We start from the raw sequence: 56335 nt of genomic DNA, 5'->3' as shown, positions 1-56335 counted from the left end.
TTCGCGGTTTTCTCAAACAGAACCTCGATGTCTATGGCTTGCGCGCCGCCAACGACAACCCCAGCGGTCTGATCACCGGCTACTACGAACCGGTCTATCCCGGGAGCCTGACCCAGACCGGCGCTGCCAATGTCCCGGTCTATGGCGTCCCCGAAGACATGATCATCGTCGCCCTCGACAGCATTTACCCGGAACTCAAGGGCAAACGCCTGCGCGGTCGGCTCGAAGGTCGCGTGCTCAAGCCGTACGACGATGCGGCAACCATTGATAGCAAAGGGGTCAAGGCGCCGGTCGTGGCCTGGCTGACCGATCCGATGAACCTGCAGTTCCTGCAAATCCAGGGTTCGGGTCGTATCCAGCTCGACAATGGCCGCCAGTTGCGCATTGCTTACGCCGATCAGAACGGCCATCCGTATCGACCGATCGGCCGCTGGCTGGTGGAACAGGGCGAGTTGAAAAAAGAAGACGTGACCATGGGCGCCATCAGCACCTGGGCCAAGGCCAATCCGTCGCGGATTCCCGAACTGCTCGGCAGCAACCCCAGCTACGTGTTCTTCACCCGTAACCCGGACAGCAACGAAGGCCCCCGCGGCTCGCTGAACGTACCGCTGACCGCCGGTTACAGCGCGGCAGTGGATCGCAAGGTCATTCCGCTGGGCAGCCTGTTGTGGCTGTCCACCACCAAACCGGACGGTACCGCCCTGGTTCGCCCGGTGGCCGCACAGGACACCGGCGGCGCCATTGCCGGCGAGGTCCGGGCGGATCTGTTCTGGGGCACCGGCGATGCGGCCGGGCAATTGGCCGGGGACATGAAGCAGCAGGGACAGATCTGGATGCTCTGGCCCAAAGGTGCGGCGCTGCCGCAAGTGCCGCAGGTGGCGGATGCGGTGAAGGCTAATCCTTGAAATCAGCATCGCCAGCTAGATAGTTATCGCGGGCAAGTCGAATCGTCGCACCGCCGCTCCCACAGGGTTTTCGGTGTACACAGAATCCATATTCACTATAGAAACCTGTGGGAGCGGGTTTGCCCGCGATAAGGCCATCAGCATCACCCGAGATTCAGACCGACACCACAAAGAAACTCACGATCAACGCCATCCCCACGAACCACACCAGCGACCGCAGCGTCGCCCAGTCCGCCAGGTAGCAAATGATGTAGAGCAGGCGGCTGGTAATGAACAACACCGACAGCACATTGACCGTTACCAGTTCGGCATTGCCGACCAGGTGCGCTACGATCACCGCCGCGGCGAACGCCGGGGTCACTTCGTAACTATTCAACTGCGCCGAGTGTGCCCGCCTGCCCAAGCCTTCCAGAGAGTCGAGAAAATCCCGAGGGTCATGATTGTCTTTCAGCCGGAACCCGCCACTGATCTTGGCGATCCACGTACACATATACGGCAGTAAAATCGCAATCAAAATGCACCACAGAGCCACCGTCATAACGTCGTCCTTTCTTCTGGTTGTCTAGTTGTGGAGAGTTGAATTCCATCCGGGCGATCAAAACTTCATCACCAGTATGCCGATCATCACAAGGCTACAGGCGAGCAACCGTGGCCCGCCAAGCGGTTCTTTCAGGTAACGCATGCCAAACAGCACCACCAGAATCACGCTGATCTCGCGCAACGCTGCCGCCTCGGCTATCGAACCCAACTGCATCGCCCACAGCACCAAAGCGTAGCTGAACAACACGCAGAACCCGACCGCCAGGCCCAGCCGCCACTGCTCGCGCCAGAACAGCAAGAACGCGGGTCGTTTACGCACCAACGCCAATAGAGGAAACGGCCAGGCGCTGAGCAGAGTGACCCAGACCAGGTAATCCAGTGGATGGGACCAGCGCCGCAATGCCTGCCCGTCGATGTAGGTGTAGCAACCGATGCACAGGCCGATCAGCGCCACCACCGGTAGCATCGACCATGGAAGGCGCGTTCCGCCGCCGCCCTGCCAGAGCAGGCACAGCATGCCGAACGGGATCAGCAGGATTCCGAAAATCTGTTGGTGGGTCAGCTCTTCCCCGGCAAAGATCAGCGTCAGCGCCAGCACCACCAACGGCGACAGGCCGCGCATCAACGGGTAAACCAGCCCGAGGTCGCCGACCCGATAGGCCTGGATCAACAAATAGCGATAGAGCAACTCGAACGCCGCCGATGCCAGGATCCACGGCCAGATCTCCAGCGGCGGCACGCTCAGCAATGGCAACATCAGCGCGACAAATAGCAGCGCCACGCTGTCCATGCAGGCCACCACCAACAACCGCTCCGCACTGAACTTGATCAGGGTATTCCACGCCGCATGCAACAGCGCCGCCACCAACACCAACGCCGTCGCAAGCACGGCCTACTCCTTTTGTTGTCTCCACGATCCTGCAAAACTCGCGCAGAGAATTGGTTCGCCATATGTCAGTGGCTGTTTATACTGCAAGCGACCACGCCGCACTCAGTTGCGCACAGACTAATTCCTATAAAAATTCTGCCCGGCCCGCACTCCTCGAGAACGGTCGTCGGCCTGCGTATGCCTGATCACAGCGTCAAGACTACCGACAGAGACCTTGCGCATGCCACTCGCTTTGCTTGCCCTCGCTGTTGCCGCGTTCGGCATCGGCACCACCGAATTCGTCATCATGGGTCTTTTGCCCGATGTCGCCCGCGACCTCGGCGTGAGCATTCCCGATGCCGGATTGCTGATCACCGGCTACGCCCTGGGCGTGGTGTTCGGTGCACCGATCCTCGCCGTCGGCACCGCCAACATGCCGCGCAAAGCCACGCTATTGGGCATGACGCTGATGTTCATCCTCGGCAACATGCTCTGCGCGCTGGCGCCGAACTACGCCACGCTGATGGCCGCGCGCGTGATCACGGCACTGTGCCATGGCGCATTTTTCGGCATCGGTTCGGTGGTCGCCGCCGGGCTGGTGGCACCCAACAAACGGGCCCAGGCGATTGCCATGATGTTCACCGGCCTGACCCTGGCCAACGTGCTCGGCGTACCGCTGGGCACCGCACTCGGGCAATACGCAGGTTGGCGCTCGACCTTCTGGGCGGTGTCGGTGATCGGCGTACTGGCGGCGATTGCGCAATGGGTCTGGTTGCCGAAGAACATCGCGATGGATAAAGCCAACCTGGCCAGCGAGTTCAAGGTGCTGGGCAAGGCCAACGTACTGCTGGCGCTGGGCATGAGTGTGCTGGCCTCGACCAGCCTGTTCAGTGTGTTCACTTACATTGCGCCGATCCTGCAGGACATCACTGGCGTCAGCCCGCACGGTGTCACCATCATGCTGCTGTTGTTCGGCGTTGGCTTGACCGCCGGCAGCATGCTCGGTGGTCGTCTGGCGGACAGCCGCTTGCTGCCTTCACTGGTAGGCATGGCGCTGGCGGTACTGGTGGTGCTGGCGGCGTTCACGCAAACCAGCCATTCGGCCATTCCGGCAGCGATCACGCTGGTGCTGTGGGGTACGTTCGCCTTTGCGCTGTGCCCGATCCTGCAACTGCTGATCATCGATCAGGCCATTGAGGCGCCAAACCTGGGTTCGACCTTGAACCAGAGCGCCTTCAACCTCGGCAACGCCGCCGGAGCCTGGATCGGCGGCCTGGTGGTGGCCAGCGGCGCGGACCTGGCGGACTTGCCGTGGACCGGCGCGTTGGTCAGCGGGCTGACCGTGTTGACTGCATTGTTCTTCATCTATCGCCAGCGTCGCGTTGCGGCTGCGCTTGATGTGGCGGGTTGAGCATCAACTTGATTGCATGCTCGCGATGGGAACACCACCGATCTCACTGAGCGGCATCATCATCCTTGAACTGGTCTTTGACGTACTTGATCTCGGTTCGGCCATGGGGCGCGGGCAAGCCGTCTTCACCCAGGTTGACGAAGACCATTCTCTCCACCGTCAGGATGCTTTTGCGGGTGATCTTGTTGCGCACTTCGCATGTCAGGGTGATCGAGGTGCGGCCGAATTCGGTCGCCGTGATGCCCAGTTCGATGATGTCGCCCTGGCGCGAGGCGCTGACGAAGTTGATTTCGGAAATGTACTTGGTGACCACACGCTGGTTGCCCAACTGGACGATGGCGTAGATCGCCGCCTCTTCGTCGATCCAGCGCAGCAGGCTACCGCCGAACAGCGTGCCGTTGGGGTTGAGGTCTTCGGGTTTTACCCATTTGCGGGTGTGGAAATTCATGTTCACTCCTGACCATCTTGCCGATTGATGCCTGGCATCATGGCAGAGCCCGGGCTAGAGCTCTATCAAGCTTCGACTATGGTCTCGATTACCGTTCGGACATTGACCAACAGAAACGCTTTGGAAGATCAGCATAGCCCGCTATAATCGCCACCGTTTCAAAACGGTCATCATCGCTTGATACCGTTTTCCCGCCACCTGTCCGAGGGGCGCTGCAGCAGGTTCGACCTGTCAGGCTCGGATGGGGCGTTGCCAGGCCTTGATCGGCCCGACACTAAACGCACAACGGCGCCCATTCGCATACATTACGAATGGAGGCTCTTCATGAGCGCTGTTATCACGCCTGCAGATTTTACCGATTACAAAGTCGCCGACATGTCCCTGGCTGCCTGGGGCCGTCGCGAAACCATCATCGCTGAATCTGAAATGCCAGCCCTGATGGGTCTGCGTCGCAAGTACTCCGAAGAGCAACCGCTCAAGGGCGCGAAGATTCTCGGCTGCATCCACATGACCATTCAGACTGCCGTGCTGATCGAAACCCTGGTTGCCCTGGGTGCCGAAGTACGCTGGTCGTCCTGCAACATTTTCTCGACTCAGGACCAGGCCGCCGCTTCCATCGCCGCTGCCGGCATCCCGGTTTTCGCCTGGAAAGGCGAAACCGAACAAGAGTACGAGTGGTGCCTGGAGCAGACCATCCTGAAAGATGGCCAGCCATGGGACGCCAACATGATCCTCGACGACGGCGGCGACCTGACCGAGCTGCTGCACAAGAAGTACCCGCAGGTTCTGGATCGCGTCCACGGCGTGACCGAAGAAACCACCACCGGCGTTCACCGCCTGCTGGACATGCTGGCCAAGGGCGAGCTGAAAATTCCGGCCATCAACGTCAACGACTCGGTGACCAAGAGCAAGAACGACAACAAGTACGGCTGCCGTCACAGCCTGAACGATGCCATCAAGCGCGGCACCGACCACCTGCTGTCCGGCAAGCAAGCGCTGGTCATCGGCTACGGCGACGTGGGCAAGGGTTCCGCTCAGTCCCTGCGTCAGGAAGGCATGATCGTCAAGGTTTCCGAAGTCGACCCGATCTGCGCCATGCAAGCCTGCATGGACGGTTTCGAAGTGGTTTCGCCATTCATCGACGGTATCAACAACGGTACTGAAGCAAGCATCGACAAGTCACTGCTGGGCAAGATCGACCTGATCGTGACCACCACCGGCAACGTCAATGTTTGCGATTCGAACATGCTCAAAGCCCTGAAGAAGCGTGCCGTTGTCTGCAACATCGGTCACTTCGACAACGAAATCGACACCGCTTTCATGCGCAAGAACTGGGCATGGGAAGAAGTGAAGCCGCAGGTTCACAAGATCCACCGTACCGGCGCTGGCGATTTCGACCCACAGAACGACGACTACCTGATCCTGCTGGCCGAAGGCCGTCTGGTTAACCTGGGCAACGCCACCGGCCACCCGAGCCGCATCATGGACGGTTCGTTCGCCAACCAGGTTCTGGCGCAGATCTTCCTGTTCGGCCAGAAGTACGCCGACCTGTCGCCAGCCCAGCAAGCCGAGCGCCTGACCGTTGAAGTACTGCCGAAGAAACTCGACGAAGAAGTGGCCCTGGAAATGGTCCGTGGCTTCGGCGGCGTCGTGACTCAACTGACCAAGACCCAGGCCGACTACATCGGCGTGACCGTCGAAGGCCCGTTCAAGCCGCACGCTTACCGCTACTGATCGGCCGGATCTTCCTGTGTAGGAGCGAGCTTGCTCGCGATGGACGTTAACGAAAACGCGCGCTATCTGGCTAAACGCGTTGCCCTGACGTTTTTCGCGAGCAAGCTCGCTCCTACAGGGGCCAGCGTCCGCCTTACGCGTTTTCAAGGGTATTCCCATGTCCCAAGATCGTCGCTACAGCTTCGAGTTCTTCCCTACGAAGACCGATGCCGGGCAAGAAAAGCTGCTCGCCACTGCTCGCCAGTTGGCTACCTACAACCCCGATTTCTTCTCCTGCACCTACGGCGCCGGCGGTTCGACCCGTGATCGCACGCTGAACACCGTGTTGCAGCTCGAAAGCGAAGTCAAAATCCCTGCCGCTCCGCACCTGTCCTGCGTGGGCGACAGCAAAGCTGACCTGCGCGGCCTGCTGGCCGAGTACAAGGCTGCCGGCATCAAGCGTATCGTCGCTCTGCGCGGTGACCTGCCTTCAGGCATGGGCATGGCCAGCGGTGAATTGCGCCACGCCAACGACCTGGTTGAATTCATTCGTGAAGAAACCGGTGATCACTTCCACATCGAAGTCGCCGCTTACCCGGAAATGCATCCGCAAGCGCGCAATTTCGAAGACGATGTTGCCAACTTCGTGCGCAAGGCCAACGCTGGCGCCGACAGTGCGATCACCCAGTACTTCTTCAACGCCGACTGCTACTTCTACTTCGTGGAACGTGTGCGGGCGCTGGGTGTGGACATCCCGATCGTGCCGGGCATCATGCCGATCACCAACTACAGCAAGCTGGCGCGCTTCTCCGATGCCTGCGGTGCAGAAATCCCGCGCTGGATCCGCAAGCAACTGGAAGCCTACGGCGACGACACCCAGAGCATTCAGCGCTTTGGTGAACAGGTCATCACCGAAATGTGCGAACAATTGCTGCAGGGCGGCGCTCCAGGGCTGCACTTCTACACATTGAACCAGGCTGAAGCGAGCCTGGCGGTGTGGAGAAACCTGAAATTGCCGCGTTGAGGCAGCTACAAGCTGCAAGTTGAAAGCTACAAGCAAGATCAAAAGATCGCAGCCTGCGGCAGCTCCTACCCCGGAATGTGTATTCCCTGCAGGAGCTGTCGCAGGCTGCGATCTTTTGCTTTCAGCGCACTATTAATGTGCAGCAATCCACGGAGTTAGAGCATCTGCGGTCAGTTTCTGGCTCTTTCCGGTTTCTCGTCGTAATCTCAAACCCATGCCTTTGATCACGCAGTTAATCGCCATGCTTGTCTTCGCTTGCCTGAGCTTCGCCGCTCGGGGCGAGAAGCTGCGCATTGTCACGGAACCGTGGGCGCCTTATGTGTACGAAGACAACGGCAAAGCGCTGGGCCTGGACTACGAAACCACCGCCATTGTCTTCAAGCGCCTGGGCATCGAAGTGGAGTGGCAGTTCCTGCCATGGAAACGCTGCCTGTCGATGCTTGAAACCGGGCAGGCCGACGGCGCGCTGGACATCTTTCACAGCGACGAACGCGATGCGACCCTGCTCTACCCCAGCGAACCACTGTCTGAAGTCCAGTTCGTGATGTTCTACGCCAATGACCGACCCCATCCGTTTCGCACCCTTGATGACTTGCGCGGCCTGACCATCGGCACCTCGCCGGGTTACCTGTACAGCAAGGACTTCAGCGATTCGACGCTGTTCACCCGCGAGCCGGCTCCCACCCATGAAGCCAACTTCGGCAAACTGGTGCGCGGGCGCATTGACCTGCTGATTACCGACCGCCGGGTCGGCCAGCATTTGCTCGATGAACTGGGCATCCGCGGCAAGATCACCGAAAACCCCACCGTCATCAGCCAGCAAAGCCAGTTTCTCGCGGTACGTCGCAATGCGGGCATGGATCTGCTGGTGCAGCGTTTCGGCGCCGAACTCAAACGCTTCAAGCGCGAGCCCGCCTATGCTGAACTGAGTGCCCGCTACGGCGCGGAACCGGCCGCCAGCGTGAAGACTGAAAAAACCACGGCTGCCACGGAAAAAACCGTTGAGCAGCAGGAAAGCGGCGCGCAGTGATTGCTCTGTTATACTCCGGCCTTCCCGCCAGGCTCACGCCCGGACGCTCGGAATCGTTAAAGGCATCTCAACCCCGCTACTGCGCAGCTTTCAGCCCGCGCGAGCGCTTGCAGACGAGCCTTCGAGACCCAGCAGGACCGGACGGGATTGCGTCCTCTTAAACGCCATTCGCGCCAGGCAAGACTCCCATTGGGCCAAGCCCTAACTTAAAACAGGATTACTCATGTCCTTTGCTTCCCTCGGTCTCTCCGAGGCTTTAGTCCGCGCCATCGAGGCAGCGGGCTATACCGAGCCTACTCCGGTGCAACAGCGGGCCATTCCCGCCGTGTTGCAAGGTCGCGACCTGATGGTCGCGGCACAGACAGGTACTGGTAAAACCGGCGGTTTCGCCCTTCCGATCCTGGAGCGGTTGTTTCCCAACGGTCACCCGGACAAATCCCAGCGTCACGGCCCGCGCCAGCCGCGCGTACTGGTCCTGACCCCGACTCGCGAACTCGCCGCGCAAGTGCATGAAAGCTTCAAGGTCTATGCCCGTGACCTGAAGTTCGTCAGCGCCTGCATCTTCGGCGGTGTCGGCATGAACCCGCAGGTTCAGGCCATGTCCCGTGGCGTGGATGTGCTGGTGGCCTGCCCTGGCCGCCTGCTCGACCTCGCCGGCCAAGGCAGCGTCGATCTGTCCCACGTGGAAATCCTCGTGCTGGACGAAGCCGACCGCATGCTCGACATGGGCTTCGTCCATGACGTGAAAAAGGTCCTGGCCCGTCTGCCGGCCAAACGCCAGAACCTGTTGTTTTCGGCGACCTTCTCCAAGGACATCACCGACCTCGCCGGCAAGCTGCTGCACAACCCGGAGCGCATCGAAGTCACGCCGCCGAACACCACGGTCGAGCGTATCGAACAGCGTGTGTTCCGTCTGGCCGCCAGCCACAAGCGTTCGCTGCTGGCGCACCTGATCACCGCCGGCGCCTGGGAACAGGTGCTGGTGTTCACCCGCACCAAGCACGGCGCCAACCGCCTGGCCGAGTACCTGGACAAGCATGGCCTGAGCGCCGTCGCGATCCACGGCAACAAGAGCCAGAACGCCCGCACCAAAGCCCTGGCCGACTTCAAGGCCGGCGAAGTGCGCATCCTGGTCGCCACCGACATCGCCGCTCGCGGTCTGGACATCGACCAGTTGCCTCACGTGGTCAACTTCGAACTGCCGAACGTCGATGAAGACTACGTGCACCGCATCGGCCGTACCGGCCGTGCCGGTCGTTCGGGCGAGGCGATTTCGCTGGTAGCCCCGGACGAAGAAAAACTGCTGAAAAGCATCGAACGCATGACCCGACAGAAAATCGCCGACGGCGACCTGATGGGCTTCGATGCCAGCGCCGTGGAAGCCGAGAAACCGGAAGTGCGCGAGCGTCCGGACATGCGTAACCCGCGCAATCCACGTGGCCCGCGCGGCGACGGTCCGAACGGCAGCGGTGGCGGCGGCGGCGGCGGTCGCAAGGACAAAGGCAAAGACAAGGGCAAGGAAAAACCGGCCGGCGAACGCGGCGAGCGCCCTGCCCGTCAGCAAAAGCCCCGCGAAGGTACTCCGGCCCGTGAACAGCGTCAGCCGAGCCAACAACCCCGTGCCGCCGCTGACCGTGCCCCGGACGAGTTCCTGGACGACGATATCGATAACTTCGGTAACCGCGTCGACTACGTGCCGCAGCAGAAACCTGCTCAAGGCCGTGGTCGCCGTCCGGGTGCTCCGGCACAAGGCACCGCCGCCGGTTCGGGCGCTCCACGCTCCGGCAAACCACAAGGTCGCCAGAGCGGTCCGCGCAGCAGCGATGGCGCCAGCACCGGCACCCCACCGGCCAAGCGTAGCGGTCCTCGCAGCGGCGCACCGCGCGACGGCCAGGCTCGCCGCGAAGACTCACGCAACCGTCGCCCGGCCCGTGACGACCAGCCTCTTTCGGAACCGGCCGTGCAGAACCCGCGTGGCCCCGCGCCGAAGATCATGCACAAGGAGTCGAAGGCCGACCGCTTCCCGACACCTGAGCAGCTGGATCAACTGCCAAGCCGTCCTCGCGGTGAGAAACCAGCGTTGCTGACTCGTAATCGCTGAGTTATCGCTGCAATGAAAATGCCCCGAACCAAAAGGTCCGGGGCATTTTTTATGGCTGATGAAATCCTGTAGGAGCGAGCCTGCTCGCGATGGCGTCTGTTCAGCCAACATGGATATCGACTGATACACCGCTATCGCGAGCAAGCTCGCTCCCACAGTGAATTTGTAGTGTTGATAAAATTTCGCCAGCCAAAAAAACGCCCCAGACCTTTCGATCAGGGGCGTTTTTATGTCAGAGCGAAAATTACTTCGCCTTGACACCTTCAAACGAGATGTACAGATCAACCGCGTCGGACTGTGGACCCAGGTCCATCATCTTGCCGAAATCGGAACGCTTGATGCTGGTAGTACCCTCGAAGCCTGCACGGTAGCCGCCCCATGGATCCTTGCCTTCACCCAGGAAAGTGGCCTTGATCACGACTGGCTTGGTTACGCCAGCAATAGTCAGGTCGCCGGCCACGTCGGCTGTGTCTTTGCCAGCAGCGTTCTTACCGGTGGCTTTAACGCTGGTGGACACGAACGTGGACTTAGGGAAATCAGCCACTTTCAGGAAGTCTTTGCTGGAGACGTGCTTGTCACGTTCGGCGTTGTTGGTGAAGACGCTGGCAGGGTTCACGTTGAACTCGATCTTGCTGTCTTCAGGCTTGGCAGCGTCGAAGCTGAACTTGCCGTCCATGGTCTTAAAGGTACCGGTGATGAAGCTGTAGCCCAGGTGGCTGATCTTGAAGTTGACGAAGGCGTGCTGGCCTGTTGTGTCTACAACGTAGTCAGCCGCCATCACGTTGGCGGACAGCAGAGCGGAACCGATTGCCAGAGCGGCGAGAGTCTTTTTCAACATGCTTTGTTTTCCTTGGGAGTCGAGGTTGAACTTCAGGCTTTGCGACCCAGCATTCGCTTGAGGGTCGCATCACGGTCGATAAAGTGGTGCTTCAATGCTGCCAATGCATGGAGGCCGGAAAAAATTACCAGCACCCACGCCAGGTAGAGGTGAATCGCACCGGCGTTATCTGCCTGGTCCGGTAGTCCGGAAACCAGGGCAGGCACTTCAAACCAGTCAAACACCGGAATCCCGGCACCTTCTGCGGTGGAAATCAGGTAACCGGCAATCATCACGGCGAACAGACAGAAATACAGAAAGGCATGACCGAACATGGCGCCAAGACGCGTCATGCGGCTGTAACTGGCCAAGGCCGGTGGTGGCGGGCTGATGAAACGCCACAATACCCGCAGCACCATGACGCCCAGCAAGATCAAGCCAATGCTCTTGTGCAGATCCGGCCCGGTCTTGCGCCAAGGGTCGTAATAGCCGRGGCCGACCATCCACAGCCCGAGGGCGAACAAACCGAACACGGCCAGTGCCACGCCCCAGTGCATGAAGATGCTGACCCAGCCGTAGCGGGAGGTAGAGTTACGTAGCTGCATTGCCTAGATCCCTGTAAGTGCTGGCCCAAGACTATCGAGTTATCTATCGAATTAAAGCGGAAAATTTCGCTTTGAAATATCGAAAAATGCGATCAAGAGTCTGAAGCCGACGAGTTAAGGAAAGATTAAAGTCGAAAAGTGTTAGAAAAAATGAATACAAACCGGAGAACACCTGTACCAAATGTTTTATTCGATTTTTGATCTCGGCCTTCTTCAGGCAAAAAAAACGCGGCATTTACGCCGCGTTCTTTTTGTCCCAGGGCTTACTACGCCTTGGCATCCATTGCCGGAGTCGCCGCAGGTTTAGCTGCTGGCTTCTTCACCGCCTCGGTTTTCTTGGCCGGTGCCTTGACCGGGGCTTTTTTCGCCTCGGTCTTGGCAGCCGGTTTTGCCGGAGCCTTTTTGGCCGGTTCGGGTTTTACCGGGGTCGCAGGCTTCGGTGCTTCCACCGGGGCTGGCGCGATGGCCGGGGCTGGCGCCGGAGCAGGCGCTGGCGCTGGCGGTGCAACCGGCTCGGATGCCTTGACCAGCTCTGGCTTCTTCTCGTCATCGGAGCCGCCAAACAGGTTGCTGAAGAAATTGCCTTTCTTCGCCGCCACCGCACCAGTGCCCGCCGCAGCGGCAGCGGCCGGGACCACTTTCGCCGGTTCGAACGACTTGCCCGCCGCCAGGTCTTCAACCTGGCTGGCTGCACGCTGACCAGTGCGCAACGCGCCTTCCAGGGTGCCCGGGTACAGGGTGTCGGTGTGTTCGCCAGCGAAGGTTACGCGCTGAATCGGGCGTTCCCACAGGCGCCAGAACTTGCTGATCTGGCCCGGACCGAAGGCCAGGTAGGCGCCGCCAGTCGACGGATCGGTGCTGTAACGACGGATTTCATAACCGGTGAACGAACCGCGAGCCTGTGGATAGAACTCATGCAGGCGAATCAACACCTGATCGACCATCTGCTTGTCGCCGAACGCCTGCATCACTCGCGCATTGTCGCCGGACAGGTTGATCACCACATTGGCACCGCCCTTCAGGGCAGGCTCGATCCACAACATGCCCAGGCCGGTGTTGCTGTAGATCTCGCCGGACATGCGCGCCTTGGATTCCCACACCGGCGTCTTGAACTTCAGCATGATCTGGTCACGCCATCCGTAGTTGGTGCCCTTGATCGCCGCCAGGTGCTGGGCGTCCAGCGCCGGGATCATCTGGATCTTGTTCAGGGCGCGCAGTGGCACGGCCAGCACGACGTAGTCAGCCTGATAGCTGACGCTGTCGACTTTGACGGTCACACCGTCCTTGTCCTGAATGATCGACGAGACCCGGGAATTGGTCTTGATGGTTTTCAGCTGCTTGACCAGGGCCTGGGCCAGCACCGGGCTGCCACCGACCAGGCGCGAAGCCCGCAGGTCACGATCGGAAACACCACGGTAAACGCGGCTCTGCTGCGCGAAGTACAGCAGCGACAAGCGCGAAGGTTCGTCGTAGCGGGTACGGATCTGCTGGTTGATCAGCTGGCGGGCGGTGGCCGGCAGGTTCTGCTTGTCGAGCCAGCTCGACACGTTGATCTGATCCAGCGCGTACAGCGTGTTGTTGGCGGCCGGGTTCTGCGGGTCGTCGATCGAGCGCGCCAGATCGTCCACGGTCTTGTCGAAGCGCTTGAGCGCCTCGGCGGTGGCCGGCTGTTTGGTCGCAAGGTCGGCGGTGGAGAAATACTCACCATCGATCAGGTAACCTGGAGTCCGCACGAATTCAGGGGCCGGGGTGGTGCTCAGCTTGAAGTTCGATACGTATTTGTTCAGCACCGGTTGAGCCTTGTCGTTGCCGATCCATTCGCTGGTGGCCATGCCGGAACGGCCGCCCAGGCTCGACTTGGCTTCCAGCAGAGTGACCTGCCAGCCCTTGTTCTGCAGCTCGTACGCGGCAGTCAGGCCCGACAGGCCGCCGCCGATCACGATCGCGGTTTTATCCTTGGCCAGCGCAGACACGCTGAACAGCCCCAACATCACCAGCGCACAGGCGCGCAGCCAACCCACAGACATTCAGCGAACTCCGGAATTACACGAGGAAAACAGCGGTTTTTGCGAGCCAGACGGCTCAAGAACCGCGAAGGATACGTCAGCCTTCAAACACCCGCCAGCAACGTCTATCGGCCTGGATAAAGTAGCTCATTCGACACAATGGGTTGTCCCCGTGGCACGCATTGCATAGGCTTGCGCGATTGTTTGTCCGCGCTGGTCACGGACCGCCTCCAGGAGAGTGAAAATGGGCCTGAATAATCAGTGGATGCAACGCGATCTCGCCGTGTTGTGGCATCCCTGCACCCAGATGAAAGATCACGAACAACTACCGCTGATCCCGATCAAGCGCGGTGAAGGCGTGTGGCTGGAAGACTTCGAAGGCAAGCGCTACCTCGATGCGGTCAGCTCCTGGTGGGTCAATGTGTTCGGGCACGCCAACCCGCGGATCAACCAGCGCATCAAGGACCAGGTCGATCAGCTCGAACACGTGATCCTCGCCGGTTTCAGCCATCAACCGGTGATCGAACTGTCCGAGCGCCTGGTGAAGATGACGCCGGAAGGCCTGACCCGGTGCTTCTACGCCGATAACGGTTCGTCCTGCATCGAAGTCGCGCTGAAAATGAGCTTTCACTACTGGCTCAATCGCGGTACGCCTGCCAAGAAGCGCTTCGTCACCCTGACCAACAGCTACCACGGCGAGACCATGGCGGCGATGTCGGTGGGCGACGTGCCGCTGTTCACCGAGACCTACAAAGCGCTGTTGATGGACACCATCAAGGTGCCGAGCCCGGACTGTTACTTGCGTCCGGAGGGCATGAGCTGGGAAGAGCACTCGCGCAACATGTTCGCCGCGATGGAGCAGACCCTCGCGCAGAACCATGACAGCGTGGCGGCAGTCATTGTCGAGCCGCTGATCCAGGGCGCCGGTGGCATGCGCATGTACCACCCGGTGTATCTCAAGCTGCTGCGCGAAGCCTGCGACCGCTACGGCGTGCACCTGATCCATGACGAAATCGCTGTCGGCTTCGGCCGCACCGGGACGATGTTCGCCTGTGAACAGGCCGGCATCCGCCCGGACTTCCTGTGCCTGTCCAAAGCCCTGACCGGCGGTTACTTGCCCCTGGCCGCGTGCATGACCACCGACGAAGTCTACAGCGCCTTCTACGACGACTACCCGACCCTGCGCGCCTTCCTGCACTCCCACAGCTACACCGGCAACCCGCTGGCGTGCGCGGCGGCCCTGGCGACCCTGGACATCTTCGAAGAAGACAATGTCATCGAGAACAACAAGGCCCTGGCGCAGCGCATGGCTTCCTCCACCGCGCATCTGGTCGACCACCCGAACGTGTCCGAAGTGCGCCAGACCGGCATGGTGCTGGCCATCGAGATGGTCAAGGACAAGGCCAGCAAAGAGGCTTACCCATGGCAGGAACGTCGCGGCCTGAAGGTGTTCCAGCACGCCCTGGAGCGCGGTGCTTTACTGCGTCCACTGGGTAGCGTGGTGTACTTCCTGCCGCCGTATGTGATCACCCCGGAGCAGATCGATTTCCTTGCCGAAGTGGCCAGCGAAGGGATCGACATTGCGACCCGTGACAGCGTCAGCGTAGCGGTGCCGAAGGACTTCCACCCAGGGTTCCGTGATCCGGGTTGATGATGCGGTCAATGTGGGAGCGAGCTTGCTCGCGATAGCGGTTTTTCAGACACCATCAATGGTGAATGTCAGATCGTCATCGCGAGCAAGCTCGCTCCCACAGAAGTCCCACCGATCCATGACCAACACCCTTTTTCAGAGACCCAGCATGAGACTGTCCCGCTTCTTCATCGACGCCCCCCTGAGCACCGGCGAGCACGAGTTGCCCGAAGCCCAGGCCCATTACATCAGCCGTGTGCTGCGCATGGCCGAGGGTGATGCGTTGCAACTGTTCGACGGCTCGGGCCAGGAGTTTTGCGCCCGGCTGGTCGACGTCGGCAAAAAGCGCGTGGTAGTGCAGGTCGACGAAAGCTTCGCCGGGCAGGTCGAGTCGCCGCTGCAAATCCATCTCGGCCAGGGCCTGTCCCGGGGCGAGCGCATGGACTGGGCGATCCAGAAAGCCACGGAACTGGGCGTCACTGAAATCACCCCGATTTTCACCGAACGCTGCGAAGTCCGGCTCAAGGACGAGCGCGCCGACAAGCGCCTGCTGCATTGGCGCCAGGTGGCGATCAGCGCTTGCGAGCAATGCGGGCGTTCAAGGGTACCGGTGATTCATCCGCCGTTGTTGTTGGCCGATTGGTTGAAACAGACCCAGGCCGAGTTGAAACTGGTGCTGCACCCGGTGGCCGAACCGCTGGTGAGCCATGCCAAGCCTGCAAGCCTGGCATTCCTTATCGGTCCGGAGGGTGGTTTGTCCGATGCCGAAGTCGATCAGGCTAAGGCCAGCGACTTCCACGCCGCCCGCCTCGGTCCACGGGTGCTGCGCACCGAAACCGCGCCGGTTGTCGCACTGGCGGTGGCCCAGCAACTCTGGGGTGACTTCTAGGCCCTCATCGCGAGCAGGCTCGCTCCCACAGTAGATCTCCAGTGATCACAAAATTTGTGAGCACCACAGGTCCAAGGTGGGAGCGAGCCTGCTCGCGAATGGCCACGACACAGTCTGGATGACTACTGCACCGGATCACTCACCGGCTTGGCAATAATCGCCTTGAGTTCGCTGGTCATCGGGAACTCGAGGTTCAAACCCTTCGGCGGGATCGGCTGCTCGAACCAGCGTTTGTAGATGCCGTTGATCTCGCCCGAGCTGTACAGATCCGCCAACGCGCCGTTGACCAGCGCCAGGAACTGCGGGTCGTCCTTGCGCACCATGCAGCTGTAGATCTCCCGCGATTGCTCCTCCCCGACCACCACCCACTTGTGCGGGTCATTGGCCTTGGCGCGCTCGCCGTAGAGCAGCGCGTCGTCCATGTAGAACGCCACCGCCCGGCCCGATTGCAGCATCTGGAAGGCTTCGCCGTGGTCCTTGGCGCTGATCACGAACATGTCGATCTTGTGATCGACGTTGTAGCTTTTCAGGTAGCGCTCGTTGGTGGTGCCGGCAGTGGTCACCACGTTCTTGCCGCGCAAGTCTGCGAAGCTCTTGATCCCGCTGTCTTTCGCGGTCAGCAACTGGCCTTTGACGTAAATGAAGCCATAAGAGAACGCCACCTGCTTCTGCCGTTCGGCGGTCACGCCGGTGGAGCCGCACTCCAGGTCCACGGTGCCGTTCTGCACCAGTGGAATGCGGGTCTGCGAGGTCACCAGGTTGTACTTCACCTGCAAGTCCGGCAGCGCCAGTTGCTGCTGGATGCGCTCGACGATCTTGCCCGCCAGATCCACCGAGTAACCCATTGGCTTGCCGCTGTGATCACCCACGTAGGAGAACGGCACCGAAGCATCGCGATAACCCAGGGTGATGCTGTTGGCGCTGGAGATCTTGCTCAGGGTGCCGGTCAGCGGCGCTTCATTGGCCTGAACCTGACTGCCGAGCAACAGGCCAAGCGTACAAGCGAGCAACGTGATTTTTTGCATTGTTATTCTCCGTTGTGGGTGTTGGTTTATCAGACGCGTGCAGCGATGACGGTGATTTCCACCAGCACCTGCGGGCGGGCCAGTTCGGCCTGCACGGTGGTGCGGCTCGGTGCCTGCCCCGGCGACAGCCAGGCCGACCAGACCTCGTTCATCGCGGCGAAATCCTCGGTGATGTTCTTCAGGTAAATGGTCGCGCTGAGCAGATGATCCTTGTCGCTGCCCGCCTCGGCCAGCAAGGTATCGATTTTCGCCAGCACTTCGCGGGTCTGGCCGCCGGCATCCCGGGCATCGCCTGGCACCTGCCCGGAGAGAAACACCAGGTCGCCAAAGGTCACGGCGCCGGACAGGCGCGGGTTGCTGTGCAGTCGGGTAATGGTCATTGCAGTGTCCTCTTCAGAAATCCGTATTCAGGCGGCCCGATGGCTGAAACCCTGAAGGTCAATGGAAGGCCGGCGCTCGCCGATCAGCTCGCTGAGCAAGCGCCCGCTGCCGCATGCCAGGGTGAAGCCCAGCGCACCGTGGCCGAGGTTGAGCCACAGATTGCGATACGCCGTCGCACCGAGCAACGGCACGCCRCTGGGGGTGGCCGGGCGCATGCCGGCCCACTCGACGGCTTCGTCATAGGCGCCGGCATTTGGAAAGGTGTCATGGGCCTGGCGCTTGATCAGTGCCAGGCGTTTGGGGTCCAGCGCAGGGTCGAAGCCGACGATGTCGACCATCGCCGCCACGCGCAAGTGCTCGCCGATGCGGGCGTAGACGATCTTGCGGTCGTAGTCGGTAATGCTCACGTCCGGCGCCCGGTGACCGGCGCCGATCGGCACGGTCAGGCTGTAGCCCTTGAGCGGATAAAGCGGCAGTTGCAGCCCCGGCAACGCCAACAGCGGACTGCGGTGACCGGCGGCGATCACCAGTTGCTCGACCGGCAGCACGTGTTCGCCCAGTTCGATGGCGTTGACGCTGCCGTTGCTGTGGCGAATGCCGGTCACCGCTTGCCCGAGGCGAAACTCGCAACGGCCAGACGCCTTCAGTCGTGCGGCCAGTTGCTGGCAGAAACCGTGGCAATCGCCGACCTCTTCGTCGGGGGTGTAGATCGCCCCGACAAAGGGCGCATCGGTCAGCGCCGGTTCCAGCTGCGCGCATTCGGCCGGCGACAACACCTGCTGTTGCTGCGGGTCGGCCAGGCCCTGGCGCGCATGCTCGAAACTGCTGTTCCGGCGGAAAGTCACCAGCTTGCCATTGCGCCGCCACTGGAATCCCGCCAGTCCATCGTCCTCGCGCCAGGACTTCAAGGTGTCCTGGCTGAACAGCGCCAGGCGCAGCAAGTGCGCGGTGTTCTCGCGGTTGACTGAGCGGCGACAGGCGCCGAGGAACGCCGCCATCCAGCGCCACTGGGCCGGGTCGAAGCGCGGGCGCAGCTTCAGCGGTGAATCGCCGCGCAGCATCCAGCCGATGGCTTGCCAAGGCACACCGGCGTCGGCCAGGGGCGCAACATAGCGATAAGACAACTGGCCACCGTTGGCGAAGCTGGTTTCACTGCCCAGCGAATCCCGTGCCTCGACCACCGTCACCTCGAAGCCGTCGCGCACCAGCGCATAGGCCGTTGCCAGGCCAATCACGCCGCCACCGATGATGCACACACGCTGAGCCATGTCCGTCCCTAAAACCGTTGTGAAGACAAGGCCAAGGTTAGAGCCAGGTGACAGACGTTGAACAATGCATAAAGATGGCAACCCCATAAACAAAGGTTATGGACTTGCCATGCGCCTTCGCCATATCGAAATTTTCCAGGCCATCCGCCAGACCGGATCGATCAGCGCTGCCGCGCAATTGCTGCACGTCTCGCAACCAGCGGTGAGCAAGGTGTTGCAGCACGCCGAGCAGCAATTGGGCTTCCCGTTGTTCCTGCGGGTACGCGGCAAGTTGCAGGCGACGCCGGAAGCGCTGGAGCTGGAGCGCGAAGTGGACAAGGTCAGTGAAAGCCTGCAAGGCGTGCGACGCCTGGCGCAGAGCCTGCGCCGCGAGCCTGGCCACAGCCTGCGCATCGGTGCCACCCCGGCACTGGCCCTGTCATTGCTGCCGCCGGCCATTCACGAGTGGACCGGGCGTTACCCGGACATCGTTTGCGAACTCTCCAGCGCCCACAGTCGCGAACTGGTGCAGAACCTGTTGATGCGCGAAGTGGATGTCGCCCTGACCCTGCAACGCCCGGATCACCCGGGGCTCAAGGCCCAGGCGCTGGCGTCCGGCGTGCTGGTGGCGCTGGCGCCGAGTGGTTACTGGCCTCAGGAAGAGGCGGGTAAACCGTTGCCGCTGATGGCGCTGGCGGATGCACCACTGATCGGTTTATCCAGCGCTGATCCGCTGGCCGCGCGGCTCGACAGTTACCTGGAAGCGGTCGAACCGCCGCCGCGGGTACGCATCGCCGTGCAAACCTACTCACTGGCACGGGCGATGGTGGAATCCGGCGCGGGCCTGGCGGTGATCGATCCGTTCACCGCCCTTGGCGCCTCTTGCGCCAGCACAACCATCCGCCCTCTGACACCGCCGCTGCCCATCACCCTGTACGCAGTGACCCGCGCCGCCGAACCACCGCCCCACACCTTGAACGACCTGTTGCAGGTGTTCAGCCGTCGAGCCCGGGAGCAGCTGGATCGCCTGGTTCCGGTACAGCCTTAAAGCACATAAAAGAAAATCGCCACAAAGTGCAGCAGGCTCCCGGCGATCACGAACAGATGCCAGATGCCGTGGGCATGCCGCAGCCTGTCGTCCAGGGCAAAAAAGATAATCCCGACGGTGTACAACACCCCGCCTGATGCCAGCCACGCAAATCCGGCGGCGCCCAGCGCCGCGAGCAGCGGCTTGACCGCCACCAACACGATCCAGCCCATCACCGCATAAATCACGATCGACAGAATTCGTGCTTCCGAACGCGGCTTGATCTCTTGCAGGATGCCGATCAGCGCCAGGCCCCAGACAATCCCGAACAACGTCCAGCCCCACGGCCCGCGCAGGGTCACCAGGCAGAACGGCGTGTAGCTGCCGGCGATCAACAGGTAGATCGAGAAGTGATCGACCTTCTGCATGATCTCTTTCTTGCGCCCGCGCACGCTGTGGTACACGGTCGATGCGCTGTAAAGCACCAGCAAGGTAAAGGCGTAGATTGCCATGCTGACAATCTTCCACGGGCTGCCGTCGAGACTGGCCAGCACAATCAGCCACACTCCGCCGACAAACGCCGCCACTGCCCCGACCAAATGCGTCCAGGCGTTCAGTCTTTCCCCGTGATACATGCGCTACTCACCTCGAAGTTCATTGCCGCAGAGCGCAAGGCTCAGGCTTCAAGCGTAAAAGCGCAATGTTTCTGTACGACGGGCCCGGCGTAATTGGGCACAATCGAGTCATTCCAGAAAGAGTCCGCCCCATGCTGATCGATGAAGAGTTGACCCTGAAAAAACTCGAGGTGTTCCTGGCCTTCATGCGCACCGGCAACCTGGCGCGGGCCGCTGCCGAGTTGCAGACCAGTAACGTCAGCGTGCATCGGGCGATCCATTCCCTGGAAAGCGCCCTGCGCTGCCCGTTGTTCAAGCACGAAGGCCGCAGCCTGACGCCGCTGGAAAGCGCTTATGTACTGGAAGAGCGGGCGCAGAAGCTGATTCAGGACGTGGTTGAAAGCGTGCGCCTGACCCGCGAGGCCGCCGGGTTTTCGGCCGAACGCTTCAAGTTAGGTTCGCTGTATTCACTGACGGTGAAGACTGTGCCGCAGTTGATCATGGGTTTGAAGATCCGCCGCAGCGAGCTCAACATCGACCTGATTCTGGGTTCCAATATCGACCTGCTCTACAAGCTCAAGAACATGGAAGTCGATGCGATCCTGGTGTCGCTGGACGACAGCGTCAACGATCCGGATTGCGAGCAGATCCCGCTGTTTTCCGACGACATCTTCCTCGCCACGCCCGCCGATTCGAAGTTTGCCCAGCGAACCGAAGTCGACCTGGCCGAAGTCCGCGACGAAACCTTCATCACCCTGACCCAAGGCTTCGCCACCCATCAGGACGGCAAGCGGGTATTCGAGCAGGCAGGGTTCGAGCCGAAGGTGGCGATGCAGGTCAACGACATCTTCACCTTGCTGAGCATGGTCAGTTCGGGTGTGGGTTATGCGTTGCTGCCGGGGCGGATTGCGGCGGTGTACGAAAACCGGGTGAAGCTGATCCCGCTGCAGGAAAAGTACCGGTTGCAGCAGCACATTGGCGTGGTGTTCCTGAAGGCCAAGGAGCGAGATCCGAATCTGCTGGCGTTGCTGGCGGAGTGTCGGATGTATGCCAATCGGCAGGTCTGAAACCGAGTCGCGGCCATCGCGAGCAAGCTCGCTCCCACATTGGAATGCAATCCCCTGTGGGAGCGAGCTTGCTCGCGATGACGTCGGTACAGTAAGCGAAGATCCCGCGGCTTACCCGACAATCCCGCGAACAATGAAGAACAACAGCGAAGGCCCCAGCAGACAGCCCAGCCCGGTGTGGAAAGTCGCGGTCAACGCGCCATAAGGCACCAGGCGCCGATCCGTCGCCGCCAGCCCGGCGGTCACGCCACTGACAGTCCCGGCCAGCCCACCGAACACCATCGCCGAGCGCGGGTTGTCCAGGCCCATCCAGCGCGCCGCCATCGGCGTACCGACCATCACCAGAATCGCCTTGATCAGGCCGGTGGCAATCGACAGCGCCATCACATCCGAGGTTGCACCAATTGCCGCACCAGTCACCGGGCCGACGATATAAGTCACCGCACCGGCACCAATGGTGGTCATGCTCACCGCGTCGCGGTATCCGAATGCCCAGGCCATGCACGCGCCGACAATAAACGGCAGCACCGTGCCCAACAGCAGCGCGATCACGCCGATCAAGCCGGCCTTTTTCGCTTCTGTGGCCTGCACCTCGAATGCCGTGGCAACGATGGCGAAGTCCCGCAGCATGGCGCCGCCCATCAGCCCGATGCCGGAAAACAGCGTGAGGTCCGCCAGGCCTTTTTGCCCGCCAGTCAATGTGCCGCCGACCCAGGCCAGCACCAGGCCGATGACGATGGCAATCGCCGAACCGTGGATGCGTCCGAAAGTCAGGCGCTTGGAAAGAATGACCGACACCCACATGATGATGCCGACGAAAGCGAATGCTGTGACCAGACTGTTCGTGGCCAGGCCTTTCTCGATGAGTTCCCACATATCAGCGACCTCCTGCCGGTGCGCCAACCGGCGTTACATCCGCCGGTTCATCGGGCAAGGGTTCGCCTTTATGGGTCCGACTGATCAGGGCAATGGTGCAGCCGCAGATCACCACCGATCCTATCGCCGCCAACACCGCCACCGGACCGCCATGCAGCGCCGTGACCACGTTTTGTTGCGCCGCCATCGCCACCACCACCGGGATGTACATCGCGCCCCAGAAGCCGACGCCCAGCTCGCAATCCTTGGTCATGCCGCCACGGTTGTGCATCCACAACCGTGCGCAAATCAGCAGGATCATCGCGATCCCGACACCGCCGACGTTTGACTTCACTCCCAGCAACACACCGAGCATGTCACCCATGATCACCCCTGCCAGCGTACAGATCGCCAACAGCGCCACACCGTAAATAATCATTGTTGTAGTCCTCAAAGTGCATCGTCGAATGTTGTTTTTGTTGTTCGAAGCCTGAGTCGGTTTTAGGAGTGACGGCTTCCCTCCTCACGCATCAGCGCCTGCAAGGTATCGAGCCGTGCACCGTCGAAGGCAATCACGGTGCCCTGCTCGAACACCCGGCGCGCCAGCCCGGTCAACACCGCGCCGGGCGGCAGTTCGATCTGCAGACGTACGCCGCGCTCGTAGGCGCTTTGTACCGTGCCGCGCCAATCGACGATGCGGCACATGTTGAAGGCCAGGTCGTCACGCAAGGCTTCAGGCTTGATCAGCGGACGCGCACGACTGCCGCTCAGGTAACCGATCTTCGGGGTGTGCAGCGGCACCTTGGCGAAGGCTTCGGCCAATCGTTGCGCAGGGGCATCAAGCAAAGGGCAGTGGGACGGCACGCTCACTGCCAGACGCTTGGCCAAGCCAGCCCCGCAACCTTTCGCCAACTCCGCCACCGCTTTCATCGCCGCGTCGCTACCGGCAATCACCACCTGGTTATCGGCATTGATATTGGCCAGATAAACCGGCATTTGCGCGCTGTGTACCTGGGCCAGTAATCCTTCCACCGTGGCCAGGTCCAGACCGATGATCGCGGTCATGCCATAGCCCTGTGGATATGCCTGCTGCATCAGCTCACCGCGCAGGCTGACCAGATGCAACGCATCGCTGAAACCCAGGGCGCCAGCCACCACCGCTGCCGGGTAAGCGCCGATCGACAAGCCGGCCACGTAGTCCGGGGCCATGGTCAACTGACGTGAAGCGGCGACCCCGGCGATCAGCAGGCAAAGCTGAACCGCCCTCGTCGACTGCAACGCCTCGGCAGAATCCAGCCGCGTGACATCTTCACCGAGCAGGTCGCTCGCTTCGTTCAATGTTTCCCGAGGCAAACGCGCCAGCATCCCGGGTTGTTGCGCGCCCTGCCCGGGGAACACCAGCAAGCTGCTCACGCTGCTTGCTCCTGTGGATTCCACGGATCAGTGACCAGGCTGGCCTGAGTGGCACTTTTCAACAGGACCCGCGACGAAGCACCGGCCCATTCGCGCAAGGCAACGGCGCCCGACGGTGTCTGCAATTGCAGGTCCACGCGGCACACGGCTGAATCAAGAACGGCCACCAACGCCCGCGCGTCGTCACGACTCAACGGACGCGGTGTACGCAAGATCAGATCGAGATCGCTGCCCTCATGCAAAGCGGCAAATCCACTGGCCAACTCGAACCCGGCGCTGCCGCTGACACCCCAGACCCAATCACAGTTTTCCAGGTGTGGGCGCAGTTGCGCCAAGGCTCGCAGCGCAGGGAAATCGCGCAGCCCTTGAACATGGCAGAGTTCTTCCGGCCGCACCTGCCGCGTAATGGCGGCGACGCCCATCACCGCCGCAAATCGCTGTTCGCGCATCGGCCCGCGCACGCCCACCGCCACCTGCCCCGCCGCGCACAAGGCGCGACGGACCACCACCGGCTGGCCGGCACTGATCGACTCGATCACCCAGGCAGGCGCATCCGCAGGCAACTGCTGCGGGGTCATGCCCCACAGCAGGTCATGGGCCAGTAGCGTGTTCACCACTGCGCTCTCAGCAATTGGCGAACCTTGCTCGACGCCGCACGATTGGCCGCACCGAGACGACCACTCAGATCACGACCACCGGCGGCCACATCGCCAATTGCCTGAAGCAGGCACTCGGTTACCCGCGCCAGATCCCCCGCCGTCGGCTGCTCGATCTGCTCCACCGACAAGGTTTCCCACAACAAACCCAGGCTGGCATAGCTGTCGATGTCATAGGCCATCGGCGGCACGCTGGCAGCCAGGGCTTCGAGCTCCTCAACGCTGCGCAAAGTCACCCGCGCCGCCGACGCCTTGCCCATGGCATGCACCATCACCCCCGGATCACGCAGGGCGATCAAGCGATTGGCCTGATAGCCGTGGGCCAGAAACGCCCCGGACATCGCCTTGCCCACCAGCAGACCGATCACCGCATGACCAGCGAGACGGGCGCGGGCATAACTGTCCGCCGCAGCGGCCAGCGCCTGATGGATACCGAGGGCTTCCTCGCGTCGACCGTAAGCCTGGCTCGGCACGTCGACGATGGCGATCAGGGCGCGTTTGTGTGCCTTGTTCTGATCGGCGGCGATGACTTCATCCACAGCCTTGGCCAGGCCCCAGCCTTCGAGCAAACCCACTTCGCCGTTGCGGGCACGGACGAAGCGGTTTTCCGGGTCGGCCACCACCGCGATGAAGCGCACAGGCTGAGCGCCCAGCGAACCGTCCGCGACCTTCAGTGAAGCCGGCAAACCCTCGACCGCTTTGGCCCCGGTACTCAAGGCGTTGAACCAGTTCAGGCCTCGCAGGGAATACGAACTCATGGGCGTTCTCCTTGGTACAGATCGCGAACCACGGACGGCTCGATTTGCGGTTCGGCGTCCAGACGCGCCAGGTGTTGCAGGAACAACTCGGCCTGCTGGCTGCGCGGCTGTGCAGGCAAACCCTGCTGGAGCAACTCAGCCACCTGCTGGCGAATCTGCGCCACATCGTCATCCACGTAACGATCCACCAGACCACTGGCGAAACGCTGTTCACCACCGGTCAGGCTCCAGATGAAGGGCCGGTCGCGGGAATCGTATTCTTCGAGTCCGGCTTCCTGCTCGATTACCTGCGGACCGTTCAAGCCGAGTCGCGCTTCCTGGGTCACCAACAGGTAGCTGCACAAGCCGGCGGCAATCGACATGCCGCCAAAGCAGCCGACGCTGCCCGCAACCACACCGACCACGGGTTGGTACTGCTGCAAGTCAACAATCGCCGCGTGGATGTCGGCAATTGCCGCCAGGCCGAGGTTGGCTTCCTGCAAGCGCACGCCGCCGGTTTCCAGCAACAGCACGGCGCGGGTCGGAATGCCGTTGCGGTTGTCTTCAGCGGCCAGTTCCAGTGCACCGGCAATTTTTGCTCCGCCGACTTCACCCAGGCTGCCACCCTGGAATGCGCCTTCAATGGCCGCAATCACCACCGGCAAACCATCGAGATTGCCCTTGGCGATCACCACGCCGTCGTCGGCTTGCGGCACCACGCCCTGGCGCGACAGCCATGGCGACATGATGCGCTGGAACGGATCGAGCAATTCGCGGAAGGTGCCCGCATCGAGCAGGGCCTTGGCCCGTTGCCGGGCACCGAGTTCGACGAAGCTGTGCTTGTTGAGCAAGGCTGCGCTGTCAGTCATGGCCGATCTCCTCGAAGCCCTGTTCCAGGCGCAGGCGCACCACGCCGGGTGTCGCGCCGAAATCGTGGATATCGATATCCATGGCCGGTGGCGTCTGGCCGTCGAACATCCGTGCGAACAGATGCTGCCAGCGTTGTTCGCTGCCATTGACCGAGGTCTGCACGTTGATCGTCAGCTTGCCGGCCTGGCCCGGTTCGATCAGCACTTCCAGATCACCAGAGCCGACACAACCCACCAGGGTGCGACCGCGTGGCGGCTGTCCGGCGGGGAATTCAAAGGATAAGGTTTCCATCAAAACACTCCCTGGATAAGGCCGTCGTCCGACCCGATACGGTCGACGAACAGGCAGGCTGCGAGCAGGTCGGCAGCGCCGCCGGGCGAGGCATTCAAAGCGATGAGTTGTTGGTCCAGCTCATGCAGGCGGCGACGTCCGGCGAGGCTGGCACTGCCACCCGCGTCGAGTACCGCCCGGGCACCCCGCTGCATGGTGCTCAGCCCTTCTTCCCCGGCGCGGTAAAGCACGCAGGTGTCGGCCAGATTGGTCATGATCGCCAGCAGCGCGTCGAGCCGGGCGTTCTGTTCGCCATGACCGGCTGCACGACTGCGTAGCAGTTGTGGCAGACCACGTTGGGTCACCGCCGGAAAACCCAGTTGCGCTTCTTCACGAGCACCCCGAGCGCCGTAGCGTTGGGCCACTTGCGCACCGTGACTGAGCGGACGTGGTGCATAACGGTCGTCGAGCAAGGCCAACCGCGCCACACGCAACGCCACGCTATTGGCGCTACAGGATTGAGGTTCCAGCGCAGCAGCCGTTACCAACAAGCCCAAGGCCCAGATTGCCCCACGATGAGTGTTCACGCCGCCCGTGGTGTCGAGCATCGCTTGCTCGCCTTCGCGACCGATGCGGCCCACGGCTTCGCGCAGGGGCAAGCCGACCTCGCCGAACTCGATGGCGGCTTCAGCCATATCTTTGAAGGCGGGCCACAAGGACAGCGCCGAAGCGTGCATCAACCCCAGATGCAAATCGGTGTGGGCGCCATTGCCGCGACGGTCGACCAGTGCCGGCTTCGGCGACAGATCAGCCTCGTCGATCAATGCGTCCACCGCCAGGTCCGCCAGCCGTTCGGTCAGGCTCAGGCTTTTTGGTTGCAGGTTAAGTGCGTGCATTACCAGCTCCTGAACTTGGCGGGCGGGTTGTAGAGGCCACCGGACCATTCCACCAGATCGGCCACGCTTTTCGCCGCGAGCAATTCGCGAGTGGCGTCGGTGCGGCGGATGCCGAGGTCTTCGGGCAAGGCGATCAGACCTTCGCGACGCATGCGTGCGGTGTCTTTGGGGTTGTGGCGCAGGCCGATGGCGGTGACCCCGGCGACGGCGGCGATCATCGCCTGGCGCTCTTCCAGCGAGCGCGCCTTGTACAGGTAGGCAATGCCTTCTTCAGTCAGCAGGTGGGTGACGTCGTCGCCATAAACCATGATCGGTGCCAGCGGCATGCCGCTTTTCTTCGCCACATCAACGGCATCGAGGGTTTCGACGAAGGTCGGTTTGCCGCCCTCCTGGAAGGTCTCGACCATCTGCACCACGAGTTTTTTACCGCGTTCGAGCATCGGCTCAGCCACATCTGTGTTGCGCATGTCGAGCCAGGCCGGTGTGCCGTGGCGACGACCGCGCGGGTCGTGGCCCATGTTCGGTGCCCCGCCGAAACCGGCCAGGCGCCCGCGCGTCACGGTGGAGGAGTGGCCGTCGCCATCGACCTGCAAAGTCGCGCCGATGAACAGGTCTACTGCGTATTGCCCGGCCAGTTGGCTGAACATCCGATTGGAACGCAGGGAGCCATCGCGCCCGGTAAAGAACACATCCGGCCGCGCCGCAATGTAGTTTTCCATCCCCAACTCGGTGCCGAAGCAATGCACGCTTTCGACCCAGCCGCTTTCAATCGCCGGAATCAGGGTCGGGTGCGGGTTGAGCGTCCAGTTGCGGCAGATCTTGCCTTTGAGGCCGAGGGATTCGCCGTAGGTCGGCAAGATCAGTTCGATGGCCGCGGTGTTGAAACCGATGCCATGGTTGAGCGACTGCACGTTGTGTTTTTCGTAGATCCCGCGAATCGCCATCATCGCCATCAGCACGTGCACGGGCTTGATGTGCCGAGGGTCGCGGGTGAACAGCGGTTCGATGTAGAACGGCTTGTCGGCCACCACCACGAAGTCGACCCAGGAGGCGGGAATGTCGACGCGCGGCAGGTCGCTGACATCGTCCACCAATTGGTTGACCTGGACGATGACGATGCCGTCGCTGAAGGCCGCCGGCTCAATCAGCGCCGGGGTGTCTTCGGTGCTTGGCCCGGTGTAGATGTTGCCGGCGCGGTCGGCCATGAACCCGGCCGAAAGCACGACGTTGGGAATCAGGTCCACCACCAGTCGTGCGTAGAGTTCGATGTAGGTGTGGATCGCGCCGATTTCCAGCAGGCCGTCTTCGAGCAACTGGCTGATGCGCAGGCTTTGGGTGCCGGCAAAAGAGAAGTCGAGCTTGCGGGCGATGCCGCGCTCGAACAAGTCCAGGTGCTCGGCGCGACCGACGCTGGGCATGATCATGTGCAGGTCATGCAGCTTCGCGGGGTCGGCCTTGGCCAGGGAGCGCGAGAGGAAATCCGCCTGCTTCTGGTTGTTGCCTTCGAGCACCACGCGGTCGCCAGGCAGAATCAACGCCTCCAGCGCCGCGACGATGTTGTCGGTGGGCAACACCACGCCGTCGGCAAGCCCTCGCACCAGCTCGAGGCGCCGCTGCTTTTCGCTGCGCCGCCGCGTCCATCGCGAGTCGGGGGATATTGTTGTTGTCATGACCACTCCACGGGTTCGCTGTCGTGGAGCTACCTTAGGAGCGTTGGGTGGGTGTATCAATCAAGCAGAGTGGTGGATCGTTACGCTCAGGGTAATGGTTGTCAGAACTGACGCCTTCGCGGGCAAGCCCTAATGCCGATCAGTCAACGCTTCGAACACCGCAACTCCTGTGGGAGCGAGCTTGCTCCGGGCGGCGTTCCGACGATGACGATCGCATAGCCAACACCTGCATTGCCTGACAGTCCGCTATCGCGAGCAAGCTCGCTCCCACAGGTTTTGCGCCTTAACTGACTGGCATTAGGGCAAGCCCGCTCCAACAGAGACCGTGCAATTTCGCAAATCGTGAATCACCTGAAGAACCTGTGGGAGCGGGCTTGCCCGCGAAGAGGCCGGTCAGATCACCGCTGAATCGGGATCAGTTGATTAACCCGGCATCCACCAACAACGCCTCCAGCGCCAACAGATCCGGCACCTTGGCCACCTGCTCGCCCACCTGCACCGCCGCCTGTTCCAACGAACACAACGGCACATCCACATAACTCAACTGGCTATCGAGCTTGCAGGAGCGCGGAATGCCCTGCACCAATAGCGCGATGAACTTCAGCTCGGGGCGCCCGCCGAGGGCGTTGAGGATCACGATCCGCGCACGTTCGCCGATGACGACTTTCTGCGCGCAGGCCGATTCGAAACTCAGCAGCGGAATCTGCCGTTCGCGCCACATCACCAGGCCCAGGTACCACGGCGGTGTGTCAAGGTCGAAAGTCCCCGGCGGCTGGTAATCGATCAGCTCGGCAACGGCGACGTTGGGCAGGATCAGGTTACGGTCGGCCAACGGCAGCAGCAGGCCGGTGAGGTTGCTGGTGCGGTGCTCAAGCATGGGTCTTGCTCCACAAGGCGATGCTTTCGAGCAGCACCGATTCCTGGTACGGCTTGCCGAGGTAGTCGTTGACGCCGATGGCCATGGCGCGGTCGCGGTGTTTCTGTCCGGTGCGGGAGGTGATCATGATGATCGGCAGGTGTCGCAGGCGTTCGTCGTTGCGCACCTGGGTCGCGACTTCGAAGCCATCCATGCGCGGCATCTCGATGTCCAGCAGCATCAGGTCGGGCATGTGTTCTTCCAACAGCAGCATGGCATCGACCCCGTCCTTGGCGGTCAACACGTTCATGCCGTGGCGTTCGAGCAAGCGGCTGGTGACCTTGCGCACGGTGACCGAGTCGTCGACCACCATCACCAGCAGCGGCCGATGCGGTTCGGCCTCGACCTCTTGTCCTGCCGGACGCTGGGGCACACGGGCCTGCATGGCGCGGATCGGCGCCAGCAAATCCAGAATCAGCACCACCCGGCCGTCTCCGAGAATCGTCGCCCCGGACACCCCTTGCACCGCCGCGAACTGCGGCCCCAGGCTCTTGACCACGATTTCGCGAGTGCCGGCCATGGCGTCCACCAGCACCGCGATGTGCCGTTCGTTGCACTGCACCAGCAACACCGGCAATGGCAGGCTCTGGCCCAACAGCTTCGGGCGCGGGCTGGTTTTCAGCAGCTCACCCAGATAGCACAGCTCGTAACGTTGTCCGGCGTATTCGTAGGTTGGCGAATCGAAACGGAAATACCCTTCGAGTTCATTGGGCAGGACGCGCACGATGCCGTCGATGGTATTGAGCGGGATCGCGTATTGGTCCTCACCGCACTGCACCATCAGCGCCCGGTTGACCGATACGGTGAACGGCAGGCGAATGCGAAAATGCACGCCCTGCCCCGGCACCGAGTCGATGCTCATGGTGCCGCCCAGTTGCCGCACCTCTTCGTGCACCACGTCCATGCCGACGCCGCGCCCGGAGATCTGGGTGATTTTTTCGGCGGTGGAAAACCCCGGTTGCAGGATGAACTGCAACACGTCGTGATCACTGATGACACTGTCCGGGGCGAGCAGACCGCGCTTGATCGCCTTGCGCCGCACCGCGTCCAGCGGCACACCGGCGCCGTCGTCGCGGATGTCGAAAATGATGTCGCCCCCTTCGCGCAGCAGATCGAGGGTGATCTTGCCCTTGGCCGGTTTTCCCGCCGCCAGCCGTGCTTCGACGGACTCCAGGCCGTGGTCGACGGCGTTGCGCAGCATGTGTTCCAGCGGCGCGGCCATGCGTTCGAGAACGTTGCGGTCCATCTCGCCTTCGGCGTTATCGACGATGAAATCCACGTCCTTGCCCAGTTCGCCGGCCACCTGCCGAACAATGCGCTGCAAACGCGGGAGCATGCGCTCGAACGGCACCATGCGCGTGCGCATCAGGCCTTCCTGCAATTCGGTGTTGATGCGGCCCTGCTGTTGCAACAGGTTTTCCGCATCCTGATTGCGTCGTTCGAGGGTTTCCTTGAGGTCGAGCAAGTCAGAGGCCGATTCGAACAGCGCCCGGGACAGTTGCTGCAATTGAGAGTGGCGGTCCATTTCCAGCGGGTCGAACTCTTCGTAGCCCAGGCGCTCGGCGTCGACTTGCTGGCGGCTGAGGATCCGCCCCTGGGTTTCGGTATCGAGGCGACGCAACTGGTCGCGCATTCGCTCGATGGTGGTCTCCATCTCATTCAGGGCGATGTGCGCATCGTTGACCTGCTGCTCGATCCGGCCACGGAAGATCGATGTTTCACCGGCCAGGTTGACCAGATCATCGAGCAGCTCCGCCGAGACCTTGACCATGTCGGCGCCGGCATCGGACGGCGGCGTCAGCGGCTCGGCCTTGGGCGTGGCCGGCAGAGCAATCGGCGCGGGGGCTTCAGGCACGGCCGGGTGGCTGAAGTTCTTGATGGCATCGATCAAGCGATCGGCCGGCGGCATCGGCTCACCGGCGCGGGCCGCATCGAGCATCTGCGCCAGGCGGTCATGGCTGCGCTGCAACAGCGCGAACAACGGCTCCGTCGGTTGCAACACGCCGGTGGACAGGCCTTCGTAGAGGAACTCCAGTTCATGGGCCAGATCACCAATCGCGGCGATTTCCATCATGCGCGCGCCGCCCTTGAGGGTGTGCAGGTCGCGCAGCAGGGTTTCCACTTCCTGCCGATTCGAAGGCTGGACCTGCCAGCGCTCCAGCGCCGCCCCGGAGCTTTCAATGATGTCGAAACCTTCCTCGAGGAATATTTCCAGCAATTGCGGATCGTGCGCAGCCGAGTCGTTGTCGGTCGCCTGCCGGGCAGACTCGGCGATACCCGCATGCCCTTGACGGTAGGCACGAATGGCTTCGATCAGCTCTCGGGCATCGTCCAGTGGCTGGTTGAGCTGCAACTGTTCGAAATACAACGCCAGTCGCTCATGGCTCTGTTTAAGCAACACCGCCATTGAATCGCTGAAGGCATAACGACGGTCCACCAGGCCCTGGTAAAGACTTTCCAGTTCATGGGCCAGATCGCCGACCGGCCCGACCTCGGCCATGCGTGCGCCACCCTTGAGGGTGTGCAAATCCCGTTGCAGGGACGACAGCGGCGCGGCGTTGTCCGGGTCGCGCAACCAACGCTGCAAGGCATGACCGGCGCTTTCGAGGATATCCACCGCTTCTTCGAGGAAGATCGCAACGATTTCATCGTCCGGCCCCGTGGCCGTGGTGGCTTGGGCCAGCTCCTCGGTGGCAGAACCCAATTCGCGGATGCTCAGGCTACGGCTGCCATCACTGCGGATCAGGCCCATGGCCGACGGGTCGAGGCTCTCGTCGAGCAGTTCGCGCAAGGCCCTGATCCGTTGCGGTTGCGGGCTGACTTCCTGACCGGCGGCCAGTTCGTCGAGCATGTTGATCAGTGCTTCGTGGGCACCCTGTGCTTCATGGAAAAACCGCTCGCTGACCGCGAGGCTGCTTTCCTCCACGGCACCGTACAGGTCGAGCAGCGCTTCGCACAGCTCATCCACCGGGTGCAGGTCGGCCAGATGGGCGCCTTCGCCGAGGGTGGTCAATTCGTCCAGCAGTGCGCTGAGTTCCTGACGTTCGCCGGGGTGTTGCTGCCAACGCTGCAACAGGCTTTCGGCGTCCAGCAGGATGTCCATGCCCTGGGCGAGGAAGTTGTTGATCAGTTGCGGGTCGCGCTTGATCCGCAGCCCGGTGTTCGGCGTGAGGTTTTCCAGGCGCTCGGCCAACAACGCCTTGGCTCGCTCGGTCAAACCCCGGGCGCCGGGAATTTCCGCCAGCGGATCGCGTTTGAGCTGGCGTAAGCCGAGGCGGAACAGCCCTTCTGCCTCCAGCAGCAGTTCAACTTCGTCCAGATCCAGCGCAATCAGGTGTGCCTTGTATTCCCGGGCCAGTTGATCCAGCGGCGCGGCCAGTTCGGCAATCGGCAACACGCCGGCCATGGAGGCGCTGCCCTTGAGGGTGTGCAAGGCGCGCTGCAATTGGTCGCTGGCCTGCAACGGCACATGTTCGGCGGCCTGATCAAGGAAGCGATTGAGGCTGCCCAAGTGGGTTTCGGCCTCTTTGCGGAAGATCTCCAGCAACAGCGGGTCGAGGGCCGCGACATCCTGCGTATCCTCATCGGACACCGGCTCATCGCCCTTGGCCAGGGCATGGGCACGCGCTGCCAACTGGTCGACATCGTTGCGCTGACGCTGGGCATTGGCGGCGTATTCCGCCACCAGTTCCGGCAGCAGCTGCAGCACATCGCCGATCAGTCGTTGCACCGTAGCGCCCGGCTCCACGCTGTCTTCCAGTACGCGGTTGAGCAGGTTTTCCACAGCCCAGGCCAGCTCACCCAACACCAGGGCGCGCACCATCCGGCCGCTGCCCTTGAGGGTATGAAAGGCGCGGCGCAGCTCACTCAGGGCCGAGCGGTTGTCGGGGTTGACCGACCAGCGCGGCAAGTACTCGCGCAGGATTTCCAGGACTTCGTCGGTTTCCTCGAGGAACACCTCACGCAGTTCCTCGTCCACCGGTTCTTCGCCTGCAGGTGGCGGCAGCAGGCTGCCCGGGGTGTTCAGCGCGGGCGGGTTCAGGCTCGAAACCGGGCTGGCAAGCACGTCGGCCAGGGTCTGGACGGTCTGCGGATCATCCAGCTCCTGCATCATCTGCATGACCTGCGCTTCGGTCGGGTTGAGCACATCATCAAGCACTGGCACATGCTGCTCACTGGGGAAAAACCCGAGGCTGGCCAGGCTTTTTTCCGCGACATCGAGCAGGTTTTCACCCTGTGCTTGCGGGTCATCGCTGAGGCGCTCGAGGTAGTACTCGATGCTGGTGATCACGTCGGCCAGGCTGTCCAGTTCCTGCCAGCCCGGTTGACCCGGTTCGAGCAACAGGTGCTCGCGGATAAAGTGATTGCAGGTTTCGACCAGACTCGCCGCCCGGCCCAGCGGAATCATCGCCAGCGCGCCGCGCACCTGGGTCAGCAAGGCCGGCAGCGCCTGCAAATGCTGGCGGTCCCAATCGGCGTCGATGTAGTCGACGATCATGTCTTTGGCCTGCTGCAAACAGATGCGGGCCTCCTTGATCACAATCTGATGGATCTGCGTCAGGTCGGTGGTCGGCAGGCGGTTGTCTTCCTGGCTCTCCGGCTCCACGGTACCGACCATGCCGGCCAGCGTCGCTTCGACGTACAACAAGGCCCCGGCAACGTCCATGAGGATCGCATCGTTGGGTTCGCGCTGGCCCTGGGCGAGGCTGAGCACCACCGCCAATTGATCGATGATCACCTTGCGCGGCTGGCCGAAGCCCAGGACCGCCAGGGTGTCGGCGATTTGCCGCAGCGGCGCCAGCAGGCTGTCGAGGTCAGAGGTGTGCTGGCGGTCACTGCGCACGAACAGGTCCAGGCGCTCCTTGACCCGCACCAGCTCTTCGCACAGCGCCGCCAGTACCGAGCGCATGGCATCACGGTCAGGACCGGCCAGCCGCGCGCGTTCTTCATCGACCATCGCGCTGTCGGGCAGCGCGTCGTCCAGTGAGTAGCGTTCTTTCATGGTCAGCATCTGCCCGGTGGGATGTTCGGCCTTGGCAATGTAGAAGAGCAAACTCTTGAGCAGCTCCGGCGGGGCCGCTTGGTTGATGCCTTGAATGCCTTGTTCGAGAAGACGCTTGAGCTCAATGTCGGCGTCCTTGAACAGGCTGCGCAAGGCCGGGCTGTTGGCGATCGCACCGCCCTGCATGCCTTCGACCAGCGCCGATGCCACCTGCCATAACGGGCTCAGGGGTGCATTGGCGCACAGTGCTTCGAGGCGGGTAAAGACCTTGGCCAGGTAATCGAGGTTGGTGTCGTTGTCCTGTTCACGCAGGAAACCGACCAGCGCCATTTGCAGCATCTGCCGCAGCTTGCGCAGCACATTGGGCAATTCGGCCGGCTCCAGCTGCGCCAGCGTTTCTGCGTCCAGCGCTGGTAACTCGGGCAATTGCGGGCTGAACAGGCTGGTTTCCGACAGCAGGCTTTCGCCGCGGGCGCTGCGCAGGTCGTTGATCAGTGGCAACACCACCAGAGGCAAGTCACGACGCGCGCCTTGCACCCGGTCGAGGTAGATCGGCAGCTGCCCCAGGGCCTGCATCAACAGGTGCAACGCCTCGTCGCGATGACTGACACGGCTGCCCTGCAAGGCCATGGCCAGTTGTTCCATTTCTTCGGCGAGCAACGCCGCGCCGTAGAACTCGACCATCTGCAAACTGCCGTGGACCTGATGGATGCATGCCAGGCAATCATCCAGCGCTTGCGTCGCCTGCGGGTCATCGAGCAGGTTTTCGATCGCGTGATGAGCCTGTTTCAGCGTTTCGGCAATCTCGCCCTTGACCCACTCGAGGGCCACATAGTCGTGCCGATCACCCATAACCACTCCAATCACAATTCAGATACCCATGGGCGGTTCAAGCTTTGTCCACAACCTGCGCCTTGGCATCCGGCAAGGTGAAACCGGACACCGAACGACGCAATTGACTGGCCATTTTCGCCAGGTTGCCGATGCTATCGGCCGTGGCGGTGGAACCCGACGACGTCTGCGAGGTGATCTGCTGGATCACGTTCATCGTCAGGGAAATCTGACCGGCCGACGACGTCTGCTGTTGCGCCGCATTGGAAATGCTCTGGATCAATGCCGCGAGCGTCTTGGAGACGCCTTCGATTTCTTCCAGGGCCACACCGGCATCCTGCGCCAGACGGGCGCCGCGCACCACTTCGGTCGTCGTCTGCTCCATGGAGATGACCGCTTCGTTGGTGTCGGTCTGGATCGCCCGCACCAGGGTTTCGATCTGCCGGGTGGCGGCGGATGAGCGCTCGGCCAGGCGCTGCACTTCATCGGCGACCACGGCGAAACCGCGACCGGCGTCACCGGCCATGGACGCCTGGATAGCCGCGTTGAGGGCAAGGATGTTGGTCTGGTCGGCAATGTCATCGATCAGGCTGACAATGTCGCCGATTTCCTGGGACGACTCGCCCAGGCGCTTGATGCGCTTGGCGGTGTCCTGGATCTGCTCGCGAATGTTGTCCATGCCGTGGATGGTGTTGTGCACCACCTCGTTGCCCTTGTTGGCGATTTCCACCGAGCGCTCGGCAACCGCCGAAGATTCAGCTGCGTTGGCCGACACCTGGTCGATCGACTCGGCCATGTCGTTGATTGCCATGGAGGCCTCGGAAATCTGCTGGGCCTGATGCTCCGACGCTTGGGCCAGGTGCATGGCGGTGGCCTGGGTTTCCTGCACGGCGGCTGCGACCTGGCCGGCGGTGAGGTTGATGGTCGCGACCAGATCGCGCAACTGGTCGACGGAGTAATTGATCGAATCGGCGATGGTGCCGGTAAAGTCTTCGGTCACCGAGGCGGTCACCGTGAGGTCGCCGTCGGCCAGGTCTTCGATCTCGTCGAGCAGGCGCATGATCGCGTTCTGGTTACGCTCGTTTTTCTCCGCGGTTTCGCGCAACTGACGATTGGTTTCGCGCACCATCACCATGCCGATCAGGATGATCGAAGCCAGCGCCAGCAAGCCCAGTACGTAACCACCAATGGTGTCGGTGGTGCGTCCACCGACCAGGTTTTCGAAACCGTTGGCCAAGTGCGAGGCTTCATCGAGCAGGGTTTGCGACAGACTGAAAATGTTCGAGGCCGATTCGCGGACCTTGAACAGCTCCGGCGAGGTTTCGAGGATCTCGTCCACCGAGCCCGAGACGAACTCGAACAGCTCGGAGATTTCCGCGAGACGCGCACGGGCGTCACGATCTTCGACCTGGCTGACCTTGAGCGCCGGGTCGCCCTGGAGCATGCCGTTGAGCACCTTGCCGAACTGCGTCGCATCACGTCCGAACGCATCGGCGGCCTGCTGTGAATTTTCGTCGCCGGCCAATACCGTGTTGACCGCGCCGAGGATCCGCTCGGCCAGCAGCGATTGGCGCTGGGCCATCGCCACCTGGGCCGCCGGAGCGCCCCGTTGCAGGAGAATCTCGACGACTTTTTCGTACTCGACCTGCAACTGCGGCACGGTTTCGGCCAGGGTCGCGGCGACCTGATGCAGCGACAGTACGGTTTGCTCGCTGGAAAGAATCGCATCGGTGTTTTTCAGCAGGCGTTCCCAGTCCTGTTGCACCGCGCGCATCTCCGGACGCACGGTAGCAGGGGCCGGCGGCAGGCCGGTGGCCGGGTCGCCCTTTTTCAGATAACCCCAGCGCTGGGCGAAGTCGTTGCGCGCATCGCTGAGCAACTTGAACGCGGCAGCCTTGCCGGCGGCGGCTTCGGTGGCGTTCTTGGCGATACGCTGGGACAGCACGCGCAGTTCGCCCGCGTGGCCGATGTACTGTTTGTCGTAGGTAGCCTGGGTGTTGAGGTACGCGAAGTTGGCGAACAGCAGCATGATGAAGACGATCAGCGCGATGAACAGCACGATAATCTGCGACCGGCTGCGCGACCCTTCCAATGGCTTGCCTGCTTTTGCTTTTATCATCGGTCCTCGCCTGTTAACCAGCACCTTCCAAGACTTACCGGGGAACCTGTGGGAGCGAGCTTGCTCCAACTACACCGCGACGTTCATGAACCCCTGAGACTGCGTCAACGCAAACGGGCTGAACACCTGCCAGCACTGCTCGCGCTGAAACCGGCCTTTGACGAACGCCGCCATAGGCCCTTTCAACTCTTCTGCCAGCACCGGCTCCAGGCTGTCCTGGGCAAAGTGCTGGAGGCCGAAGACTTCGTCGACCAACAACCCGGCAAACACCTCTTCATGTTCCACCACCAACACCCGCCGCTGCCCGCGCACCGCCGAAAGCTCGTGCCCGAAGAAGCCGCACAAGTCCATGACCGGCAGCAAACGCCCGCGCAGGTTGGCGACACCCTTGACCCAGGGTTTGACCCCCGGCAGCTGAGTGACGCGCGGCTCGTGCAGGACTTCGCTGACTTCGCTCATGGGCGCGACGTACCAGTGCTCGCCCAGGCGAAAACCGATGCCGCTCCAGCTGTCCCGCCGGGGTGGCTGGGACGGCAAGTCCGCCGCCAGCAAACGACAGCGCCGGTCGATTTGCAGCAGCAGCTCAAAAGCCGTCAGCGACTCGTTCATGACCTGACGATCAACCGGCCAGCACGTTGTTCAGGGTATTGATCAGGGTGTCTTCATCGACCGGTTTGGTCAGGTAATCCCTGGCGCCCTGGCGCGTGCCCCAGACCTTGTCGGTTTCCTGGTCCTTGGTGGTGATGATGATCACCGGGATGTGTCCGGTTTCCGGATCCTTGGTGAGCTGACGGGTCGCCTGGAAGCCGTTGAGGCCGGGCATGACAATGTCCATCAGCACCGCGTCGGGTTTTTCCTGGCGGGCCAGGGCCACACCGTCGGCGCCGTTTTCGGCTTTCAACACTTCATGACCGTGCTTTTCCAGCATGCCGGTCAGTTTGTACATTTCGGTCGGCGAATCATCGACGATCAGAATACGTGCCATGGTCTTCCCCATTCTTGTCGACGCCGGGCCCGATGGCCGAGCGTCACTGTGCGTGTCCTACTGCGGCAAAACGGCGGCGAAACCCGGTACATGGGCCTGGATCGCATCAAGCAATTCTTCCTTGCTGAAAGGCTTGGTCAAAAACTGGTCGGAGCCGACGATGCGCCCCTTGGCCTTGTCGAACAGCCCGTCCTTGGACGACAGCATAATCACCGGCGTGGACTTGAACGCGCTGTTGTTCTTGATCAGGGCGCAGGTCTGGTAGCCATCCAGGCGCGGCATCATGATGTCGACAAAGATGATGCCGGGATGGTTGTCGGCAATCTTGGCCAGGGCATCGAAGCCGTCGATGGCGGTAATGACTTCGCACCCGACGCTCTTCAACAGCGTTTCGGCGGTGCGACGAATCGTCTTCGAATCGTCGATCACCATGACCTTCAAGGCGCTGGGGTGCTGTTCCATAAATGCTCTACCGTCGCCTTTGCGAAACAATTTGTCCGTTTGCCGGTTAACGGCAGCTCGAAACCCTTGATGTTCAAGGGCCATTACCACTTGGCAGCCTTTTTAGCACAGTCTCCAAAACCAATCTATCGGCCGACCTTCAAGGTGGTTTTTCCTTGACCGGGAACACACTCAGCGCCACTCTGACGCCACTTTTATACGGCTCTTTGTAGGAGCGAGCCTGCTCGCGATGATCGCTAACGATGACGCGTGCTGGCTGGATGAACGCGGTGCTCTGACATCCATCGCGAGCAGGCTCGCTCCTACAGATCGGCACAAGCCCCCAAAATTTCGAGGAAAACCCAATGAGCGTTCGCGTCGGGATTGTCATGGACCCTATCGCCAGCATTTCCTATAAAAAGGATAGCTCGCTGGCCATGCTGCTGGCCGCGCAAAAGCGCGGCTGGGAGCTGTTCTACATGGAGCAGCGCGACCTCTATCAGGGCGAAGGCCAGGCGCGGGCGCGGATGCGTCCGCTGCAGGTGTTCGCCAACCCGGAAAAATGGTTCGAACTGGGCGCTGAAAGCGACGCACTGCTAAGCGATCTGGACGTGATCCTGATGCGCAAGGATCCGCCGTTCGACATGGAGTTCGTCTACTCCACTTATTTGCTGGAACAAGCCGAGCGCGCCGGTGTGCTGGTGGTCAACAAGCCGCAAAGCCTTCGCGACTGCAACGAAAAGCTGTTCGCCACACTGTTCCCGCAGTGCACGCCGCCGACCATCGTCAGCCGCCGCCCGGACGTACTGCGCGAATTCGCCGATCACCATGGCGATGTGATTCTCAAGCCGCTGGACGGCATGGGCGGCTCCTCGATTTTCCGCCACACCGCCGGCCACCCGAACCTCTCGGTGATCCTCGAAACCCTGACCCTGCATGGTCAGCAGCAAATCATGATCCAGGGTTACCTGCCAGCTATCGTCGATGGTGACAAGCGCATCCTGATGATCGATGGCGAGCCTGTGGATTATTGCCTGGCGCGGATTCCGGCCAAGGGCGAAACCCGTGGCAACCTCGCCGCCGGTGGCCGTGGCGAAGCCCGCCCGCTGACCGACAAGGACCGCTGGATCGCCGCGCAAGTCGGCCCGACCCTGCGTGAAAAAGGCCTGTTGTTCGTTGGCCTGGACGTGATCGGCGAGCACCTGACCGAGATCAACGTCACCAGCCCGACCTGCATTCGCGAGATTGATAACGCGTTTGGCACCGACATCGGCGGCATGCTGATGGATGCCATCGATCAGAAGCTCAAGGCACGTTGATTAGCCAAACCAACATTGCGTTATCATGCGCGGCCTGTGAAAACGCGATGTTGGTTTCCTTGTCATGACCCTCCCGTCCGATCTGCCTGCCGAACTCGCCCACCGTGGCGTGCGCCCGGCCGATCGCCTCGGTTTTACCCTGTTTCTGGCGGCGCTGATCCACCTGGCCTTGCTGTTGGGTGTCGGGTTTGCAGTGGTCGAACCAAAGCAGATCAGCAAAACCCTGGAAATCACCCTCGCCACCTTCAAAAGCGAAAAGAAGCCTGAAAAGGCCGACTTCCTCGCCCAGGAGAATCAGCAAGGCAGCGGCACCCTGGATAAAAAGGCGATTCCCAAGACCACCGAGGTCGCGCCGTTCCAGGACAACAAGGTGCAAAAGGTCACGCCACCGCCGGCCGCCAAGCCTGAAACGCAGGAAGCCCCGCCCAAGGCTGCCGTGACCACCGTGGCACCGAAACCGAAAAAAGCCCCCGCCAAGACCGAGGAGCCCAAGACCGAGGTCAAATCCCAGGTCCAGGCACCGACGTTCGACAGCGAGCAGCTGTCCAGCGACATCGCCAGCCTGGAAGCGGAACTGGCCGCCGAACAACAGCTGTACGCCAAGCGCCCGCGCATTCACCGCTTGAGCGCGGCCTCGACCATGCGCGACAAGGGCGCCTGGTACAAGGACGAATGGCGCAAGAAAGTCGAGCGCATCGGCAACCTCAATTACCCCGACGAAGCGCGGCGCAAACAGATCTACGGCAACTTGCGCCTGATGGTGTCGATCAATCGCGACGGTTCGCTGTATGAAGTACTGGTGCTGGAGTCTTCCGGCCAGCCGCTGCTGGACCAGGCGGCGCAACGAATCGTCCGGCTGGCGGCGCCGTTTGCACCGTTTACCGGGGATCTCTCGGATGTTGACCGGCTGGAGATCATCCGCACCTGGAAGTTTGCCCGTGGGGACAGGCTCTCAAGCAACTGACCACCCCCGAAACCCTGTGGGAGCGAGCTTGCTMGCGATGGCGGCCTGGCAGTCGACATCTCTGTTGAATGTGAAGTTGTCATCGCGAGCAAGCTCGCTCCCACAGGAATCCAAGTCGTCAGTGGGGATTTGAGGCATTTCCTGTGCATCCCCAGCTTGTCAGTTCGCCCCTCGAACGCCACACTAGCGCTCATGAAAAACGTCAGCCCCAGCTACCTCAAGCATCAATTCCTGATCGCCATGCCGCACATGGCCGACCCGAACTTTGCGCACACCTTGACCTACATCGTCGAGCACACGGCCAATGGTGCCATGGGGCTGGTGGTCAACCGTCCGCAAGAGCTGAGTCTGGCCGATATCCTTGAGCAATTGCGCCCGGATATCGAACCGCCAGCGCTCTGCCAGCATGTGCCGATCTTTGTCGGCGGCCCGGTGCAGACCGATCGCGGCTTTGTCCTTCACCCCAAGGGGCTGAGCTTCCAGGCAACCGTTGATCTGGAAGACGAATTATCCCTGTCGACCACCCAGGACATACTGTTCGCCATCGCTGACGGCGTCGGCCCGGCCAAAAGCCTGATTGCCCTCGGCTATGCCGGCTGGGAAGCCGGGCAGCTGGAGGCCGAACTGGCGCAGAACGCCTGGCTGACCTGCCCGTTTGACGCCGACATCCTGTTCAACACCAGCAGCGAACTGCGCCTGGAAGCGGCAGCCAAACATCTGGGCGTGAACCTCAGCCTGCTGACCAGCCAGGCGGGGCACGCCTGATGGCCCTGCGGCTGATTCTCGGATTCGACTACGGCACCAAACAGATTGGTGTTGCGGTCGGCCAGGTGGTGACCGGCCAGGCCCGCGAGCTGTGCACCCTGAAAGCGCAGAACGGCATTCCCGACTGGAACCAGGTCGAAGCCCTCATCAAAGAATGGAAGCCCGATGCCGTGGTGGTCGGCCTGCCGCTGAACATGGACGGCACCCCCAGTGACATGTGCGCCCGCGCAGAAAAGTTCGCCCGGCGCCTGAACGGCCGCTTCAACCTGCCCTTCTATACCCACGATGAACGCCTGACCACCTTTGAGGCCAAGGGCGAACGCCTGGCCCGGGGCGGCCAGAAAGGCAGTTACCGTGACAACCCGGTCGATGCCATCGCCGCCGCCCTGCTGCTGCAAGGCTGGCTCGACGAAAATGGCGCACTGTTCGAGTCCTGAAGAGCCGTTGTGCGTCTCCATTAGCTACAACCCGAGCCATTTTGCGCACAAGCTGGCTCGAACCCAAGAAGGAGCAACCATGAGCCTGCCCAATCCCGCCGAACTGGTCAGCCAGATGGCAACCCGACTTGACGCTTATTTGGCCAAACGAGGCATCAGCGACCCGCGTTTCATCGGCATCCGTACCGGCGGCGTCTGGGTGGCCCAGGCCCTGCTCAAGGAACTGGGCAGCAATGAGCCCCTCGGCACTCTCGACGTGTCCTTCTACCGCGACGATTTCAGCCAGAACGGCCTGCACCCGCAGGTTCGCCCTTCGGCGCTGCCGTTCGAGATCGAAGGCCAGCACCTGGTGCTGATCGACGACGTGCTGATGAGCGGTCGGACCATCCGCGCCGCCATGAACGAACTGTTCGACTACGGCCGCCCGGCCAGCGTGACGCTGGTGTGCCTGCTGGATCTGGACGCCGGCGAGCTGCCGATCCGCCCGAACGTGGTAGGCGCGACCCTGTCCCTGGCTGCCCACGAACGGGTAAAGCTGTCTGGCCCGGAGCTCGCGCTCGAACTGCAAGACCTCGCCCTTTAATTCGCCCTATTGAGAGTCCCCCTCGCGATGACGCCTCTAGAAACCAAGCGCCCGCTGCAGCTCAATGATCAGGGTCAGCTGCGCCACTTCCTCTCGCTCGACGGTTTGCGCCGCGAGCTGTTGACGGAAATCCTCGACACCGCCGACTCCTTCCTCGAAGTCGGCGCCCGGGCCGTGAAAAAAGTCCCGCTGCTGCGCGGCAAGACCGTGTGCAACGTGTTCTTCGAAAACTCGACCCGCACCCGCACCACCTTCGAACTGGCGGCCCAGCGGCTCTCGGCGGATGTGATTACCCTCAACGTGTCCACGTCGTCGGCGAGCAAGGGCGAAACCCTGCTCGACACTCTGCGCAACCTGGAAGCCATGGCCGCCGACATGTTCGTCGTGCGCCACGGCGATTCCGGCGCCGCGCACTTCATCGCCGAACATGTTTGCCCACAGGTGGCGATCATCAACGGCGGTGACGGCCGGCACGCGCACCCGACCCAGGGCATGCTCGACATGCTGACCATCCGCCGACACAAGGGCGGTTTCGAAAACCTTTCGGTGGCCATCGTCGGCGACATCCTGCACTCGCGGGTCGCACGCTCGAACATGCTGGCGCTGAAAACCCTCGGTTGCCCGGACATCCGCGTGATCGCGCCGAAAACCCTGCTGCCGATCGGCATCGAGCAATACGGCGTAAAGGTCTACACCGACATGACCGAAGGCCTGAAAGATGTCGACGTGGTGATCATGCTGCGCCTGCAGCGTGAACGCATGACCGGCGGCCTGCTGCCGAGCGAAGGCGAGTTCTACCGCCTGTTCGGCCTGACCACCGCGCGCCTGGCCGGTGCCAAGCCCGATGCCATCGTGATGCACCCGGGGCCGATCAACCGCGGCGTGGAAATCGAGTCGGCGGTGGCCGACGGCCCGCACTCGGTGATCCTCAACCAAGTGACCTATGGCATCGCGATTCGTATGGCCGTGCTGTCCATGGCCATGAGCGGGCAAACAGCCCAGCGCCAATTCGAGCAGGAGAACGCCCAGTGAAGCTCAGCATTCTCGGTGCCCGCGTGATCGATCCGGCCAGTGGCCTGGATCAAGTGACCGACATCCACATTGAAGCCTGCAAAGTCGTCGCCCTTGGCGTTGCGCCAGCCGGTTTTGTCGCCGTCGACACGATCGACGCCAAAGGCCTGGTGGCCGCTCCCGGCCTGGTTGACCTCAACGTTGCCCTGCGTGAGCCGGGTTACAGCCGCAAAGGCTCGATTGTCAGCGAAACCCGCGCAGCGGCGGCTGGCGGCGTGACCAGCCTGTGCTGCCCGCCAAAAACCAAACCGGTGCTGGACACCTCGGCGGTGGCCGAACTGATCCTCGACCGCGCCCGCGAGGCCGGCAACACCAAAGTCTTCCCGATTGGCGCCCTGAGCAAAGGCCTGGACGGCGAACAGCTGGCAGAGCTGGTGGCACTGCGCGATGCCGGTTGCGTGGCCTTCGGCAACGGCCTGGAGAGCTTTCGCAACAACCGCACCCTGTGCCGGGCGCTGGACTACGCAGCGACCTTCGACCTGACGGTGATTTTCAACTCCCAGGATCACGACCTGGCCGAGGGCGGCCTGGCTCACGAAGGCCCGACCGCCAGCTTCCTTGGCTTGCCGGGCATCCCGGAAAGTGCCGAGACCGTCGCCCTGGCCCGGGATCTGCTGCTGGTTGAACAGACCGGCGTGCGCGCGCACTTCAGCCAGCTCACCAGCGCCCGCGGTGTTGAATTGATCGCCCAGGCCCAGGCCCGGGGCCTGAAGGTGACCGCGGATGTCGCCCTGTACCAGCTGATCCTCACCGACGAAGCGCTGATCGACTTCAGCAGCCTGTATCACGTCCAGCCGCCGCTACGCACCCGCGCCGACCGCGAAGGCCTGCGCGCAGCGGTGAAATCAGGCGTGATCTCGGCCATCTCCAGTCATCACCAACCCCATGAGCGTGACGCCAAACTGGCACCGTTCGGCGCAACCGAGCCGGGCATCAGCAGCGTCGAACTGCTGTTGCCGCTGGCGATGACCCTGGTCGAAGATGGCTTGCTGGACCTGCCGACACTGCTCAAGCGCCTGAGTGCCGGCCCTGCCGAGGCCTTGCGCCTGCCAGCAGGCAAACTGGCGGTGGGTGGTGCGGCGGACATCGTACTGTTCGACCCGGCGGCCTCGACCGTGGCGGGTGAAACCTGGCTATCCAAGGGCGAAAACTGCCCGTTCATTGGCCACAGCCTGCCGGGTGTGGTGCGTTATACCCTGGTGGATGGGCGCATTAGCCACCAGGCGTAACTCCGCGTCGCCTGCATTCGCGAGCAGGCTCGCTCCCACAGTAAATCTGCGTTGATGCAAATTTCGCAGCCAACCGATAACACTGTGGGAGCGGGCTTGCCCGCGATGGCGTCTTAGAAAGCGCCCCTACTCTGCGAGTTGCGCACGGAAACCTGATCATTCAACGTCCAGAAGCCATACAGCCCTCCTCCCCCTACTCCGTCATCCACTGCCTCTCCCTAACGACACATCTGCATCAAGAACATTTCCACAAACGATGGCGAATAAAACTATCCAATGAATAGAACTTCCTGACTACTCACCACCTATGCGAAAGGAACTTCGCAATATTCAGAAACATCCTACAAACTTATTGAATGCAAATTCAACACCTATCATTTAACATAAAAACAGCACAAAGAAAAATCACTACAAACACCCTGAATACAAATGCTGTACAAACAAGGAGCCAGACATGAAAAATGGACTTACCACACCTCCTATCTAACGAAAGGAATAACGGGAAACTCAGGAGGCTTACAGTTAATCCTGTGTTCAACTGGAGACCTGTGCGACGGCCCGTCATTTCCTCAGCCGAAGTGGGTATGCTCCATGGTTGGCCGGAATGAAAAACGGTATAAATGCCTTTATTTATGAGCTTCTGCATTCAGGAAGAGCCAACATGAAGCCCCTCTACAAACACCTGAACTACATCTACCCTTTACTTTTAGCGCTCACTTCCAGCGTAGCAATATTTACCATAGAAAAAAATTTGAGCACCGGCATTTACGACATAGATCGAGATTCAATCGGAATACCAATAGGTGCGATCCTGATTGCGGGCTTAGTATTATTCATGTTTCACCTAATGCAAATATTTTTATACAGAAAAGCCCGCCACACCAATTCAACCTTGATAAAAATATCAGCATTAATAATTGCAATTGCATCGCTTGCGATTCTCGCCGACAGCATAAATTACTGGGCCACCCCAAACCACTTCATCATTTCAATCTTCTACAGCTTCAGCACAATGGCTTTTTTAACGCTTCAACTTCAATTACTGAAAGCATTTCAGTAACCACTCATGGGCTATAACTCAAGCAGGCAGATAGCTGGATCAGTCAACAGAAGTAAAAGCCTGCGGCGAGGGGGCCTGCCCCTCGCCGCAGAAATCAACGACTCTGTGCATTACGCACCGACACCTGGTCATTCAACGTCCAGAAGTCATACAGCACGCCAATAAAGAACAACCCGCCCGTCACCAGGTACAGCAGTCCGCTGATCCATTTCCCCTGATACATCCTGTGCACGCCAAACACCCCGAGAAACGTCAGCAGGATCCACGCCACGTTGTATTCGATCGGGCCGGCTGTAAACCGCAGGTCAGCCTCGCGATCCATCGCCGGGATCAGGAAAAGGTCGATCAGCCAACCGATCCCGAGCAAGCCGAAGGTGAAGAACCAGATCGTCCCGGTCACCGGCTTGCCGTAATAGAAGCGGTGTGCGCCGGTAAAACCGAAAATCCACAGCAGGTAACCGATCACTTTGCTGTGAGTGTCTTGCTGCTGGACAGCCTGTTGATAGGGGTTCATGAATGACCTCGATTCCCACGATAGATAAATATTCTTTAATTCTTTGTGACTTTTTTACAGGCATCCGACGTATGGCAAATGCTACCTTCACTCCCGTCAAAGCCTTGTAACACCGGACTTCTGTCCGACAATTGCGTCATTTTGCCGCTTTTTTGCCACTATTGCCCTCCAGATTGAATCGACCAACGGCCTCGGAAGCGGCAAAAAAGCTGTTATAAAGTTGCGCGCTGACCTATTAAGAGCCTTGCCTAATGCGTTCATTTTTCAAGACATGGCTAACCATTTGCCTTTTGATGCCACTGGCCGCCCACGCCACCAATCGTGAGCAACGTCTTCCTAACGTTAATGGTTACACCCCAAAATCCCATGCCTCTGCTCCTTCGAGCAAAGACAAAAAATCCGCCAGATATGCTCCGAGCCTGGCCAGCAGCAAAAGCGGCCTGGTTCCACCGATGGGCACCAAGGAAAGCAGCGACGTGCTGAGCCGCGCCGTGAACGTCCTTGGCACTCCCTATCGTTGGGGCGGCAGCAGCCCAAGCAAAGGCTTCGATTGCAGCGGCCTGGTGAAGTACGCGTTCAACGACGCCTCGTTCGACCTGCCACGCACCTCCAATGCCATGGCCAGCGGTCATGGGGAGAAAGTCGATCGCAATGACCTGAAGCCCGGCGACCTGATTTTCTTCAACATCAAGAGCCGTCGGGTCAATCACGTTGCCATTTACCTGGGCAACGATCGCTTCATCCACGCGCCACGTCGCGGCAAGTCGGTGTCCATCGACACTTTGAATAAACCGTACTGGGAAAACCACTACGTGGTTGCCAAGCGGGTTCTGCCGAAAGAGCCGAATCAGTTGCGCGTCGTTCAGCGCTGATTTCAGTGTCATGAATCTGCATCGAACATGATGCCCCCATCGCGAGCAAGCTCGCTCCCACATTGGGATGCGCCCCCCTGTGGGAGCGAGCTTGCTCGCGATGGGGCCCTTGAAAGCACAGCCACTCCCTCAGAAGTTATCCGGTAACCGCGCCTTCTCCCGCGCATGGTCACGACTGACCAAACCCTTGGTCACCAGGTCCTTCAAACTCATATCCAGCGTCTGCATCCCCAACGACCCTCCCGACTGAATCGCCGAATACATCTGCGCCACCTTGTCCTCGCGGATCAGGTTCCGGATCGCCGATGTCCCCAGCATGATCTCGTGGGCCGCGATGCGTCCGCCGCCGATTTTCTTCACCAGGGTCTGGGACACCACCGCCAGCAGCGACTCGGAGAGCATCGAACGCACCATCGACTTCTCGTCCCCCGGAAACACGTCGACTACCCGGTCGATGGTTTTCGCCGCCGACGTGGTGTGCAGCGTGCCGAACACCAGATGGCCGGTTTCGGCGGCGGTCAACGCCAGGCGAATGGTCTCCAGATCGCGCATTTCGCCCACCAGAATCACATCCGGGTCTTCCCGCAGTGCCGATCGCAAGGCGGTGGCGAAGCTGCGGGTATCTCGATGAACCTCACGCTGGTTGATCAGGCACTTGCGCGGCTCGTGGACAAACTCGATAGGGTCTTCGATGGTGAGGATGTGGTGATGGCGATGGGTATTGAGGTAATCGATCATCGCCGCCAGCGTGGTGGACTTGCCGGAACCGGTCGGGCCAGTCACCAGCACCAGGCCACGGGGTGCGTCGGTCATTTTGCGAAACACGTCCCCCATGCCCAGTTCGTCCATGCCCTGCACTTTCGACGGGATGGTACGAAACACAGCGCCCGCGCCACGGTTCTGATTGAACGCATTGACCCGGAAGCGCGCCACACCGGGCACCTCAAAGGAAAAATCGGTTTCCAGGTGTTTCTCGAAATCCACCCGCTGGGCGTCATTCATGATGGCATGGATCAGCACCTGCACCTGCTGGTGCTCCAGGGCCGGCAGGTTGATGCGCCGCACATCGCCATCCACCCGAATCATCGGCGGCAGGCCGGCGGACAAGTGCAGGTCGGATGCCCCCTGTTTGGCGCTGAATGCCAGCAGTTCGGTGATATCCATAGCGTCTCTCAATTCCAGTAGAATGCCGCGAACCTTCAGACCGCTGGCGCCTCTTGATGTCCACCATAGCAGACAACATTCTCGAAGTTAGTTCGCGCATCCATGCCGCAACACTCGCCGCCAACCGCGCCGAGAACAGCGTCCAGCTGCTGGCCGTGAGCAAGACCAAACCCGCACAAGACCTGCGTGAAGCCTACGCCGCCGGCTTGCGCGACTTTGGCGAGAACTACCTGCAGGAAGCGTTGGGCAAACAGCTCGAACTGGCCGACCTGCCCTTGATCTGGCACTTCATCGGCCCCATTCAATCGAACAAGACTCGTGCCATCGCCGAGCACTTCGACTGGGTGCATTCCGTGGATCGCCTGAAAATCGCACAACGCCTGTCCGAACAACGTCCCGCCGATCTGCCGCCACTGAATATCTGCATCCAGGTCAACGTCAGCGGTGAAGCCAGCAAATCCGGCTGCACCCCGGCCGACCTGCCGGCCCTGGCCAACGCCATCAGTGCCCTCCCGCGCTTGAAGTTGCGCGGGTTGATGGCTATTCCTGAACCGACTGAAGATCGCGCCGCCCAGGATGCCGCTTTCGCTGCCGTGCAAAGCCTGCAAGCCAGCCTGAACCTGCCGCTCGACACACTTTCCATGGGCATGAGCCACGACCTTGAGTCAGCCATCGCCCAGGGCGCCACTTGGGTCCGTATTGGTACGGCCCTGTTTGGCGCCCGCGACTACGGCCAGCCGTAAACATGGCTGACACACTTCTGAATAAGGACCTGACATGAGCAAGACACGTATTGCCTTTATCGGTGCCGGCAACATGGCCGCCAGTCTGATTGGCGGCCTGCGGGCCAAGGGTCTGGAAGCCGCACAGATTCGCGCTAGCGATCCGGGCGAAGAAACCCGCGCCCGCGTGAGTGCTGAGCATGGCATCGAAACCTTCGCCGACAACGCCCAGGCCATCGACGGTGCCGACGTGGTCGTGCTGGCGGTCAAGCCCCAGGCGATGAAAGCCGTGTGCGAAGCGCTTCGCCCAAGCCTCAAGCCCGATCAACTGGTGGTTTCGATTGCCGCGGGCATCACCTGCGCCAGCATGAACAACTGGCTCGGCACCCAGCCGATCGTGCGCTGCATGCCCAACACCCCAGCGCTGGTGCGTCAGGGCGCGAGCGGCCTGTTCGCGACAGCCGAAGTGACCGCCGAACAGCGTCAGCAGGCCCAGGAACTGCTGTCCGCAGTCGGCATCGCCTTATGGCTGAATGAAGAGCAGCAACTGGACGCCGTCACCGCCGTTTCAGGCTCGGGCCCGGCGTATTTCTTCCTGCTGATCGAGGCCATGACCGCCGCTGGCGTGAAACTTGGCCTGCCAGCGGACATCGCCGCGCAACTGACCTTGCAAACCGCACTGGGCGCCGCCCAAATGGCCGTCTCCAGCGACGTCGACGCGGCCGAGTTGCGCCGCCGCGTCACCTCGCCTGCGGGCACCACAGAAGCTGCAATCAAGTCGTTCCAGGCCAATGGCTTCGAAGCCCTGGTCGAAAAAGCACTCGGCGCTGCCGCGCATCGCTCGGCCGAGATGGCTGAACAACTGGGTCAATAAGGAGCTTTTCATGATTGGATTGAATACCGCAGCGGTCTACGTGCTGCAAACCCTCGGCAGCCTGTACCTGCTGATCGTGCTGATGCGCTTCGTACTGCAACTGGTGCGGGCGAACTTCTACAACCCGATCTGCCAGTTCATCGTCAAGGCCACTCAGCCACTGCTCAAGCCACTGCGCCGGATCATCCCGAGCGTATTCGGCCTGGACATGTCCTCGCTGGTGCTGGCGATCCTGGTACAACTGGCGCTGATGGCCCTGACCCTGCTGCTGACCTACGGCACCACCGGCAACCCGCTACCACTGCTGATCTGGTCGGTCATCGGCGTGACCGCGCTGTTCATGAAGATTTTCTTCTTCGCCCTCATCATCAGCGTAATCCTGTCCTGGGTCGCTCCGGGCAGCCATAACCCGGGTGCCGAACTGGTGAACGACGTCTGCGAACCGGCCCTGGCGCCATTCCGCAAGTTCCTGCCGAATCTGGGCGGACTGGATCTGTCGCCGATCTTTGCGTTCCTGGCCATCAAACTGGTCGACATGCTGGTGATCAACAACCTCGCCGCCATGACCATGATGCCGGAAATCCTCCGCGTGTTGATCTGACCCGGTGAGCTGGTTTCGCTGGGACGGTGACGACCTGATTCTGGAGTGTCACCTGCAACCGGCAGCCCGTAGCGATGACTTCTGCGGGCTGCACGGCGATCGCCTGAAGATCCGCCTGACCGCGCCGCCAGTCGAGGGCAAGGCCAACGCGTATTTGATGGCGTTTCTGGCCAAGGCCTTTGGCGTGTCCAAGAGCCAGGTCAGCCTGATCAGTGGCGAGTTGAACCGGCAGAAACGGGTGCGGATCTGCTCGCCGAAGAAGTTGCCGGACTTGCCGGATCTGGTGCGCCCGACGGGCTGACCGCGTCATCGTTCATCGCGAGCAAGCTCGCTCCCACATTGGAATGCGTACCCCTGTGGGAGCGTGGCTTGCCCGCGATGGCCGCACCTCGGTCTTACATGAAAAAATCAGCTCGGGCCTTTGCTTGCCGCTAACCCCAGCGGTCTTTAGACTTACGCCTCATTTCAACGAGAGCAGGGTCGATGCCAGCTGCCTTTCCCCCCGATTCTGTTGGTCTGGTGACGCCGCAAGTGGCGCACTTCAGCGAAGCCCTGGCTCTCGCCTGCGGCCGTTCGCTCCCGGCCTATGACCTGATTTACGAAACCTACGGCACGCTCAACGCCACGGCGAGCAATGCCGTGCTGATCTGCCACGCCCTGTCCGGCCACCACCACGCCGCTGGCTACCACAGCGCCGACGACCGCAAACCCGGTTGGTGGGACAGCTGCATCGGTCCCGGCAAGCCGATCGACACCAGCAAGTTCTTCGTGGTCAGCCTGAACAACCTCGGCGGCTGCAACGGCTCCACCGGCCCGAGCAGCATCAATCCGGACACCGGCAAGCCGTTCGGTGCCGACTTTCCGGTATTGACCGTGGAAGACTGGGTGCACAGCCAGGCGCGTCTGGCGGACCGTCTCGGTATCGCCCAATTCGCAGCCGTGATCGGCGGCAGCCTCGGCGGCATGCAGGCGATGCAATGGAGCATCACCTACCCTGACCGCATCCGTCACTGCCTGGCCATCGCCTCGGCACCCAAGCTGTCGGCACAGAACATCGCGTTCAACGAAGTGGCGCGCCAGGCGATCCTCACCGACCCGGAGTTCCACGGCGGTTCGTTCCAGGAACACAACGTGATCCCCAAGCGCGGCCTGATGCTGGCGCGGATGGTCGGGCACATCACCTACCTGTCCGACGACTCCATGGGCGAGAAATTCGGCCGCGGGCTCAAGAGCGAGAAGCTCAACTACGACTTCCACAGCGTCGAGTTCCAGGTGGAAAGCTACCTGCGCTATCAGGGCGAAGAGTTCTCCGGGCGCTTCGATGCCAATACGTATCTGTTGATGACCAAAGCGCTCGACTACTTCGATCCGGCGGCGAACTTCGACGATAACCTGGCGAAAACCTTTGAAGGTGCCAAGGCCAAGTTCTGCGTGATGTCGTTCACCACCGACTGGCGCTTCTCCCCTGCCCGCTCGCGGGAACTGGTGGACGCGCTGATGGCCGCGCGCAAGGACGTCTGCTACCTCGAGATCGACGCCCCGCAAGGCCACGACGCCTTCCTGATTCCGATCCCACGCTACCTGCAGGCATTCGGCAATTACATGAACCGCATTACGCTGTGAGAAAGCCATGAGAGCTGATCTGGAAATCATCCAGGAATGGATCCCCGCCGGCAGCCGCGTGCTCGACCTCGGGTGCGGCGATGGCGAACTGCTGACCTGGCTGCGCGATAACAAGCAAGTCACCGGTTATGGCCTGGAAAACGACGCCGACAACATTGCCGAGTGCGTGGCCAAGGGCATCAACGTCATCGAACAGGACCTGGACAAGGGCCTGGGCAACTTTGCCAGCAACAGTTTCGACATCGTGGTCATGACCCAGGCACTGCAAGCCGTGCACTACCCGGACAGGATCCTCGAGGAAATGCTGCGCGTGGGCCGGCAGTGCATCATCACCTTCCCCAACTTCGGTCACTGGCGCTGCCGCTGGTACCTGGCGAGCAAGGGCCGGATGCCGGTTTCCGAGTTCCTGCCGTATACCTGGTACAACACGCCGAACATTCACTTCTGCACCTTCGCGGACTTTGAAGCCTTGTGTCGCGAACGTGAGGCGAAGGTCATTGATCGGCTTGCCGTGGATCAACAACATCGGCACGGGTGGGCCAGTAAGCTATGGCCTAATCTGTTAGGTGAGATCGGAATCTACCGCGTGAGCAGTCCGGGACTTTCCGACCACAAGGTCGCGGTCTGATCCACCCTATTTCAAGGAGAACGATCATGGGTCGTCTAGCGTTGCTTCTACTCACTGCCTGCCTGAGCGTCACCGCCATGGCCGCCGACGCCATCAAGGGCGAGCGCAAGGAAACCTTCGGTGACGTGACGGTGCACTACAACACCTTCAACTCCACCTACCTGACACCGGACATTGCCAAGTCCGCCGAACTCACCCGCAGCAAGAACCAGGGCGTGATCAACATTGCGGTGCTCAAGGACGGCAAACCGCAGATGGCGCAGGTCAGCGGTACGGTCAAAGACCTGACCAGCCAAAGTGTGGACCTGAAGTTCCGCCAGATCACTGAACAAGGTGCGATCTACTACATCGCCCAATTCCCGGTACCGCAGCAGGAAACCCGCACCTTCGACATCAAGGTGCAGACCGGCGACAAAATCAACACCATCAATTTCAACCAAGAGCTCTTCCCCGGCCAATGATCAACTTCACACAACTCGTATTGGCCAGCCATAACGCCGGCAAACTCAAGGAGCTCCAGGCCATGCTCGGTGAATCGGTGCATCTGCGCTCGATTGGCGAGTTCAGCAGCGTCGAGCCTGAAGAAACCGGCCTGTCGTTCGTCGAGAACGCGATCCTGAAAGCCCGCAATGCCGCGCGCATTTCCGGCCTGCCGGCGCTGGCCGACGATTCCGGGCTGGCGGTGGATTTCCTGGGCGGCGCGCCAGGCATCTACTCGGCGCGTTATGCCGACGGCAAGGGCGATGCGGCGAACAACGCCAAACTGCTCGACGTGCTGAAAGATGTGCCTGAAGCAGAACGTAGCGCGCAGTTCGTCTGCGTGCTGGCCTTGGTGCGTCACGCCGATGATCCGTTGCCGATCCTCTGCGAAGGTTTGTGGCACGGGCGCATCCTGACCGAGGCCAGCGGCGAACACGGTTTCGGCTACGACCCGCTGTTCTGGGTGCCGGAGCGCGATTGCTCCAGCGCCGAACTGAGCCCAAGCGACAAGAACCAGATCAGCCACCGCGCCCGTGCAATGGATCTGCTGCGCCAGCGTCTGGGCTTGAAATGACCCACGATTCCGCAGCAAAGCCACTGATCTTCGGTGGCGCCGCACAAACGCCCAGGGCAGCGCTGCCTGTGCTGCCACCCCTGGCGCTGTACATCCACATCCCGTGGTGCGTACGCAAATGCCCTTATTGCGACTTCAACTCCCACACCGCCAGCCCCGTGCTGCCGGAAGAAGAGTACGTCGACGCCTTGCTGGCCGATCTCGATCAAGACCTGCACGCCGTTTATGGTCGTGAGCTGAGCTCGATTTTCTTTGGGGGCGGCACGCCAAGCCTGTTCAGTGCTGATTCGCTGGGTCGCTTGCTCAAAGGCGTCGAACAGCGCATCCCGTTTGCCAGCGACATCGAAATCACGCTGGAAGCCAATCCGGGGACGTTCGAGCAAGACAAGTTCGTGGCGTACCGGAAACTGGGGATCAATCGCCTGTCGATCGGCATCCAGAGTTTCCAGCAAGAAAAACTCGAGGCCCTGGGGCGGATTCACAACGGTGACGAAGCCGTACGTGCCGCCGGCATGGCGCGACAGGCCGGGTTCGACAACTTCAACCTGGACTTGATGCATGGCTTGCCGAACCAGTCCCTGGATGATGCCCTGGCGGACCTGCGCACAGCCATCGCCCTGAAACCGACACACCTGTCGTGGTATCAACTGACCCTGGAACCGAACACGGTGTTCTGGAACCAGCCGCCAACGCTGCCGGAAGACGACACGCTGTGGGACATTCAGGAAGCCGGGCAAGCGTTGTTGGCTGAACACGGTTACGCGCAATACGAAGTCTCGGCCTATGCCCTGCCAGGTCGCCCGGCGCGTCATAACCTCAATTACTGGAGTTTTGGCGACTTCATCGGCATCGGCGCGGGCGCCCATGGCAAGCTCAGCCATCCGGACGGGCGCATCATTCGCACCTGGAAGACCCGCCTGCCGAAGGACTACCTGAATCCGGCGAAAAGCTTCCAGGCTGGCGAGAAAGCGCTGACCAATGATGAAATGCCGTTCGAATTCCTGATGAACGCGCTGCGCCTGACTGAAGGCGTCGAATCGCGGCTGTACCCGGAACGTACCGGCATGACGCTGGAAAGCCTTGCTGAGGGCCGCCGTGAAGCCGAACAAAGCGGCCTGTTGCAGGTCGAACCGTCACGTCTGGTAGCCACCGAGCGCGGACAACTCTTCCTCAACGACTTGCTGCAGAAATTTCTGAGCTGATTTCAGCCTTAAGGGAAAACGAATGGATTTGGTACTCGACCTGCTTGCCACCGTGTCTCGCTGGAGCCGCAGCAACCTCTCGGAAATCGCCCTGGCCCTGGTGGGTTGCCTGCTGGTGCTGTTCGGTGCGGATTTCAAAGGCTGGGTCGAGCAGCGTCTGGGCAGCATCGCCGGCGCATTGCGCGTGCCGCTGATGTCCCTGCTGTGCATGATCGGTAGCGGCGCGGCACTGATCTACGCCACGCCGTGGGTCGTGCGCGGCCTGAGCCAGTTCAACAACTACAGCCTGGCGCCAGTGTTGCTGGTGGTGTTGGTGTTGATTGGCGTGGTCGCTGACCGCCGCTGATCCTGCGGCACACACAGACAACTGTGGGAGCGAGCTTGCTCGCGATGAGGCCATCACATTCAACATCTATGTTGACTGTCAGGCCGCCATCGCGAGCAAGCKCGCTCCCACAGGTTTTACGCCAACTTCTCGAACTTCAAATCCCACACGCCATGCCCAAGACGTTCGCCACGGCGTTCGAACTTGGTGATCGGCCGCTCGGCCGGGCGCGGTACGCACTTGCCGTCTTCGGCAAGATTGCGGTAACCCGGCGCGACGCTCATCACTTCCAGCATGTATTCGGCGTACGGTTCCCAAT

The 56335-nt window shown here is 61.3% G+C and carries 56 protein-coding genes, 1 pseudogene and 1 riboswitch (1 of these 58 cut by a window edge); of the genes and pseudogenes, 29 read left to right on the top strand and 28 right to left on the bottom strand.

The genetic code is table 11. From position 1 onward, the window contains the following. Positions 1-905, top strand: partial view of a murein transglycosylase A gene (gene mltA / locus AC1DRN_RS18345; protein WP_108217013.1) — the 3' portion only. It extends 280 nt beyond the left edge of the window; the window shows 905 of its 1185 coding nt (coding positions 281-1185); the start codon falls outside the window, past its left edge; its stop codon occupies positions 903-905. Between the two features lie 154 nt (positions 906-1059). Here mltA and AC1DRN_RS18340 read toward each other — a convergent pair whose 3' ends face one another. Beyond that, positions 1060-1443: an MAPEG family protein gene (locus AC1DRN_RS18340; RefSeq protein WP_223456753.1), complete on the bottom strand. Its 384-nt coding sequence runs from the start codon at positions 1441-1443 to the stop codon at positions 1060-1062. Between the two features lie 57 nt (positions 1444-1500). Next, positions 1501-2334, bottom strand: coding sequence for an EamA family transporter (locus AC1DRN_RS18335; RefSeq protein WP_223456751.1), 834 nt, complete (start codon positions 2332-2334; stop codon positions 1501-1503). A gap of 220 nt (positions 2335-2554) precedes the next feature. Between AC1DRN_RS18335 and AC1DRN_RS18330 the strand changes: the two genes are divergently transcribed. Beyond that, positions 2555-3724 (top strand): MFS transporter, encoded by a 1170-nt coding sequence (locus AC1DRN_RS18330; protein ID WP_108217016.1) that lies wholly within the window; start codon positions 2555-2557, stop codon positions 3722-3724. 43 nt (positions 3725-3767) lie between these two features. Here AC1DRN_RS18330 and AC1DRN_RS18325 read toward each other — a convergent pair whose 3' ends face one another. Next, positions 3768-4172: an acyl-CoA thioesterase gene (locus AC1DRN_RS18325; protein ID WP_218431183.1), complete on the bottom strand. Its 405-nt coding sequence runs from the start codon at positions 4170-4172 to the stop codon at positions 3768-3770. Between the two features lie 198 nt (positions 4173-4370). Further along, positions 4371-4473, top strand: a riboswitch (S-adenosyl-L-homocysteine riboswitch). A gap of 23 nt (positions 4474-4496) precedes the next feature. Here AC1DRN_RS18325 and ahcY point away from each other — a divergent pair. The 4 genes from ahcY to AC1DRN_RS18305 all read left to right on the top strand — a co-directional run bounded on the left by ahcY (position 4497) and on the right by AC1DRN_RS18305 (position 10040). Beyond that, positions 4497-5906 carry an adenosylhomocysteinase gene (gene ahcY, locus AC1DRN_RS18320; protein WP_223456749.1) on the top strand — a complete coding sequence of 470 codons (1410 nt, stop codon included), beginning with the start codon at positions 4497-4499 and terminating at the stop codon, positions 5904-5906. A 157-nt stretch (positions 5907-6063) separates the two neighbouring features. Continuing rightward, entirely contained in the window at positions 6064-6909 is an 846-nt protein-coding gene (gene metF / locus AC1DRN_RS18315) for a methylenetetrahydrofolate reductase [NAD(P)H] (RefSeq protein WP_223456748.1), read from the top strand. 214 nt (positions 6910-7123) lie between these two features. Continuing rightward, positions 7124-7939, top strand: a complete 816-nt coding sequence (locus AC1DRN_RS18310) for a substrate-binding periplasmic protein (protein ID WP_223456747.1) — start codon at positions 7124-7126, stop codon at positions 7937-7939. A gap of 223 nt (positions 7940-8162) precedes the next feature. After that, the gene (locus tag AC1DRN_RS18305; RefSeq protein WP_223456746.1) at positions 8163-10040 is read left to right on the top strand and encodes an RNA helicase RhlE2; all 1878 of its coding nucleotides are present in this window, start codon (positions 8163-8165) and stop codon (positions 10038-10040) included. Between the two features lie 244 nt (positions 10041-10284). Here the strand turns inward: AC1DRN_RS18305 and AC1DRN_RS18300 are convergent, their stop codons facing one another. The 3 genes from AC1DRN_RS18300 to AC1DRN_RS18290 form a co-directional block, all read right to left on the bottom strand. Further along, complete coding sequence (locus tag AC1DRN_RS18300; protein ID WP_223456745.1) at positions 10285-10878, bottom strand: YceI family protein; 594 nt, start codon at positions 10876-10878, stop codon at positions 10285-10287. Positions 10879-10910: 32 nt separating this feature from the next. Next, on the bottom strand, positions 10911-11462 hold the full coding sequence (locus tag AC1DRN_RS18295) for a cytochrome b (protein ID WP_477786767.1): 552 nt from the start codon (positions 11460-11462) through the stop codon (positions 10911-10913). A 266-nt stretch (positions 11463-11728) separates the two neighbouring features. Continuing rightward, positions 11729-13489 (bottom strand): flavin monoamine oxidase family protein, encoded by a 1761-nt coding sequence (locus AC1DRN_RS18290; protein ID WP_223456743.1) that lies wholly within the window; start codon positions 13487-13489, stop codon positions 11729-11731. A 223-nt stretch (positions 13490-13712) separates the two neighbouring features. On the opposite strand from AC1DRN_RS18290, the gene AC1DRN_RS18285 reads away from it, so the two are divergent. After that, positions 13713-15119: an adenosylmethionine--8-amino-7-oxononanoate transaminase gene (locus AC1DRN_RS18285; protein ID WP_223456742.1), complete on the top strand. Its 1407-nt coding sequence runs from the start codon at positions 13713-13715 to the stop codon at positions 15117-15119. A gap of 148 nt (positions 15120-15267) precedes the next feature. After that, a complete protein-coding gene (locus AC1DRN_RS18280; protein WP_223456741.1) occupies positions 15268-15987 on the top strand; it encodes a 16S rRNA (uracil(1498)-N(3))-methyltransferase in 720 nt (239 codons plus the stop codon). A 122-nt stretch (positions 15988-16109) separates the two neighbouring features. Here the strand turns inward: AC1DRN_RS18280 and AC1DRN_RS18275 are convergent, their stop codons facing one another. The 3 genes from AC1DRN_RS18275 to AC1DRN_RS18265 are packed head-to-tail and all read right to left on the bottom strand — an operon-like array spanning position 16110 to position 18661. Further along, positions 16110-17012 (bottom strand): transporter substrate-binding domain-containing protein, encoded by a 903-nt coding sequence (locus AC1DRN_RS18275; protein WP_223456739.1) that lies wholly within the window; start codon positions 17010-17012, stop codon positions 16110-16112. A gap of 29 nt (positions 17013-17041) precedes the next feature. Further along, positions 17042-17392, bottom strand: coding sequence for a RidA family protein (locus AC1DRN_RS18270; protein ID WP_223456736.1), 351 nt, complete (start codon positions 17390-17392; stop codon positions 17042-17044). A gap of 27 nt (positions 17393-17419) precedes the next feature. Next, the gene (locus AC1DRN_RS18265; RefSeq protein ID WP_223456734.1) at positions 17420-18661 is read right to left on the bottom strand and encodes a D-amino acid dehydrogenase; all 1242 of its coding nucleotides are present in this window, start codon (positions 18659-18661) and stop codon (positions 17420-17422) included. 109 nt (positions 18662-18770) lie between these two features. Here AC1DRN_RS18265 and AC1DRN_RS18260 point away from each other — a divergent pair, with 109 nt between their 5' ends. Continuing rightward, a complete protein-coding gene (locus AC1DRN_RS18260) occupies positions 18771-19688 on the top strand; it encodes a LysR family transcriptional regulator (RefSeq protein WP_218431196.1) in 918 nt (305 codons plus the stop codon). On the opposite strand, the gene trhA is transcribed toward AC1DRN_RS18260, so the two are convergent. Next, positions 19685-20302 (bottom strand): PAQR family membrane homeostasis protein TrhA, encoded by a 618-nt coding sequence (gene trhA, locus AC1DRN_RS18255; RefSeq protein ID WP_223456732.1) that lies wholly within the window; start codon positions 20300-20302, stop codon positions 19685-19687. The genes AC1DRN_RS18260 and trhA overlap by 4 nt on opposite strands. A gap of 131 nt (positions 20303-20433) precedes the next feature. Between trhA and AC1DRN_RS18250 the strand changes: the two genes are divergently transcribed. Beyond that, positions 20434-21348: a LysR family transcriptional regulator gene (locus tag AC1DRN_RS18250; RefSeq protein ID WP_095944414.1), complete on the top strand. Its 915-nt coding sequence runs from the start codon at positions 20434-20436 to the stop codon at positions 21346-21348. A gap of 111 nt (positions 21349-21459) precedes the next feature. On the opposite strand, the gene madM is transcribed toward AC1DRN_RS18250, so the two are convergent. The 15 genes from madM to pilG all read right to left on the bottom strand — a co-directional run bounded on the left by madM (position 21460) and on the right by pilG (position 39030). Beyond that, on the bottom strand, positions 21460-22224 hold the full coding sequence (madM, locus tag AC1DRN_RS18245; protein WP_108217031.1) for a malonate transporter subunit MadM: 765 nt from the start codon (positions 22222-22224) through the stop codon (positions 21460-21462). 1 nt (position 22225) lies between these two features. Next, a complete protein-coding gene (gene madL / locus AC1DRN_RS18240) occupies positions 22226-22642 on the bottom strand; it encodes a malonate transporter subunit MadL (RefSeq protein WP_223456730.1) in 417 nt (138 codons plus the stop codon). Positions 22643-22704: 62 nt separating this feature from the next. Continuing rightward, positions 22705-23616 carry a malonate decarboxylase subunit epsilon gene (gene mdcH, locus AC1DRN_RS18235; protein ID WP_223456727.1) on the bottom strand — a complete coding sequence of 304 codons (912 nt, stop codon included), beginning with the start codon at positions 23614-23616 and terminating at the stop codon, positions 22705-22707. Further along, the gene (locus tag AC1DRN_RS18230) at positions 23613-24233 is read right to left on the bottom strand and encodes a malonate decarboxylase holo-ACP synthase (protein ID WP_223456725.1); all 621 of its coding nucleotides are present in this window, start codon (positions 24231-24233) and stop codon (positions 23613-23615) included. The genes mdcH and AC1DRN_RS18230 overlap by 4 nt, the downstream gene beginning before the upstream one ends. Further along, positions 24227-25030 (bottom strand): biotin-independent malonate decarboxylase subunit gamma, encoded by an 804-nt coding sequence (gene mdcE / locus AC1DRN_RS18225; RefSeq protein ID WP_223456723.1) that lies wholly within the window; start codon positions 25028-25030, stop codon positions 24227-24229. Before mdcE ends, AC1DRN_RS18230 begins: the two co-directional genes overlap by 7 nt. Then, positions 25027-25878 carry a biotin-independent malonate decarboxylase subunit beta gene (locus tag AC1DRN_RS18220; protein WP_223456721.1) on the bottom strand — a complete coding sequence of 284 codons (852 nt, stop codon included), beginning with the start codon at positions 25876-25878 and terminating at the stop codon, positions 25027-25029. The genes mdcE and AC1DRN_RS18220 overlap by 4 nt, the downstream gene beginning before the upstream one ends. Beyond that, positions 25871-26170 (bottom strand): malonate decarboxylase subunit delta, encoded by a 300-nt coding sequence (locus AC1DRN_RS18215; protein WP_007975424.1) that lies wholly within the window; start codon positions 26168-26170, stop codon positions 25871-25873. Before AC1DRN_RS18215 ends, AC1DRN_RS18220 begins: the two co-directional genes overlap by 8 nt. Then, complete coding sequence (locus tag AC1DRN_RS18210) at positions 26170-27045, bottom strand: triphosphoribosyl-dephospho-CoA synthase (RefSeq protein WP_223456719.1); 876 nt, start codon at positions 27043-27045, stop codon at positions 26170-26172. The genes AC1DRN_RS18215 and AC1DRN_RS18210 overlap by 1 nt, the downstream gene beginning before the upstream one ends. Further along, positions 27045-28715 (bottom strand): malonate decarboxylase subunit alpha, encoded by a 1671-nt coding sequence (gene mdcA / locus AC1DRN_RS18205; RefSeq protein WP_007987781.1) that lies wholly within the window; start codon positions 28713-28715, stop codon positions 27045-27047. The genes AC1DRN_RS18210 and mdcA overlap by 1 nt, the downstream gene beginning before the upstream one ends. Positions 28716-29130: 415 nt before the next feature. Beyond that, entirely contained in the window at positions 29131-29592 is a 462-nt protein-coding gene (locus AC1DRN_RS18200; protein WP_223456717.1) for a chemotaxis protein CheW, read from the bottom strand. Then, positions 29585-35485 (bottom strand): Hpt domain-containing protein, encoded by a 5901-nt coding sequence (locus tag AC1DRN_RS18195; RefSeq protein ID WP_223456716.1) that lies wholly within the window; start codon positions 35483-35485, stop codon positions 29585-29587. The genes AC1DRN_RS18200 and AC1DRN_RS18195 overlap by 8 nt, the downstream gene beginning before the upstream one ends. A gap of 37 nt (positions 35486-35522) precedes the next feature. Next, the gene (locus tag AC1DRN_RS18190) at positions 35523-37583 is read right to left on the bottom strand and encodes a methyl-accepting chemotaxis protein (protein ID WP_223456715.1); all 2061 of its coding nucleotides are present in this window, start codon (positions 37581-37583) and stop codon (positions 35523-35525) included. Between the two features lie 69 nt (positions 37584-37652). After that, a complete protein-coding gene (locus AC1DRN_RS18185; RefSeq protein WP_223456714.1) occupies positions 37653-38192 on the bottom strand; it encodes a chemotaxis protein CheW in 540 nt (179 codons plus the stop codon). Between the two features lie 10 nt (positions 38193-38202). Then, positions 38203-38568: a twitching motility response regulator PilH gene (gene pilH, locus AC1DRN_RS18180; protein WP_223456713.1), complete on the bottom strand. Its 366-nt coding sequence runs from the start codon at positions 38566-38568 to the stop codon at positions 38203-38205. Between the two features lie 57 nt (positions 38569-38625). After that, positions 38626-39030 (bottom strand): twitching motility response regulator PilG, encoded by a 405-nt coding sequence (gene pilG / locus AC1DRN_RS18175; RefSeq protein ID WP_223456712.1) that lies wholly within the window; start codon positions 39028-39030, stop codon positions 38626-38628. Between the two features lie 344 nt (positions 39031-39374). On the opposite strand from pilG, the gene gshB reads away from it, so the two are divergent. The 8 genes from gshB to AC1DRN_RS18135 all read left to right on the top strand — a co-directional run bounded on the left by gshB (position 39375) and on the right by AC1DRN_RS18135 (position 46437). Then, positions 39375-40328 (top strand): glutathione synthase, encoded by a 954-nt coding sequence (gshB, locus tag AC1DRN_RS18170; protein ID WP_095944401.1) that lies wholly within the window; start codon positions 39375-39377, stop codon positions 40326-40328. A 64-nt stretch (positions 40329-40392) separates the two neighbouring features. Further along, positions 40393-41292: an energy transducer TonB gene (locus AC1DRN_RS18165; protein ID WP_223456711.1), complete on the top strand. Its 900-nt coding sequence runs from the start codon at positions 40393-40395 to the stop codon at positions 41290-41292. 192 nt (positions 41293-41484) lie between these two features. Next, on the top strand, positions 41485-42057 hold the full coding sequence (locus AC1DRN_RS18160) for a YqgE/AlgH family protein (protein WP_223456709.1): 573 nt from the start codon (positions 41485-41487) through the stop codon (positions 42055-42057). Continuing rightward, entirely contained in the window at positions 42057-42494 is a 438-nt protein-coding gene (ruvX, locus tag AC1DRN_RS18155) for a Holliday junction resolvase RuvX (RefSeq protein ID WP_057398155.1), read from the top strand. Before AC1DRN_RS18160 ends, ruvX begins: the two co-directional genes overlap by 1 nt. A 79-nt stretch (positions 42495-42573) precedes the next feature. Further along, entirely contained in the window at positions 42574-43077 is a 504-nt protein-coding gene (gene pyrR / locus AC1DRN_RS18150) for a bifunctional pyr operon transcriptional regulator/uracil phosphoribosyltransferase PyrR (RefSeq protein WP_223456707.1), read from the top strand. A gap of 27 nt (positions 43078-43104) precedes the next feature. Further along, positions 43105-44109 (top strand): aspartate carbamoyltransferase catalytic subunit, encoded by a 1005-nt coding sequence (locus tag AC1DRN_RS18145; RefSeq protein WP_007939362.1) that lies wholly within the window; start codon positions 43105-43107, stop codon positions 44107-44109. Further along, positions 44106-45377: a dihydroorotase gene (locus AC1DRN_RS18140; protein ID WP_223456704.1), complete on the top strand. Its 1272-nt coding sequence runs from the start codon at positions 44106-44108 to the stop codon at positions 45375-45377. Before AC1DRN_RS18145 ends, AC1DRN_RS18140 begins: the two co-directional genes overlap by 4 nt. Before the next feature lie 604 nt (positions 45378-45981). Continuing rightward, positions 45982-46437: a hypothetical protein gene (locus tag AC1DRN_RS18135; RefSeq protein ID WP_223456702.1), complete on the top strand. Its 456-nt coding sequence runs from the start codon at positions 45982-45984 to the stop codon at positions 46435-46437. A 94-nt stretch (positions 46438-46531) separates the two neighbouring features. Here the strand turns inward: AC1DRN_RS18135 and AC1DRN_RS18130 are convergent, their stop codons facing one another. After that, positions 46532-46951: an NINE protein gene (locus AC1DRN_RS18130; RefSeq protein WP_046039250.1), complete on the bottom strand. Its 420-nt coding sequence runs from the start codon at positions 46949-46951 to the stop codon at positions 46532-46534. Between the two features lie 251 nt (positions 46952-47202). Between AC1DRN_RS18130 and AC1DRN_RS18125 the strand changes: the two genes are divergently transcribed. Continuing rightward, a complete protein-coding gene (locus AC1DRN_RS18125; protein ID WP_223456700.1) occupies positions 47203-47823 on the top strand; it encodes a C40 family peptidase in 621 nt (206 codons plus the stop codon). A gap of 129 nt (positions 47824-47952) precedes the next feature. On the opposite strand, the gene AC1DRN_RS18120 is transcribed toward AC1DRN_RS18125, so the two are convergent. Further along, complete coding sequence (locus AC1DRN_RS18120; RefSeq protein WP_223456699.1) at positions 47953-48987, bottom strand: type IV pilus twitching motility protein PilT; 1035 nt, start codon at positions 48985-48987, stop codon at positions 47953-47955. A 56-nt stretch (positions 48988-49043) separates the two neighbouring features. Between AC1DRN_RS18120 and AC1DRN_RS18115 the strand changes: the two genes are divergently transcribed. From AC1DRN_RS18115 to AC1DRN_RS18070, 10 genes are all read left to right on the top strand, one after another. Next, on the top strand, positions 49044-49730 hold the full coding sequence (locus AC1DRN_RS18115) for a YggS family pyridoxal phosphate-dependent enzyme (RefSeq protein ID WP_223456697.1): 687 nt from the start codon (positions 49044-49046) through the stop codon (positions 49728-49730). 34 nt (positions 49731-49764) lie between these two features. Continuing rightward, complete coding sequence (proC, locus tag AC1DRN_RS18110; protein ID WP_223456695.1) at positions 49765-50583, top strand: pyrroline-5-carboxylate reductase; 819 nt, start codon at positions 49765-49767, stop codon at positions 50581-50583. Between the two features lie 10 nt (positions 50584-50593). Beyond that, entirely contained in the window at positions 50594-51184 is a 591-nt protein-coding gene (locus AC1DRN_RS18105; RefSeq protein ID WP_223456693.1) for a YggT family protein, read from the top strand. Positions 51185-51188: 4 nt separating this feature from the next. Beyond that, positions 51189-51485, top strand: a complete 297-nt coding sequence (locus AC1DRN_RS18100) for a DUF167 domain-containing protein (protein ID WP_223456691.1) — start codon at positions 51189-51191, stop codon at positions 51483-51485. 182 nt (positions 51486-51667) lie between these two features. Next, positions 51668-52807 (top strand): homoserine O-succinyltransferase MetX, encoded by a 1140-nt coding sequence (gene metX / locus AC1DRN_RS18095; protein ID WP_223456688.1) that lies wholly within the window; start codon positions 51668-51670, stop codon positions 52805-52807. A gap of 7 nt (positions 52808-52814) precedes the next feature. Continuing rightward, positions 52815-53435, top strand: coding sequence for a methionine biosynthesis protein MetW (metW, locus tag AC1DRN_RS18090; RefSeq protein ID WP_223456686.1), 621 nt, complete (start codon positions 52815-52817; stop codon positions 53433-53435). 26 nt (positions 53436-53461) lie between these two features. Next, positions 53462-53896, top strand: a complete 435-nt coding sequence (locus AC1DRN_RS18085) for a DUF4426 domain-containing protein (protein ID WP_223456684.1) — start codon at positions 53462-53464, stop codon at positions 53894-53896. Continuing rightward, positions 53893-54489 (top strand): RdgB/HAM1 family non-canonical purine NTP pyrophosphatase, encoded by a 597-nt coding sequence (gene rdgB / locus AC1DRN_RS18080; protein ID WP_223456683.1) that lies wholly within the window; start codon positions 53893-53895, stop codon positions 54487-54489. Before AC1DRN_RS18085 ends, rdgB begins: the two co-directional genes overlap by 4 nt. Further along, a complete protein-coding gene (hemW, locus tag AC1DRN_RS18075; protein WP_223456682.1) occupies positions 54486-55691 on the top strand; it encodes a radical SAM family heme chaperone HemW in 1206 nt (401 codons plus the stop codon). The genes rdgB and hemW overlap by 4 nt, the downstream gene beginning before the upstream one ends. Positions 55692-55713: 22 nt before the next feature. Next, entirely contained in the window at positions 55714-56037 is a 324-nt protein-coding gene (locus tag AC1DRN_RS18070; RefSeq protein WP_007987827.1) for a DUF3392 domain-containing protein, read from the top strand. 116 nt (positions 56038-56153) lie between these two features. Here the strand turns inward: AC1DRN_RS18070 and AC1DRN_RS18065 are convergent. Next, positions 56154-56335, bottom strand: a pseudogene (locus AC1DRN_RS18065) (tRNA (guanosine(46)-N7)-methyltransferase TrmB); the annotation flags it as partial.

The sequence above is a fragment of the Pseudomonas sp. P5_B3 genome (assembly GCF_056400405.1).
The sequence above is the reverse complement of the archived record's forward strand: the minus strand, read 5'-3'. Positions and strand labels throughout refer to the sequence as shown.

Coding starts and splice junctions, on each gene's coding strand:
- AC1DRN_RS18340 (WP_223456753.1), bottom strand. CDS start 1,443: ATGACGGTGGCTCTGTGGTGCATTTTGATTGCGATTTTACTGCCGTAT.
- AC1DRN_RS18330 (WP_108217016.1), top strand. CDS start 2,555: ATGCCACTCGCTTTGCTTGCCCTCGCTGTTGCCGCGTTCGGCATCGGC.
- AC1DRN_RS18325 (WP_218431183.1), bottom strand. CDS start 4,172: ATGAATTTCCACACCCGCAAATGGGTAAAACCCGAAGACCTCAACCCC.
- ahcY (WP_223456749.1), top strand. CDS start 4,497: ATGAGCGCTGTTATCACGCCTGCAGATTTTACCGATTACAAAGTCGCC.
- metF (WP_223456748.1), top strand. CDS start 6,064: ATGTCCCAAGATCGTCGCTACAGCTTCGAGTTCTTCCCTACGAAGACC.
- AC1DRN_RS18310 (WP_223456747.1), top strand. CDS start 7,124: ATGCCTTTGATCACGCAGTTAATCGCCATGCTTGTCTTCGCTTGCCTG.
- AC1DRN_RS18305 (WP_223456746.1), top strand. CDS start 8,163: ATGTCCTTTGCTTCCCTCGGTCTCTCCGAGGCTTTAGTCCGCGCCATC.
- AC1DRN_RS18300 (WP_223456745.1), bottom strand. CDS start 10,878: ATGTTGAAAAAGACTCTCGCCGCTCTGGCAATCGGTTCCGCTCTGCTG.
- AC1DRN_RS18290 (WP_223456743.1), bottom strand. CDS start 13,489: ATGTCTGTGGGTTGGCTGCGCGCCTGTGCGCTGGTGATGTTGGGGCTG.
- AC1DRN_RS18285 (WP_223456742.1), top strand. CDS start 13,713: ATGGGCCTGAATAATCAGTGGATGCAACGCGATCTCGCCGTGTTGTGG.
- AC1DRN_RS18280 (WP_223456741.1), top strand. CDS start 15,268: ATGAGACTGTCCCGCTTCTTCATCGACGCCCCCCTGAGCACCGGCGAG.
- AC1DRN_RS18275 (WP_223456739.1), bottom strand. CDS start 17,012: ATGCAAAAAATCACGTTGCTCGCTTGTACGCTTGGCCTGTTGCTCGGC.
- AC1DRN_RS18270 (WP_223456736.1), bottom strand. CDS start 17,392: ATGACCATTACCCGACTGCACAGCAACCCGCGCCTGTCCGGCGCCGTG.
- AC1DRN_RS18260 (WP_218431196.1), top strand. CDS start 18,771: ATGCGCCTTCGCCATATCGAAATTTTCCAGGCCATCCGCCAGACCGGA.
- trhA (WP_223456732.1), bottom strand. CDS start 20,302: ATGTATCACGGGGAAAGACTGAACGCCTGGACGCATTTGGTCGGGGCA.
- AC1DRN_RS18250 (WP_095944414.1), top strand. CDS start 20,434: ATGCTGATCGATGAAGAGTTGACCCTGAAAAAACTCGAGGTGTTCCTG.
- madM (WP_108217031.1), bottom strand. CDS start 22,224: ATGTGGGAACTCATCGAGAAAGGCCTGGCCACGAACAGTCTGGTCACA.
- madL (WP_223456730.1), bottom strand. CDS start 22,642: ATGATTATTTACGGTGTGGCGCTGTTGGCGATCTGTACGCTGGCAGGG.
- mdcE (WP_223456723.1), bottom strand. CDS start 25,030: ATGAGTTCGTATTCCCTGCGAGGCCTGAACTGGTTCAACGCCTTGAGT.
- AC1DRN_RS18220 (WP_223456721.1), bottom strand. CDS start 25,878: ATGACTGACAGCGCAGCCTTGCTCAACAAGCACAGCTTCGTCGAACTC.
- AC1DRN_RS18215 (WP_007975424.1), bottom strand. CDS start 26,170: ATGGAAACCTTATCCTTTGAATTCCCCGCCGGACAGCCGCCACGCGGT.
- AC1DRN_RS18210 (WP_223456719.1), bottom strand. CDS start 27,045: ATGCACGCACTTAACCTGCAACCAAAAAGCCTGAGCCTGACCGAACGG.
- mdcA (WP_007987781.1), bottom strand. CDS start 28,715: ATGACAACAACAATATCCCCCGACTCGCGATGGACGCGGCGGCGCAGC.
- AC1DRN_RS18200 (WP_223456717.1), bottom strand. CDS start 29,592: ATGCTTGAGCACCGCACCAGCAACCTCACCGGCCTGCTGCTGCCGTTG.
- AC1DRN_RS18195 (WP_223456716.1), bottom strand. CDS start 35,485: ATGGGTGATCGGCACGACTATGTGGCCCTCGAGTGGGTCAAGGGCGAG.
- AC1DRN_RS18190 (WP_223456715.1), bottom strand. CDS start 37,583: ATGATAAAAGCAAAAGCAGGCAAGCCATTGGAAGGGTCGCGCAGCCGG.
- AC1DRN_RS18185 (WP_223456714.1), bottom strand. CDS start 38,192: ATGAACGAGTCGCTGACGGCTTTTGAGCTGCTGCTGCAAATCGACCGG.
- pilH (WP_223456713.1), bottom strand. CDS start 38,568: ATGGCACGTATTCTGATCGTCGATGATTCGCCGACCGAAATGTACAAA.
- pilG (WP_223456712.1), bottom strand. CDS start 39,030: ATGGAACAGCACCCCAGCGCCTTGAAGGTCATGGTGATCGACGATTCG.
- gshB (WP_095944401.1), top strand. CDS start 39,375: ATGAGCGTTCGCGTCGGGATTGTCATGGACCCTATCGCCAGCATTTCC.
- AC1DRN_RS18165 (WP_223456711.1), top strand. CDS start 40,393: ATGACCCTCCCGTCCGATCTGCCTGCCGAACTCGCCCACCGTGGCGTG.
- AC1DRN_RS18160 (WP_223456709.1), top strand. CDS start 41,485: ATGAAAAACGTCAGCCCCAGCTACCTCAAGCATCAATTCCTGATCGCC.
- ruvX (WP_057398155.1), top strand. CDS start 42,057: ATGGCCCTGCGGCTGATTCTCGGATTCGACTACGGCACCAAACAGATT.
- pyrR (WP_223456707.1), top strand. CDS start 42,574: ATGAGCCTGCCCAATCCCGCCGAACTGGTCAGCCAGATGGCAACCCGA.
- AC1DRN_RS18145 (WP_007939362.1), top strand. CDS start 43,105: ATGACGCCTCTAGAAACCAAGCGCCCGCTGCAGCTCAATGATCAGGGT.
- AC1DRN_RS18135 (WP_223456702.1), top strand. CDS start 45,982: ATGAAAAACGGTATAAATGCCTTTATTTATGAGCTTCTGCATTCAGGA.
- AC1DRN_RS18130 (WP_046039250.1), bottom strand. CDS start 46,951: ATGAACCCCTATCAACAGGCTGTCCAGCAGCAAGACACTCACAGCAAA.
- AC1DRN_RS18125 (WP_223456700.1), top strand. CDS start 47,203: ATGCGTTCATTTTTCAAGACATGGCTAACCATTTGCCTTTTGATGCCA.
- AC1DRN_RS18120 (WP_223456699.1), bottom strand. CDS start 48,987: ATGGATATCACCGAACTGCTGGCATTCAGCGCCAAACAGGGGGCATCC.
- AC1DRN_RS18115 (WP_223456697.1), top strand. CDS start 49,044: ATGTCCACCATAGCAGACAACATTCTCGAAGTTAGTTCGCGCATCCAT.
- proC (WP_223456695.1), top strand. CDS start 49,765: ATGAGCAAGACACGTATTGCCTTTATCGGTGCCGGCAACATGGCCGCC.
- AC1DRN_RS18105 (WP_223456693.1), top strand. CDS start 50,594: ATGATTGGATTGAATACCGCAGCGGTCTACGTGCTGCAAACCCTCGGC.
- metX (WP_223456688.1), top strand. CDS start 51,668: ATGCCAGCTGCCTTTCCCCCCGATTCTGTTGGTCTGGTGACGCCGCAA.
- metW (WP_223456686.1), top strand. CDS start 52,815: ATGAGAGCTGATCTGGAAATCATCCAGGAATGGATCCCCGCCGGCAGC.
- AC1DRN_RS18085 (WP_223456684.1), top strand. CDS start 53,462: ATGGGTCGTCTAGCGTTGCTTCTACTCACTGCCTGCCTGAGCGTCACC.
- rdgB (WP_223456683.1), top strand. CDS start 53,893: ATGATCAACTTCACACAACTCGTATTGGCCAGCCATAACGCCGGCAAA.
- hemW (WP_223456682.1), top strand. CDS start 54,486: ATGACCCACGATTCCGCAGCAAAGCCACTGATCTTCGGTGGCGCCGCA.
- AC1DRN_RS18070 (WP_007987827.1), top strand. CDS start 55,714: ATGGATTTGGTACTCGACCTGCTTGCCACCGTGTCTCGCTGGAGCCGC.